We start from the raw sequence: 54407 nt of genomic DNA, 5'->3' as shown, positions 1-54407 counted from the left end.
CGCCGAAGGCTCCGAGGCGGACCAGAGGGCCGCACCGGCCCCCGTACTCGCCCCGAAATAGCCGATGGCACTGTCCGCGGTGTCCGGCCGGCTGCCCAGCCAGTCGGTGGCCGAGGACAGCCGCCGGGCCAGGAGTTCGATGTCAAAGACGTTCGCGCGGTTGCGTTCCTCCCCTGGCGTCAGGAGGTCCAGCAACAGCGTTCCCAGCCCCGCGCGCTGGAGAACGCCGGCCACGAAGCGGTTCCGCGGGCTGTGCCGGCTGCTGCCGCTGCCGTGGGCGAAAAGCACCACACCGCGCGCCGGGACGGGCAGGTGCAGGTGGCCCTGCAACCGGACGCCGCGGGAAGGGATCTCCACTTCCTCGTCGAACTCAGCCGCGTCCTCGTCGGCCAGCGGGGCCGTGCCCGCCGCGGGCGGTGAATCCTTCCGCCGCCGGTCGGCGGCGTCGAGCAGCTGGATCACTTCATCGTCTTCGGTCGGCGAGAAGTCGCGGTAATGGTAGCCGACGGCCGCGAAGTGCCGCGGCGTGGCCAGGCATACCACCTCATCGGGTTCGGTGAGGGCGGCGAGGGTGTCGGCCGGCGCCACCGGAACGGCCAGGATGACGCGCGCCGCGCCCAGCTTCCTGGCGATCCGGCAGGCGACCCGCGCCGTCGAGCCGGTGGCGATGCCGTCGTCGACAATCACGGCGACCCGTCCGGTCAGATCTTGGCGGGGCCGGCCCTTACGGAATTTCGCCACCCGGTTCTCCAGCACTGCCCGCTCGCGGTCCTCGACCGCCTGCAGCTCGTGATCGCCCACCCGGGCCTGGGCCAGCACATGCTCCTCCAGGACCCTCGCCCCGCCTTCGCCGATCGCCCCCATGGCCAGCTCGGGCTGGTACGGGAGCCCGAGCTTGCGCACCACAATCACGTCCAGCGGCGCGTCCAGGGCCGCGGCGACCTCGAATGCCACCGGCACGCCGCCGCGGGGCAACCCGAGCACCACGATGTCCTGCCCCCGCAGGTCCGCCAGCCGCCGCCCCAGTTGCCGCCCGGCATCGACCCTGTCTTCAAAAATGCTCATTGTCTTGGCTTTCCAATCGGGCGCCGACCGTTGGGGCTCCTCCAGCGCTGCGCGCCACAGGCCGGGCATCGGACCAGCTTGGCCGGTTCCTCCCACTATCTGTCAGGAGTTTCGGGGGCGTGAGGGCCCTTGGACCCGGTTTCGGCGGCTCCGGGACTGCCTTCCCCGGCGGGGCGCCAGCGGTCCGCGCCGGCCGTGCCGGGCCGCCGCATCCGGGGTGCTGAACCGCGCGGCACGGCGGGCGACGCGGTGGTCTTTGCTCCTGCGCCGGACCCGCCGCAGCGCCGGAACGGCGGGCTGCTGCGCCACCCGGGAGAAGAACCACCGCTTGGCCAGTTCCACCAGCACCAGGTAGACAACGGTCATGCCCAGCAGGGCCAGGAAGAACGGAACCGGCAGCGGGTCAAAGCCGAGCACCCCGGCCAGCGGCGACAGCGGCAGGAACACGCCGGCCGCCACCACGCCGAGCGAGGCGCAGAGCAGCCCCGCCGAGGGCCGGCTCCGCAGGAACGGGACGCGGCGGGTCCGGATGGCGAAGATGATCAGGGTCTGGGTGGCGATCGATTCGATGAACCAGCCGGCCCGGAACTCCCCCGGCGCGGCGTTGAAGGCCAGCAGCATGAGCGCGAAGGTCGCGAAGTCGAAGAGCGAACTGATCGGCCCGAAGAGGAACATGAAGCGCCGGATGAATCCGATATTCCAGTGCGCGGGCGCGAGCAGCTGCTCCTTGTCCACCCGGTCGCCGGGGATCGCCAGCTGCCCGGTGTCGTACAGCAGGTTGTTGAGCAGGATCTGGCCAGGCAGCATCGGCAGGAAGCTCAGCACCACCGAGGCGGTGGCCGCGCTGAACATGTTGCCGAAATTGCTCGAGGTGCCCATTAGGACGTACTTAATGGTGTTCGCGAAGATCCGCCGGCCTTCCATGACACCGTCGGCCAGCACGCCCAGGTCCTTGTCCAGCAGCACGACGTCGGCCGCGTCCTTGGCGACGTCCGTGGCGCTGTCCACGGAGATGCCGATGTCCGCGTGGTGCAGCGCCAGCGCGTCGTTAACGCCGTCGCCCATGAAGCCCACCGCCCCGCCGCTCTGGCGCAGCAGCCGGATGATCCGCGCCTTCTGCTCCGGCGAGACCCGGGCGAAGATGCTGGCTTCGCGGGCCGCGGCGCCCAGCTCCGGGTCGGACAGCGCGTCCACTTCGGCGCCGGTGAGTGTCCCGCCGGAGAGCACGCCGAGTTCGTCGCAGACCCGCTCCGCCACCTTGGCGTTGTCCCCGGTGGCGATTTTGACCGTGATGCCCAGTGCCTCCAGCCGGTCCAGGGACTCGCGCGCGTTGGCCTTGGGCCGGTCGAGGAACACCAGGAAGCCGGCGAGGACCAGGTCCCTTTCATCGGCCGGGGCCATGTCGGTCATGCCGGCGGCGTCGCGGGTGGCCACGGCCACCACGCGGGATCCGGCGTCGAATTGCTCGTCCAGCAGCGCCCGCACCGCGGCGGTCACCGGGGCGCAGAGCGTGAGGACGTCCTCCGGCGAGCCCTTGGTGATGATCCGGGCGGGGCCGCCGCCGTCGCGCACCAGCACGGACGTCCGCCGCCGCTGGTGGTCGAAATCGATGACGTCGAGCCGTTCGTAGCGGCGCGGATCGAATCCGGCGGCGCCCGGCGACGCCCAGAGGGCCGCGTCCAGCGGATTCTGGCCGACCACGGAGCGCCGGGCCTCGGCGTAGTCTGCCTCGGTGGCGAGCAGCCCCAGCCGGAACACGTCCTCCGCGGCGGCCCCGTCGCCCGCCGGCAGGGCCGCCGTGAAACTGATCCGGCCCTCGGTCAGGGTGCCGGTCTTGTCCGTGACCAGGATGTCGAGGTCGCCCAGGTCCTCGATGCACACCAGCCGCTTGACCAGCACCCTGCGCCTGGCCAGCTGCCGGGTGCCGGTGGCCAGGCTCGTGCTGACGACGGCGGGCAGCAGCTGCGGCGTGATCCCGACGGCGATCGCCAGCGAGAACAGCAGGGATTCGAGCACGGGACGCTGCAGGAGCAGGTTCGCCACGAAGATCAGCGACGTCAGGCCGATCGCCACCTGCAGGAGCAGGAAGGAGAACCGCTTGAGGCCGAGCTGGAATTCGGTCTGGGGCTGCCGTTCGCCCAGGCCGAGCGCGATCCGGCCGAACTCCGCCCGGCCGCCGGTGGCCACCACCACGCCCGTGCAGCTGCCGGACTGGATGACGGTGCCCATGAACAGGCACGAGGTCAGGTCGCCCAGGGCTGCGCCGCCGGGCACCGGCGCCGGGTCCTTGGGCGCCGGCAGGGACTCGCCGGTGAGGATGCTTTCGTCGCAGAGCAGGTCCTTGGCCGTGAGCAAACGCAGGTCCGCGGGAATGACCGCCCCCAGCCCAAGCTGGACGACGTCGCCGGGGACCAGGGCGGTGACGTCCAGCTCACGTGCCGTTCCCCCGCGGAGGACGACGGCGCGGTGGGTGACGCGCGAGTGCAGCGCCTCGGCGGCGCGCTCGGCACGGAACTCGTTGCCGAAGCCCAGCCCCACGCTCACGAACAGGATCACGCCGATCACGACCGCGTTGGTGGTGTCGCCCAGGAAGAGCGACAGCCCGGCGGTCAGGAGCAGGAGAACCAGGATGGGGCTGCGGAACTGCCGCCCCAGCACGGACCAGCCGCCGGCCTGATGGGACCGGACCGCGTTCGGCCCCACCTCCGCCAGCCGCCGCGCGGCCTCCGCGTCCGGGAGTCCGCCCGGCGACGAGCCCAGGGCGGCCAGCACCGCCGCCGCCGGGATGCCCGCGGCGTCGGCAAGGGCCAGCGGCGGGGTACCCCGCGTCCCGGGAGCTGGCCGGGGTGGCGGCTGTGGTGGTGCGGGCTGTGGCATGCGACGTCCGTCCGGCGACCTTGAGGTACCGCTAAGGGTACGTCTGACCGGCTCCGGCGTCATGGGGTCCACAGCACCAAGGGGTGCCGCAGGGCCGCGCGGCGAAAACGGCCAACCGGCCCGGGGATCCCGGCGCCGGTGCTGACAAAAACCGCGGACAAGTCCTGTATATAATTTGTCCCGGTACGGTTTAGCAGAAGGCCGTTGGAAAGTTTCTTCGATCCGGCTTTGCTTCCGCCACCGCTGCCTGCTGTGGTGCGCTGCGCCGCCGGTCGATTCGACCTGAGCGAAACGGCAAAAGGAACAGTGGTCAGCGACTCAACAGCAACTTCGATTAATGAGCACCTGCACCAGATGGTGCTGAGCAGCGCCGATGTAGAGGAATTCCTCGGCGAACTGGCAAAGGTGTCCGCCCGCAGCCTCTCCGAACCCGGCGACGAAATCCTCTGCGGCATTACGCTGCTTCGGCAGCGCAAGGCCGCCACCGTCGCCAGCAGCAGTGCAGCGGCGCAGGCTATGGACGAAATCCAGTACAGCCTGGGTGACGGCCCCTGCGTGACGGCTTCCCGGGAGCAGGTGGTGGTGCACCTGGCCGACCTGGACGAGGATGAGCGCTGGCCCGAGTGCACCCGCCGGGTCCGCGAGCACGGTATGCGCTCCATCCTGGCAGTGCCGTTCCAGTTGGACGGCGGGACCCGGGCCGCACTCAACCTTTACTCCCACCGGCCGCACCGCTTCGATGAGCGGGCACGGGAATTGGCGACCATCTTCGTCAGCCAGACTTCGATGGCGCTGCGGCTCGCGGTGCGCTTCGCGCAGACCTCCGAGACTGCGGATAACCTCAAGGCGACGCTGGAAACCCGCACCGGGATCGACGTCGCGGTCGGGATCATCATGGCGCAGAACCGCTGCAGCCAGGCGGAAGCCTTCGAGCTGCTCAAGGCGGCGTCCAGCACCCGCAACGTCAAGCTGCACACGGTCGCCTCCGCGATCGTGGACGGCCTGGGCCACGGTCCCGCCCGGACCCACTTCGAGTTTTAGCCGGACCGGGCCTCGCCCTCGGCGTGGGCCGTCCCCTGCCCGTGCGGCGCCTGGGCGGGCGCGCCGGCCCCGGCCAGGACCGCGCGGACGGTGTCCGGGTGGGCCAGGATCCTGAAGTGGCCGCCGGTCTGCAGCTGGATGTTGTGGGCCCCAGGCAGCACGCTGCCTTCCGGGATGTGCGGGTCGAAGAGCCCGAAAACGGACGTGATGCGTTCGTTGACGCTCAGTTCGCGTCCGAGCTGGAGCGTCACGGGGTTCCGCGGAGACAGGGCCCGCAGGCTCGGCAACAGCATGAAGCCGGCATACCGGGACCCGGAAAACGGCGAGCACACGGCCACCATCCGGCTGATCCGTTGCTCGGGGTCAAGCAGTGTCATGGCGTACTTGCCAATCAGGCCGCCCTTGCTGTGGGCGACGATGACAGCGTCGGTCAGGCCCCGCTCGCCGAGGTAGTGCGCCAGGAGGGCGGCGGCCCTGGGAACCGCGATCCGGTTCCGCTGCAGCATGGTCACCACGTGCACCGGGTGCCCGGCCGCGTGCAGCTCCTCGATCAGCGGCAGCAGAAACCGCCAGTCCTCGTAGATGCCGGGAATGACGACGACGGGCCGGCCGTCGCCGCTGAGGAATTCGTCCGGGCTGACCCGTGAGACGGCGCTGCGCAGCTGCCGCCCGACGGCGTAGGCGTAGTCCCGGGCCCACCAGCCGGCGATCTGCAGGGCGGTGCTCATGCCGCGGAGTCCTGGGGCTCGGTGCCGGCGGCGGCGATGCCGGCGAAGGCAAGGATGGCTTCGCATACCTGCGCGGCGCGGTTGTGCTGGACCACGTGGCCGGTTCCCTCGATCTCGACCACCTCCGCTGCGGCTGCCCGGGCGGCCAGCCGCCGGCACCAGTCAAGCGGTGCGACGGGGTCGTTGCCGCCCCGGATCACGAGCACCGGCGCCGCCACGGCCCCGATCCGCTCCTCGATGCGGTAGTCCATCATGACCCTCAGGTTCTTCAGGTACCAGAGCGGACCGCAGCGGAAGTAGTCCGTGACCACCAGGGCGTTGGAGGACGGGCTTTCGTAGAACAGGCAGTCGCGGCCCAGATCCAGGGCCTGCTGTGCGACGGAGCTGCGCCGGTCATTGACCACCGGGCCCATCAGGACGACGTGCGGGACCCGGGACGGCTGCTGCAGCGCAGTCTCCACGGCGAACTGGGCGCCCATCGAGTGGCCGACGACCACGAACTCCGGCACGCCGAGCTCTTCCATGGCGCCCAGGACGTACCGGGCCTGTTCGGCCGCGGTGAGCGTGTGCGCCGGAGTGGGTGTGCCGCCGAAACCCGGCAGGTCAATGGAGTAGGTGTCGGCGGACTGGGCGAGGAACCGGTGGAGCCGGCGCAGGTAGCGGTGCGAGACACCGATCCCGTGGATCAGCACGACGGCGGGCGCTGCCGGACCGTCGTCGCTGGGACGTCGGGAGGCGAAGACGTGGCCGAGTTGGCCGGCTGCCTCAACCTCGATGCGCACGGGCCTGGTCATGGTGGGCGTCTCGTTTCTTGTCGGCGTCGTGTAAACATACACGACGCCGGCGTGCCCGCGTGGCTCCGGCATCGCTCGGGCAAACAGCGGAAGCGGAACCGGGCGCCCCGGCTGCGGTGCAGGGCTAGCCGGTCGACGGGCCCAGCGGCTCCGGGCCGTCCACCGGCCGCTTGGCCGGCTCCTTCAGTTCGACGAAGATGGTGTGCGTCTCGGTGTCCCCGGTGTTTTCGCCGGAGTGGGACTGCGCCGGCAGCCAGCGCGCCAGGCCGGCGGGGAGTTCGACGTCGACCTCCCGCCCGTCGGCGGAGAGCCTGCGGCGGAAGCTGCTCAAAGTCACCATCACGCTGTCCGGGTGCGAATGCGGCACCGTCTTTTCTCCGGGGCGGTCCGTGTAGTCGAGCACGCGCACCCGTTCGTTTTCGAAGACCACCCGGTACAGCTCGGGGTTGGTCACCACGGGATCCTGGTCCATGGCGTGACTCTAGACCCGGCTGATGCGGGGCGCCAGAGCCCGCGGCCATGGCCTGTACTCGGGCGCGGGGCCCGCTGTAGCTTGGAGGGGACAGCAGGGTGGAAACCCGCAGGCCAACGTCGGAGGAACGCATGAGCAGCAAGCCGATCGAACCGGAAGACATCGTCAACGACGGGGTCGACGAGGACGCAAAGCCCGTCCCGCGCGAAGAAAGCGGTCCCGCCGAGGCGTCGACGCCGTCGCCCGCCGGGCAGGAAGGCCATGCCCCCGGCGAGGGCGACTCCCACAAGGTGCCGGGCCCGGCCGAGGAGGACGACGAAAAATCCGCCGATGACCGCGGCCTCACCACCGATACCAGCCCGGACTGACTGATCCTCCCTGGCTGATCAGCCCAGGGCTGTGCAGTCCAGCGCTGTGCGTCCAGCGCTGTGCAATCAGGGCCCGAGCGCGCCGTTGACCGCGGCCGGTCGCCCCGTCAGGGGTGGCCGGCCGCCATTGTGCCTACTGTGTTTTGGCGGGGGCGATGTTGACCAGCCAGTCGACACCGAACCGGTCCTTGCACATGCCGAAGGTGTCTCCCCACGGGGCTTTTTCCAGGGGCATGGTCACGGTGCCGCCGGCGGAGAGCTTGTCCCAGTAGCCCCGGAGTTCGGTCTCCTCGGTGCCGCTGAGGGATACGGAGAAATTGTTGCCCGGCGTGTAGTCCATGCTGTTGGGGGTGTCTGCACCCATCAGCACCATCCCCTTTTCGCCGGTCAGCATGGCATGCATGATCTTGTCCTTCTCGGCAGGATCGTCGCTGGCCTGGAATTCGGCGAAGGTGCTCATGTTCAGTTCTCCGCCGAAGACGGACTGGTAGAAGGTCATGGCCTCCCGGGCGTTGTCGCGGAAGCCAAGGTAGGGGTTGAGCGTGGTCATGTCCGGGACTCCTTGGTGGCTGTGGTGGCTGGCGCGGAACGGGCCAACGGGCGCCCGGCGCTGCTTACAGGCATATCCTGCCCGAAACCATGTCTGCTTCATAGGGCTTAAGCGGCAGGGGCGCCGCCGCGTGCGCGGTCGGCGCCCCTGAACCGGCGGCTGCCCCGAAGGGGCGGGCGTCGGCTAAGCCGTCTGTCCGGCGTGCTCGCCTTCGGCAATCTCCTCCAGGAGCTTGTTGTTGAAGGCAGGCAGGTCGTCCGGGTTACGGCTGGTGACCAGGCCCTGGTCCACCACCACTTCCTCATCCGACCAGTCGGCGCCGGCGTTCTTCAGGTCCGTCTGGAGCGTGTGGTACGAGGTGAGGCTGCGGCCGTTGACCACGCCGGCGTCGATCAGCAGCCACGGTCCGTGGCAGATCGAGGCCACCGGCTTGTGCTGCTCGAAGAAGGCCCGGGTAAAGGCCTGGGCGTCCTTGTCCACCCGGAGGTGGTCCGCGTTCACCACGCCGCCGGGGATCACGAGCGCGTGGAAGTCGGCGGCGTTGGCCTCACCCACGGTCAGGTCGACGTCGAACGTCTCGCCCTTCTCCGTCCCGTCGTAGCCCTGCAGCTTGCCGCTCTTGGGGGCCACGAGGGTGGGTTCCCCGCCGGCTTCCTTCACGGCGTTCCACGGGCTGGTCAGCTCGACCTGCTCGACGCCGTCCGTCAGCAGGAATGCGACCTTCTTGCCTGCAATGGTGTGTTCCGACATGTGTCCTCCTCCAGCCAGCGCGCGGGTCCGGCGGCCTTCGGGCCGTCGAAATCCCACGCGGGGAAATTGGTGCCTTACGCATTCAACTCTAGGAACTCGGAAAATAATAAGCAAGCTGACTATCGGTCTCGGCTGTACGTCCTGGTCCGCAGGCGTCCCTCTGGCCACGGGCGGGGCGGATGACTACGCTGGCGGAAGCCGCAGCATCGCAGAACAGGAGTGGACATCATGGACGAACGGGACATCCTCCAGCGCATTACCTCCCTCGTGGACGAGGAGCGGGAGCTCCGGGAGCAGGCCGAGTCCGCGAGCGCCGACCACGACCACGTCCCCGACCGGTTGCGCCTGCGCCAACTGGAAGAGGACCTGGACCAGTGCTGGGACCTGCTGCGTCAGCGGCGGGCCAAGCGGCAGTACGGCGAGAACCCGGACGACGCCGAAGCCCGGCCCGCCACCCAGGTCGAGGGCTACAGCGGCTGAGCCGGCCCGGCGGGACGTACCGCCGTCGTCCTTCCCGTTTGCCGTCGTCCGGCGCATGCTGGTGCCATGCAGATCGCGTTCGTCGGCGATGTCATGCTCGGGCGGCTGGTTAACGACCGGCTGCGGACCGCCGATCCGGCGTATTCCTGGGGCGACACGCTGCCGATCCTGCGGCGGGCCGACCTCAGGATCGCCAACCTTGAGTGTGTGCTGGCCGACGGCGGAGCGCCCGAGCCCGGCAAGGTCTTCACGTTCCGCAGCGACCTGAAGAACGTGCACGCCCTGGCCACGGCGGGAATCGACGCGGTGTCCCTGGCGAACAACCACGTCCTGGACTATGGCGCGAACGCGTTCCGGGAGATGATGCCGGCGCTGGACGCGGCGGGCATCCTGCACGCCGGGGCGGGCGAGGACCTTGCCGCGGCGCAGCGTCCGGCCGTCCTGCGGGCGGGCGGCACCGCCGTCGGCTTCGTGGCGTTCACGGACAACGAGCCGGACTGGGACGCCGCGGCCCGCTCCCCCGGCGTCCACTACGTACCCGTGGCCGGGCCCGGGGACCGGGCGGAGCGGCTGCTGGAGCTGGTGCGGGAGACCAGCTCCGGCGTGCAGCTGCTCATCGTGTCGGCGCACTGGGGCGGGAACTGGGGGTCGGAGCCCCTGCCGGAGCACCGGGCGCTGGCGCGCCGCCTGGTCGACGCGGGTGCCGACGTTGTTTTCGGGCACTCCCCGCACATCGTCCGCGGCGTCGAGTTCTACCGGGACCGGCCCGTCATCTACGGGGCCGGCGACTTCATCGATGACTACGCGGTGGACCCGGTCGAGCGCAACGACCGGTCCTTCATCTTCCTGCTGGAGGCCGACGACGGCGTACCGCAGCTACTGCGGCTCTTCCCCACCGTGATCGCCGGATGCCAGGCCCGGATGGCGCGCGGCGACGCCCGCGGCAGCACCGCCCGGATGGCCCGGTTGTGCGCGGCGCTGGGCACCGCCGGCAGCTGGAACGCCCGCGACGGCTGCCTTGAACTGCGTCCGCGGTAGCCTCCGCAGCGTTCTGCCGCCCGCCCGGAACTGCCTTTGCCCCCTGATATTTCCGCGCCCCAGGTCCTACGATATGGACGGGGGGCACTCTAAAAGCACCATGCTTACTGGGAGGCCACGATGTTCCACGCTGTTCGCACTCTGTTTCCGCATTTGCAGAAGACATCCGTGGCGGCGGGCCACCCCCCGGCCGGACCAGGGGTACGGCGCTTTACCGGGGGCAGCAGCTTCGTCGGCGCCCTGGCCGCCGTCGCCCTCGCCGCCGGCGGCGGAATCCTTGCCGCGGCGCCGTCGGCCGCCGCCGCCGAACCGGTGCAGAACTACATCGTGGTGCTCAAGGACGGGGCCGGGGACGCCGGCGCCCTGGCCGCGGCCCAGCAGGGCAAGTTCGGTTTCCGCGCCACCACCGTCTACCGCAGCGCTGTCCTTGGCTATTCGGGGTCGATGACTGCGTCCCAGGCCCGCCGGCTCGCTACCGATCCCAGCGTCGATTTCGTCACCGCCGGCAGGCACTTCGAGGAACCCGAGGAGCCGGCCGCCCCCTACACGCAGGTGGCCCCGCTGTGGTGGCAGCGGATCGGCGGCGACCCTGAAGAGGCCAAGGACGCCGTCCGCGCCGGCACCACCGACGACGGCCCCGCGGTCAACGTCGCGGTGATAGACAGCGGCATTGACGGCAAACATCCGGATCTCAACGTCCAGGGCGGCATCGACTGCTCCTCAGGCCAGCCCGTGGAGGTCGCTCCGGTGGACGTCCTGGGGCACGGGACAGCCGTGGCGGGCGTCATCGGCGCCCGCAACAACGGTTCCGGCATCATCGGCGCGGCGCCCGGGACGCCGCTGTGGTCCGTACGGGTGGTCTCGACCACCGGGGTGATCACGGAGGAGAGCCTGATCTGCGCGATTGACTGGGTCACCTCCACCCACAAGGACGACGACGAGGACAATGACATCGCGGTCGCGAACATCAGCATCGGCGGCCCCGGCAGCAATACGCCGAATTGCGGCAAGGGCACCGACCCGATGCACTACGCCATCTGCCGCTCGGTCCGTGCCGGCGTCACCTACGCCGTGGCCGCCGGCAACGAGGCCGCGGACCTGGCCCGCACGGTGCCGGCGGCCTACCACGAGGTGCTGACCGCCACCGCGATGGCGGACTTCGACGGCAAACCGGACGGGCTGGCGGCCAGCAAGTGCGGCAAGGACGACTGGCTGCGCCTTGGCCAGCGCGACGACCGGCCGGCGTTCTTCTCCAATTTCGCGGTCAACGCCGCCGACACCCGGCACACGGTCGCCGCCCCGGGCGTCTGCGTCCTCTCCACGGTGCCCGGCGGCTACGGGGTGAACCACGGCACCAGCTTCGCCAGCCCCGCCGTGGCCGGCGCCGTGGCCCTCTGCATCGACCGGGGCTCCTGCGAAGGCTCCGGGGCCGAGGTCCGGGACCAGTTCCTGGACATCGCAGCCTCCTACAACCACCGGCACCCGGGCTTCGGGTTCGTCGGCGACCCGCTCCGCCCGGCCGGGGCGAAGTACTACGGCTACCTGACCCAGATCCTGCGGCTCTAGGGCAGCCCCGCTGGCAGGCCCGCTTTCCGCCGCCGGGCCTGCCGGAGGGCCGCCGTTTACCTGGCTGAAACACGCCCGACACCGCGGCGTCACGACCCCGCGGTTTCTGTAACTTCCCTGCAACGTACCTCCCGATCGCCTGAAACACGCGCCCGCGAGGATTGAAGCCGGTTGGGGACCGGCGGCGAGGTGTCCCGGTGAGCGAATTGTGGAGAAGGGGCACGCCGGTGGAACTCACCGCGGGAAATATCTGGATCATGGTGTCGGCGGCGTTGGTGCTGCTGATGACACCTGCCCTGGGGCTCTTTTATGGCGGCATGACCCGGGCCAAGGCTGCGCTGAACATGATCATGATGAGCTTCGCCGCGGCAGGGATCGTGGGTGTCGTCTGGGTCCTGTGGGGCTATTCGATGACCACCGGCCAGGGCTTCCTGGGGATCTTCGGCAACCCCTTCGCCGCCTTCGGCCTCGCCAAGCTGACGGGCTCCTCCGAACTCCTCAAGGCCGGATTCAGCGCCACGTTCGCCATCATCACCGTCGCCCTGATCAGCGGCGCGATCGCCGACCGCGCGAAGTTCACCGCCTGGGCACTCTTCGTGCCGGTCTGGGTGACCGTGGTCTACTGCCCGCTGGCGTTCATGGTGTGGGGCGGCGGCCTGATGAGCGCAGGCGGGGCCGTCAGTGCGGTCTTTGGCCAGGTGATCGACTTCGCCGGCGGCACCGTGGTGGAGATCAGCTCCGGCACCGCCGCCCTGGTGCTGGTGCTGATCCTGGGCAACCGCCACGGCTTCGGCAAGGACCCGTCCCACCGGCCGCACAACATCCCGTTCGTCATGCTCGGCGCCGGCTTCCTCTGGTTCGGCTGGTTCGGCTTCAACGCGGGCGCTGCCACGACCGCGGAACAGGCAGGCCTGATCTGGGTCAACACCCTCGCCGCCCCGGCCGCGGCCATGCTGGGCTGGCTCGTCGTTGAGAAGGTCCGCCACGGCCACCCCACCTCGCTCGGCGCCGCGTCCGGCGTCGTCGCGGGGCTGGTCGCGATTACGCCGTCCTGCGCCAACATCAGCCCGCTCGCCGCCGTCGGACTGGGCCTGGCGGCCGGTGCCGCCTGCTGCGTGTTCGTGGACCTGAAGTACACGTTTGGCCTGGATGATTCCCTGGATGTCGTGGGCGTCCACCTGGGCGGCGGCCTGATCGGGACGCTGGCGCTGGGCCTCATCGCACTGCCGGGCGCCGGCCAGGCGGGCGGACTGTTCTACGGCGGAGGCCTGCACCAGCTGATCGCGCAGACGGTCGCGGTACTGATCACCGTCACGCTCTCGGGCCTGGCGACGGCGGCAATCGGGCTGGCGATCCACAGGACGGTCGGTTTCCGGGTCAGCCACGAGGCCGAACTGGCCGGCGTCGACCGTTCCGAGCACGCCGAGACCGCCTACGAATTCGACGGTCTGGCCCACAGCCGCTTCAACCCGTTCGGCCATCACGTCCAGGCCCATCACGGCCAGTCCGCCGCCGCGCGGCCGGCTGCGCCCTCGGAAGGTCTGGCGCAGCACAGCCGGCCGGAGCGGGCGATGGAGGACAGCCTCGCCTAGAGCGGGCCGGCCGGGCTAGCTCCCGGTCCCGTCCCGGCCCTGCCCGGTGGCCTCCTTCGCCCGGGATCCCCGCCGCCACAGCGGTTCCAGCCCGGCAATCTCCTCCGCCGTGGCGGTCCCGAACGGCGGGTTCGCCGGCGCCGGCGGGGCCTTGCGCCCCTGGCCGCGGGTGGCCCAGAGGCTCATCCCGATGGAGGCGCCCAGGATGAGCGCAATGACGGCCAGCGAAAGCGGCGTCGGGATGTAGTAGAGGTCGACCTTCAGGAGCATCTTGATCCCCACCCAGATCAGGACCAGCGCCAGCCCGACCTTGAGGTAGACGAAACGGTGAATCAGATCCGCCAGCAGGAAGTACATGGCGCGCAGCCCCAGGATCGCGAAGGCGTTCGCCGTGAAGACCAGGAACACCTCGTCGGTGACGGCGAAAATAGCGGGGATGGAGTCGACGGCGAAGATGATGTCGGTGAACTCGATCAGGGCCAGCACCGCCAGCAGCGGCGTCGCCAGCAGGACGCCCTGCTTACGGACCAGGAACCGCTGGCCGTGGAAGTCGTTCGTCATGGGCACCCGGCGCCGGAACAGCCGCAGCAGCCTGGATTCCTCGGGGTCCAGCTGCTCGTTGCGGTGCCGGATCATCCGGTAGCCGGTGAGCAGCAGGAACGTGGCAAACAGGTACAGCACCCAGCCGGCGCTGGCGATGATCGCGGAGCCGGCGGCGATGAAGATGCCGCGGAACACCAGGGCGCCGAGCACCCCGAAGAACAACACCCGGTGCTGGTATTCACGGGGTACAGCGAAATAGGTGAAGATGATCGCCCAGATAAAGACGTTGTCGACGGCCAGGGACTTCTCGATCAGGTAGCCGGCGAAGTATTGCTGGCCCAGTTCGGCGCCGTAGAGCAGCCAGACGAGGGCACCGAAACCCACGCCCAGCGCGACCCAGAGGGCGGACCACAGCGCGGCTTCACGGACACCGATCACGTGGGCCTTGCGGTGCGCGAACAGGTCCACGGCCAGCATCAGCACAATCACGGCCAGGACGGCCAACCAGGCCCAGAGGGGAACATTCATCAGGGGACACCCGCTTCCAGTCAGTAGCTACCAACTGGAGGTCTTTCCCGGCCGCTGCGGGCCTGCACCGCCGGGCCGCTCAGGGGCGGCCGTACTGACGACGGGACATTCGGGGGATACTCCCCTCCACGGGTTTAAGTGAAACATGGCTTCCTGCGGTCCGGCAATGCCCGCCCGCCGGGCTGAGAGAATGGCCCCATGGAAGTCGCCCTCGGACTGCTCGTGCTCGTCGCCGTCGTCTGTGCCGGCAGCGCACTGGGCCGAAAGCTCAACGTGTCCGTTCCGCTGCTGCTGGTGCTCGCCGGCGTCGCGGGGTCCTTCCTGCCCTTCGTCCCGACCATTGACCTGAACCCGGAACTCGTTCTCGTCGGCTTGCTGCCGCCGCTGCTCTACGCCGCGGCGCTGCGGACCTCGCTGTTCGACTTCGGTTCCAACCGCCGCGCCATCGGGCTGCTCTCGGTGGGCTACGTCATCTTCGGCACGCTCGCGGTCGGCGCCGTCGTGTGGTGGCTGTTCCCGGAGATCCCGCTGGCCGCGGCGATCGCACTGGGTGCCGTCGTCGCCCCGCCCGATGCCGTCGCCGCGACAGCGATCGCCCGCAAGGTGGGCATGCCGCGCCGGATCGTCACCATCTTGGAGGGCGAGTCGCTGGTCAACGACGCCACCGCCCTGGTCTGCCTGCGCGCCTCCATCGCCGCGATCGCCGGCTCCGTGTCCGCGCTGGACATCGCCGGCGGGTTCGTGCTCGCCGCGGGCGGCGGCCTGGTTGTCGGGCTGGCCGCGGCCTACGTGCTGACCGAACTCCGGAAGCGGATCCGGAACGTGGCAATCAACACCTCGACGTCGTTGATGGCGCCGTTCGTCGCGTACCTCCCGGCGGAGGCCATCCACGCCTCCGGTGTCCTCGCCGTCGTCGTCACCGGGCTGGTGATGGGCATGAAGGCGCCGTCCATGCCGAACGGCGCGGCCCGGCTGAGCCAGCGCAGCAACTGGGACACGGTGCAGTTCCTGCTCGAAAATTCGGTCTTCCTGCTGATCGGGCTGCAGGTCAGCACCATCATCGCGGGCGTCCAGGACGACTCGCTGGGGGCTGGCCGGATCTGGGCCGGCTGCGGGGTGATCCTGCTGGCGGTGCTGCTGCTGAGGCCGGTCTGGGTGTTCCCGGCGACGTACCTGCCGCGGCTGATCCCGGCGGTCCGGCGCGCCGATCCGGCCCCGCCGTGGCAGTTCGCCGCGATCGTGTCGTGGGCCGGCATGCGCGGGGTGGTGACCCTGGCGGCCGTCCTGGTGCTGCCCGCGGACCTGGAGCACCGCCAAGTGCTGGTCCTGGCCGCGCTGGTGGTGGTCGGCGGGACGCTGGCGCTGCAGGGCCTGACGCTGCCGGGGCTGGTCCGGTTGCTCCGGGTCCAGGGCCCGGACCAGCGCGAGGACGCCCTGAACCAGGCGTCCCTGATGCAGCTGGCCACCGCGGCCGGCGTGGCCAAACTGCAGGAACTGCGCACTGACGAGGACCCGCCCGAGGTCGTCGCGATGCTGAAGCGGCGCACCCAGGAACGCGGCCTGGCGGCCTGGGAGCGCCTGGGCCGGCCGACGTCGGAAGCAGCGACCCCCAGCCAGCGCTACGCGCAGCTGCGGCTGGCCATGCTCGACGCCGAACGCGCCAAGGTGCTGGAACTGCGCCGCGGCGGCGAATACGCGCATGAGGTCCTCAGCGGGGTGCTGGAACGGCTGGACGTCGAGGAATCGATGCTGGACGCCTCGCTGGATGAGCTGGACACCGACGGCGGGGGCGGCGGCGAGGGTATCGCCCGTCCCGGCGGGATCTGCGGGCATTTGGAATCCGCGCCGGACCCGGAGGTTCCGGCCGACCCGTTCTGCGCGGACTGCCGAAGGGACGGCACGACGCCGGTCCACCTGCGGATGTGCCTGGCGTGCGGACAGGTGGGCTGCTGCGACTCCTCCCCCGGAACGCACGCGGCCAGGCACTTCCAGGCGACCGGCCACCCGGTCATGCGCAGCGTCGAACCGGGCGAGGACTGGCGCTGGTGCTACGAGGACGAACTGCTGGGGTGACCCCCGGGCCGGGCGCGCGTACCCTCGGGATGTGGACATCGTCGAGTTTTTGTCCGAGCGGATTTCCGAGGATGAAGCGGCGGCCCGGACCCTGCTCAGCGACCGGACCGTCTCCAAGTCCGGGGAATGGTACGAACAGCGACTGCTGCTCGAGTGCGAGGCCAAGCGCAGGCTGATCGGCGTCGTCGAGGCGGCCCGGCAGGCCGCGCTGGCCGCGATGGTCAGCGACGCTCTCCAGGAAACCCACTGGGCACCCCGGTCCCTGGACTGGATGGAGCGGTCGCTGCAGGCCCTGGCGCTGCCCTACTTCGACCACCCGGACTTCCGCCAGGACTGGCTGCACCCCTGAAATATCCGCGGCCGCGGCGTGGTTAGCCCGGGTATGACTACTATCGGAATCATCGGTGCAGGACACATCGGCGGCCAGCTCGCCCGCAAGGCAGTGGAGCTGGGCTACGACGTCGTCATCAGCAACTCCCGCGGCCCGGCAACCCTGGCCGGCCTGGTGTCGGAACTGGGTCCCCGCGCCCGCGCGGCCACGGCCGCCGAGGCCGCAGCGGCGGGCGACTTCGCCGTCGTCACCGTCCCGCTCAAGAGCATCAAGGACATCCCGGCCGAGCCGCTGGCGGGCAAGATCGTCATCGACACCAACAACTACTACTGGGAGCGCGACGGGCGCATCCCGGCGCTGGACAGCGGTGAGGCCACAACCTCGGGGCTGCTGCAGGAACACCTGCCCGGCTCCAAGGTCGCCAAGGGCTTCAACCACATCATGTACACCGACATCACCACCGACGGAATGCCGGCCGGCACCGAAAACCGCCGGGCCCTGGCCACCGCCAGCGACTACCCGGAGGCGGCCGAGCTGGTGACCCGGCTCTACGACGAGTTCGGCTTCGACACCGTCAACATCGGCCCGCTCTCGGAGAGCTGGCGGGTGGAGCGGGACCGCCCGGCCTACGTCGCCCGGCAGAACGCGGCCGAACTGCGGGAGAACCTGGCCAAGGCGCCGCGCACCATCTGAGCCCAGCCGGTCAGCGCCGAGGTCATACGCGCGCCGAAATGTCAGATCACGGCAGTGTTCACGCCGGACACTGCCGTGACCTGCCATCTCGCGGACCCGGGCCGGGATTCCTAGGTGCGCCGCCGCAGCCGGCGCCACCAGCGCCGTTCAGGTTCCGGCGCGGGCAGGACGACGGCGGCGGCTGACCGGCGCTCGCGCCACCGCACGACCTCGGCGTCGACGTCGCGGGTTTTGGTGATCACCGGCGGGCCGCCCTGGAGCTGCCTCCGGGCGTCGATGACCCGGGCGTTGAAGTCCGCCACGATGTCCCGGACCTGGTGCTCCGTCGGCTGGGCATCCAGCCGTTCGTCGAGTCCGGCGTCCTCGGTGCGCAGCAGGATCGCGGCCGGCCCCAGCCCGGTGACGTTTTCGCGCTGGAGCAGGCCCTTCACCCACCAGTCCGGGTCGTACACCTCGCCGAGGCCCGGAATCGGTTTGCCCGCGTACTTGAGGTTGTCGAACTTCCCCTGCGCCATGGCATCACGGACCAGGTACTCGGCCTTCGCCGCGTCGTCCACCCGTGCGCGTTTTTGCCGGAGCTCCTCTTCCGCGGCGCTGAGCTCGTCGTTTTCCCGGACGCTGCTGCCGCTGGCCCGGATGGAGCGCAGCTCGGCCGCACGTTCCACCCGGCGCCGGTACGCCGACCGTCCCGCGTCGCTCATGGGCCACTCTCCTTCCCGGCCGCCGAGATCTGACTTCCAGTATGTGCAGGAACCCTGCCCTCGCAAAAGACGCCCCGGGCACTTGGGACGCGCTCTTGGCGTACGGCAGAGCATCCCCGCCGAAGTATTGCGCAAGGATTCGGTCAGGGCGCGCGGGCGGGCGCCCCGCCGCGGCTAAAGTCGGTCCAAGCAAACCGATCTAGCTGAGGAGACCAGGTGCCCCGTGAGGCCCTGCGGGCGCGCGACGACGTCGCGCCGCCAACTGCGACACACCCCATCCCATCCCGGCCGCCGGGACCTGCCGCGCTCGACGCGGCGGCGCTGACCCGGGCCGGCATCGCCGGCTGGGCCGCCCGGCTGGGGCCTCCCGGGCCGGAGGCTCCCCGGTCGCGGCGGCTGGCCCACGTGGGCGGCGTCGCTGCCATCGCCGCCCTGGTCCTGTACCTGACATGGCGTGTCCTGTTCACGCTGCCGTCGGGCCAGTGGAACCTGACGGTCGCCTGGATCCTGCTGACGTTCGAGGCGCTGCCGCTGGCCGGCCTGGTCCTGAAGGCGTGGTCGGTGTGGAACATCGACAGCCATCCGCCGGCGCCGGTCACCGAGGCGCCGAACGGGATGCGGGTGGCGGTGCTGATACCGACCTACAACGAGCCCCTCGAAGTGCTGACGCCCACCGTGGCGGCGGCCTGCCAGCTGGAACCGGCGCATGAGACGTGGGTCCTCGACGACGGCGACCGTCCCTGGGTCGAGGAAATGTGCGCCGCCTACGGCGCCCGGTACGTCCGCCGTGAGGTGCACGACCACGCCAAGGCAGGGAACATGAACCACGCCCTCGGCCTGATGGCGGCGGAGAAGACCGCCGGCGCCCCGGGCATCGACATCATCGCCGTGCTGGACTGCGACCATGTCCCCCTTCCCGGGTTCCTGACCGCGACGCTGGGCTGGTTCGCTGACCCCAAGGTCGCCCTGATCCAGGGACCGCAGTCCTTCTACAATGGCGGCGCGTTCGACGACGACGGCATCACCGGCGAGCAGGGGACCTTCTTCAACGTCCTGATGCCGTCGCGCAACGTACCCGGCGCCGGGCCGTTCTGGTGCGGGTCGACGTCGTTGCTGCGGCTGAGCGCCCTGGAAGAGGTGGGCGGGGTCGCCACCGAGACCATCACCGAGGACATGCACACCACGCTCAAGCTCATCCGGCGCGGCTGGCAGACCGTGTACCACCACCAGACCCTCGCGGTGGGGCTCGCTCCGGCGACCCCGGACCAGTACCTGCTGCAGCGGCGGCGCTGGGGCATGGGGGCGATGCAGATCCTGGTGCACGAGAAGCTGTGGGCGGCGAAGGGCTGGATGTCGTGGCGGAATTACCACGAGTACCTCAACGGCACGCTCTGGTGGCTGGAAGGGATCGCGACCCTGGTGGCTTTCCTGATCCCTGTGCTGATCATGCTGTCGGGGGCCCAGACCTCCACGGCCGGCCCGCTGGTCTTCCTCGGCGTGTTCGTGGCCATGTTCACGGTGCGGCTGTGGGGCTCCAAGCAGCTGATGCGCAACGAAATCCACTGGCCCACCGCCTTTGCCCTGCGGATCTTCCGCGTACCCGTGGGCCTGGCGTGCCTCTGGTGGCTGCTGTCCCGCAACGTGCTGGAGTTCCAGGTCACGCCCAAGGGGGCTGCCGACGCCCGTCTCCGCGGCCGCACGCCGCGCATCCTGATCGTGATGGTGGTGCTGATCTGCGGGGTGCTGCTTTATGCGGCGGCCGGGCTGGCCGGGCTGGTTCCGTGGCGCACGTCGGCGGGCTCCACGGTGGCTTCCGGCGCCTGGCTGGTGCTCGCCGGTGCCGTGCTCGTGCTGGGGACGCGCCGGATCCGCGCCGTCGAGTTCGCCACCTCCCGCCGCAACGCCTACCGGGTGGAGGTGACGGCGCCGGTGGAGACCGATGGTGTCCGCGGTGAGCTGCTGGACATCTCGGTCGGCGGCGCGGCGGTCAGGTTCCCGCAGGCAACCCTGCCGGGGTCCGGGACGATCCTGCTGCGGCTGCCGGAGTCGGACCCGGTCCCCCTCCGGGTGGTCCGCAGCACGGAACAGCCGGACGGATCGCAGATCGCGTCACTGCGGGCGGCCGACGGCGATTGGGCCGCCTACCGGACGCTGTCGCTCTGGATCTTCCATACCCCGTCGGGTGCGTTGCCCGAATTCCCGCCCGGCGTCCCGGCGGCCGCCTCCCTGCGGGGACGCTGAGCCGGCCCGGCTCAGCCGGCGTCGAGGCTAAGCACAAAGCGGTCGAACGCGTGCCGGCCCGGGCGTCCGTCCACGACGTCGATGGCCCGGCGGAGCTCCGCGAGGTGCTCCGGCGCGAGCTGCAAGGGCGGCTCGTCCGGCTGGTACGTGGTGTAGATCGGATAGTCGACGCCGGGCGCCCGCGTCATCTCGATGTGGCAGCCGAGGATGTGCCGCACCGGATGCCGCGCGCAGAACCCGATCAGCCGGTCGATGGTCCGGACAAACGCAGGCCAGTCGTTGATGTAGAGGCGGCCTGGATAGACCGTGTCGCCGGTGAACAGCAGGCCGGTGTAAGGGTCGTAGAACGTGACCGCTTCATCGTGGTGGCCCGGGCTGGGCCAGCACTGCAGCACCCTGCCGCCCAGGTCCACGCGCGCCTGGCGGGCGTCGCCGTCGTCGTCCCCGAACGAGTCGTCACCGTCGTCGGCAAATCCGAAGAACTCCCACGCGCTGCCGCGCCCGGCGTCCACCACCACGGTGTCCGGCCGGTCCGCGAACTGGGCATCGCCGGCGACATGGTCCCCATGCGGGTGCGTGTGCAACACCATCAGCCCGTAGTCCTTCCGCGGATGGGCGGCCAGCCAGGCCTCGACCAGCCCGTCGACAACGCTGCGCAGCGGGAAGAACGACGCCGAGAAGGTGGCGCCGGTGTCGATCAGCACGGCCCGGCTGTTGCCGAACAGCAGGAACATGAACGGCGCCTCGTAGTTGACCGCCATGTTCTGCCGCAGGATGACGGTGTGCTCGTCGTAGGCGTGGACCTGGATGTCCGGGTCCGTGTTGTGTTTGGCGGACTCCGAGCCGTGGATCCAGGCCACGTCAAGGTTCCCGGCGCGAGGAACGCCGGTGGTGAAGTCGAGCGCGGCGCCGTCCATCCCTAGAGCCCCGGGAGGACCTGGTCGCGGACCTGCTTGCGGAGGATCTTGCCGAGCATGGAGCGGGGAAGGTCGCCGGTTTCGACGATCCGTTTGGGTACCTTGTAGCCGGCCAGATGCTCCCGGCAGTGCGCGCGCAGGGCCTCTTCATCGAGGACCGTGCCGGGTTCCAGTTCGACGGCGGCCACCACCATTTCGCCGCCGCGTTCCAGCGGTTTGCCGACGACGGCGGCGTCGCGGACGTCCGGGTGCAGGCGCAGCACGGCCTCGACCTCGGTGGGCGAGACGTTGAAGCCGCCGGTGATGATCAGTTCCTTGGCCCGGTCCACCACGGTGGTGAAGCCGTCCTCGTCCACGGTCACGACGTCGCCGGTGTGCAGCCAGCCGTCCGGGGTGAGGGTCTTCGCGGTTTCCTCGGGGTTGTTCCAGTAGCCCTGGAAGACCTGCGGGCCCTTGATCAGGAGCTCCCCGGGCTGGCCCTGCGGGACCTCCACGGAGGGATCGTCGACGTCGACGACCTTCATCAGCGTGGAGGGGAACGGCACGCCGATGGTGCCGGTGCGGCGGGTGGGGTGGAACGGGTTGCCGAGCGCCACCGGGGAGGATTCAGTCATCCCGTAGCCCTCCACGAGCAGGCCGCCGGAGACCGATTCCCAGAGTTCCACCACGTGGCCGGGCAGGTTCATGGCGCCAGAGATGCAGTACTTGCAGGACCGCAGCGAGACGCCCTTCTCCTTCGCGGCCATGGCCGTGCGCTCGTAGATCGGCGGGACGGCGCAGTAGACGGTGGCGGGCGACTTCTTCATGGCGGCGAGCACCAGGTCCGGGTCGAACTTGGGGAAGAGGACCAGCAGGCCCTGCTTCCGGATGCCGTAGGTCAGGTAGAGCGTCATGCCGAAGGCGTGGAACATCGGCAGGATCGCGTAGAAGACCTCCTTGCGGTACTCCGCGCCGGCCATCCAGGCCTCGCCCTGGAGGGCGTTGGCGTAGAGGTTGAAGTGCGTGAGCATGGCGCCCTTGGGACGGCCGGTGGTGCCCGAGGTGTACTGGATCGCGGCCAGGTCCTCCACCGAGGGGCGGGGGTGGGCTGGGTCGATCCGGCCGTGGCCCAGCAGCTCCTTCCAGGGCATGGTTCCGGGGGCGGGCGCACTGAGGGAGGCCCGGGTGTCACGAAGTTTTTTGACCGGCAGCTTCAGGGCCAGCCGCTTGGCGGCCGGGAAGGCCTCGAGCAGGTTGACGGAGACCACGTGGTCGATTTCGACGTCGGCCGGGAACTCCCGCACGGCCGCGGCGGCCTTGTCCCAGGCGATCACGATCCTGGCCTGGTGGTCCTCGAACTGGTGGCGCAGTTCGCGGGAGGTGTACAGCGGGTTGTGTTCGACGACGACGGCGCCCAGGCGCAGCACGGCGTAGAACGCGACGACGTGCTGCGGGCAGTTCGGCAGGATCAGGGCCACCCGGTCGCCGGCCCGGACGCCGAGCCGTCGCAGGCCCTCGGCCGCCCGGTCCACCTGCTCGCCGAGTTCGGCGTAGCTGGTCCGCCGGCCGAAGAATTCCAGCGCCGGGGCGCTGCCGGCCTCGGCGACGGACCGCTCCAGCATGGCGACCAGCGACTCCGTAGGCAGCTCGATCTCGGCCGGGACCCCCGGCTGGTAGTTCTTTACCCAAGGCTGCTGGTCTGTGTGCTCCATGCCCACATCATTTCGCGAACTCCGGTGCGGCGGCGAATCCGGACGCTCCCTCACCTTTGGCGGCGATTCCCCCGACGCTCCCTCACCTCTGGCAGGAATCCCGGCAACGCTCCCTCAGCTGACCTGCGGGAGCGTCGCGCCAGAAATCCCCAAACCTGAGGGAGCGTCCGGGTGGGTGGGCTAGAGGGCGGACCAGCCGCCGTCGGAGGCGAGGATGGCGCCGTTGACGTTGGTGCCGTCGTCGCTGAGCAGGAACGTGATCGAGGCGGCCAGTTGCGCCGCGCTGGCAGGGGCCGGGATGTTGGCCCCCATCAGCGGGCCGAGGCGTTCGGCCGCCAGCTGCGAACCCCAGTCGGCCACGATGTTGGTGATCGTTGCTCCCGGCGCCACGGCGTTGAAGCGCAGCCCCTTCGGGCCGTACATCACCGTGGAGTTCTTGGTCAGGCCGACGACGGCGTGCTTGGACGCCGTGTACGCGGCGCCGGCGGCGGACCCTCGGATGCCGGCCTCGGACGTCACGTTGACCACCGACCCGGCGCCCGCCTCCAGCATCAGCGGGACTACGGCCCGGGTCAGCCGCATCAGCGCGGTGACGTTGATCCGGAACACCCGTTCCCAGATCGCATCATCGACCTCGTGGACCGGCGCGAAGTTGTCCATGATGCCGGCCACGTTCGCGAGCGCGTCCACCCGGCCGTCGGCGGCGGTAACGACGGCGGCGACGGTTTCCTCGGTGGAGATGTCCCCGGCCACCGGCACCAAGTCCAGGTCCGGGTGCGCGGCCACCAGGTCATCCAGCCGCTCCTTGCTGATGTCCGCCGCGACCACCCTGCCGCCTTCCTTCGCCACGCGCAGCGCGGTGGCCAGGCCGATGCCGGAGCCGGCGCCGGTGACGATGACGGTCCGGCCGGCGAAACGCCCCGGGGTGATGGTTTCCTGCCATGAAGCTTCGTTGCCCATGTTGTCCTTCCAGTGCTGGTTGGTCCTGACAGCGCCAGCCTAACCGGGGCAGGACCGCCCGGATAGGCCAGCGGCACCCGCATCCGGCGTCGCGGTTTGACGGGATGCCCGCGGGCTGTTCACAGTGGTTCAGTGCTCCTGAACATCGACCCCGCCGCCCCGGGCCCCCTGACTCCCGGCATCCGACCGCGACGGAGGCAGATCGGGGCCCTTTTCGGCTTTCTGGCCGCGTCCTGGTTGGTCTCCCTGCTCGGCTCGCTGCCCATCAGGATGAACAGCGCCTGGTACGCGGCCGCGGTCACGGCACCATGGACTCCCCCGGGGTGGATGTTCAGCGCGGCGTGGATGGTGCTGTACGCCTCCATGGCGGTGGCGGCCTGGCTGGTGTGGCGCCAGCAACTCTTCCCGCGGCGCGATGCGCTGAAGGTTTACGCCAGCCTGCTGGTGCTCAATCTGGCGTGGCCGATTATGTTCTTTGGCCTGTATCCGGTGATGGGGTCGGCCGCCCTCTGGCTCGCGCTCGCAGTGATCGCGGCGCACGCGGTCCTCGCCGTCTTTGCCGTGCTGAACTTTGGGCCGATCAGCACCGCCGCCGGCGTCCTGATGCTTCCCTATGTGTCATGGCTGCTGTTTTCGGCCAGCCTGAACCTGTATGCGGCGCTGAACAACTAGGTCCTAATGGCCGGCTAACGGGGATGACGACGGCGGGGTCCCCGCCGTCGTCATCCCTTGGACCGCTGCTTGCCGTCCGCCGCAAACGTTCAGGCTGTGGCGTGCTCGGCGAGGATCGCGTCGACCTGACCCAGCGCCCCCTTCATGCCTTCCTCCATGCCCATGGCCACGACCTTCTCCATCTGCTCCTCGGATTCGAAGGTGGAGAGCACCGTCATCCGGGTCCCGCCGTCGGCCGGTTCCAGTGTCACAACGCCGTGGATGGTGCCCATGTCTGCCACCGGCTCTCCGTTCTCATCCGCGAACCCGTCGTCAAACTCCAGGCGGCGCGGGGAATCGATGGCGACGAACCGCCACCAGCCGCGGGCCTTCTCCCCGTCCGGGCCGGTCATGAAGTAGCTGGCTGCACCGCCCGGGACGAAGTCGTGCTTTTCGAAGGTGGCCGGCCAGGTGGGCGGGCCCCACCAGCGCTCGAGCTGGCGCGGGTCCTCCCAGATCTGCCAGACGCGCTCGACGCCGGCGTCGAACTCGGTGACGATGCTGAGGCTGAGTGCCTCGAGATTCTTGACCGAACTGATGACTGTCATGACGAACCCTTTCCATCTTCTGCCTTGCTGGTTTCTGTTTTGCCCGAGTCCGGTTCGGCCAGTAGGTCCGCGATCCGCCCGGCCCGCTCCCGCCAGATGGCCTCGTACTCGTCGAGCAGCCTGCGGGCCCGGCGCAATCCGTCGTGGTTGGCCCGCACGATCTGCTCCCTTCCGCGCTTGTCCTTGGTCACCAGGGAGGCGCGTTCCAGGACCGCCACATGCTTCTGGACGGCCGCGAAACTCATGGCGTAGAGGGCGGCAAGGCCGGACACGGAGGACTCCCCTGCGGTCACCCGCCGCATGATGTCCCGGCGGGTGCTGTCGGCGAGCGCCTGGAACAGGCGGTCAGTCGCTTCCTCACTCAACTGATATACAACCATTTGGTTGTATATTATGCCGCCGACACTTGGCTGTCAATGGTTGGCGGGTCATCCCAAAAAGGTCCGGTGGATGTCGCTGCCGTAGCGGCGGATGATGTCCCGTTTGGCGTTCCGGAAGGCCTCGAGGTCACCGGAGCGGCCGCGCTGGGCGGTACGGCGGCGGGCGAGCTCGTCCGCGATCACGTCCAGGAAGAGTTCCGCGAGCAGCAGCCGGGCGGAATCCCGGAACCGCCCCCGCCCGTCAACGTACAGCTGGACCGTGGGGGCGGCCGTGTTGATGATGACCTTCCGCTCCGCGGGGTCGTAGACGGCGCGGTCGGCGCTCTCGTGCAGGCTGCGGAAGTCGTAGCCGGTGAAGAGGTCGACGCCGTGGTCCCGGCTGGGCCGGGGCGCCCCCTTGGGCCTGTTCCGCCCGCCGGAGCCAGGCGCGGAGCCCGCAGCCGAGCCCGTCGGTCCCGTCGCGACCGCAGCCGGGCCCGTCGGTCCCGTCGCGACCGCAGCCGGGCCCGTCGGCTCTGCCGGGCGCACTTCCGGGCCGACCCCGCCGTCGGCCGCGGGGTGGGGCGGCTGGTCCGCGGCGTGCTGCGAGGCGTGCTCGGCGATGACGAGCTCGCAGAGCGCCCAGTAGTCGCCGACGCGGACGGTGAGCTCGCCGCGGTCACCGGCCCGCTCCCCCGTCGCGGTCCATTCCAGCCGCCGTGTCCCGGCGAGCGCGGCGACGGGAACCGGAGCAGGCGCCGGGTTGATCGCCAGCGAACCGGGCAGGTCCGCCTCAAAGGTAAGCGTTCCGCCGTCGGGCAGCCGGGCAGGGTCCAGCAGCAGCGACACCTGGAACGGGCGGCCCGGGGGACGGTAGTAGAACGGGGTGGTGAAGCGCAGCGCCGCCGGTTCCCCGCCCGGGGCGCCGGGGTCCGGCGCGGTCTCAAGCCCCAGGTCGACGACGGCCGCCTCGTTCATGCGCTGCAGCAGCCGCTCGATCATCTCCGCCGTGCGCCCGGAAGTGGTGGCCCGCTCCAGGTGCGTGAGCTTTTCCTTCTCAGCCTGCACGGCCGCGGCGATCGTCCCGCTGACGGCCCTGGAGAACGCGGCCACGAAGGGGTCGCGCGGATTCAGCCCCTCGCGTTCATCGCTGATGACCGCGCGGCCGCTGCCCAGCATTTCGGTCAGCGCATCGCACGTCACGGTGCCGAAGAGGTATTCGGTGCCGACCTGGTTCTCGAATTCGAACAGCTGGCAGTCCAGGGCGGCCTTCCCGGAGAGGACCACCAGGCCGTTGGTGCGTTCGTCGCCGCGGAGCGTCAGCTCTGCGGCCGTGGCCCGCTTCAGCGTGAGGGTGAATGGATACGTCCCGCCCTCGAAGCTGACGCTGCCGGGCTGGTCCGGGCCGAGCAGCACGTCCGCCGCGGGCTCGCGGAACCGGACCGGGCCACCGCCGGTTCCCTGCTGCCCGTGCTCCAGTTCCACCCGCCGCCGCCCCAGCACGGCGCGCAGGTAGAAATTGTCCGACAGCGACTGCAGCAAGGTGCCGTACTGGGTGATCCGGACGCGGGGGTTGTCGACGACGACGGTCACCGAAGTGCCGGCGGCCCCGGGCGCCTCCTCGATCCCGAGCCGGGCGTAGTCGGCGGGGAAAGCGCGGCGGTCCTCCCCGCCGTCGTCGTAGAGATAGCCGCCGTTGGCGCTGCGGAAGACGTCGATCCGGGTGAAGCGGCCGTCCTGGATGGTTTCGATCCAGCCATGGCCCAGCCCGAAGATGGCCTGCTTGAGCCCGCGGCCGAAGTAGCCGCGGCCGTCCCCCACGCCGCGCGCCAGCGGGCTGTGGGCCCCGCCGTAGCTGAGGATCCGGCCGGCTTGTTCGAAGGACATGCCCTCGGCCTGGTCGCTGACGCTCAGCACTGCTCCGGCATGGTGGCGCTCGTAGCGGACCCGGATCCGCCCGGAGACGGGGACGCCGGCGGCTTCCAGCCGGGCGTAGCTGTCGTCGCTGTTGGTGATCAGTTCCACCAGGGCCTTTTCCACCGAAGCGAAGCGCCGCGAGTCGATCCCGATCACGCGCTGGTCCACCCGGATTTCAGCAACTGTCATGCTGCTTCCCCCGCTGCTCCTGGCACGCACCCGCGGCGCGCGCCCCGTCTACCGGGACAGTAGCAGTCCGGAGGGCGGCCGCCTAGGGAGTGCGGGCCGCCGGCTCCTGGTCAGCCATCCCCGGGATTTCGGGGGCGTCAATGAGGCCCTTGAGCCATTCGACGGCATCCGTCCGGGAGGTGAAGAATTCGTGCGGGTACTGGGTGTCCCGGCTGGTGGCAGCGGCCACCACGCGGTCCACCGCGCTGGATCCGAGCACGGCAATGGCGCTGACGTCGGAGGACTTGGCGAATTCGTAGCGGGCCGCTGCGCTGATCTCGACGTCGGCCATTACCGAGAGCATCGGCATCCGCTGGCCCTGGCAGATCCGTTCTGTCGCTTTCATGGCGTCGCGGGCGTCGTCGACGTCGACGAAGGATCCGGGCGTCCACACCGATTCAATGATGCCGCCGCTGACTCGCAGGATGTTTTTCCCGCCGGCCGCGTAAATGGTTTCTGGCATCATCTGGCCAATTCTAGGCATTGCATGCCCTGGAGCGGGGACAACACGGCCGGGCCCGGAAACTTCAGCACCCGCTTGACTCCGCCCTCCTCCCTGTCTCTTTCGTGGCCCGGGACCGGGGCGTACCCTGAAAGAGAGTCAGGCAGCCGGCTCTCTCCACTGAGGAATCACGTGCGCGCCGGGACACCCTTCGTCCCCGGACTATCGACGCCGGCGCCGTCGCCTGCCAGTCCCCTAAGCGTCAACACGCCGGGGTAGGCGCGCCCCCACGACGGCCGACCGAATCCCCGCCACCACGCCCGACGATTCCGTGTTTCCCAGCCGGGATGTGGCCCATCAGGACATTGGGGGTGGGCCACATCCACGGCTACCAGGGACCGTCGCGACAGGGTCATTCGCCGGATTTGACTCGCAAAAAGGCCAAGAATATGCTAAGTGCACGCCCCGAGGCCAACCCCCAATGGCCTCGGGGCGCTTCAGCGTCCAAAACCCTCTTCGCGCAACTGGGCATCGATGATCCGGTGGTACGTGGCGAAGTGGCCGCCGCGGACGAAGAGCTCGCAATTGATGCCCTTGATCCGGGCAAAGTCCTCGGGGCGCGTCGGTGAGTCCTGCGGCGGACCGGGGCCGGCGCCGGCTGCCGCGCCTTCAGGTGTCAGATCCAAGCAGACCGGCGGGTTCTGCCGGTCCGCGACCCCGGCGGGGGTACCTTTGAGACGGTGCTGAAAGGTTCGGCGGCCCTCAGGAGGAAAACGTGGTCGTTCCACCGCAGACTGTCGACGGCGGAAAAGCAACCGTCCACTTGCGTGAAGACGGCCTGCTGCATTTGCAGTGGCTGCCCGGCAGCAGCATTGAGGTCCAGGACGCCCGCGCCGCGATGGCCACCGTCAACGACGTGTGCCAGGGCTCCCAGCGTCCGATGCTGGTGGATATGGCGGCGGTCGCCTCCGTCAGCCGGGAAGCCAGGAGCATCTGGTCGATTCCGTGCAGCGCCTCCCGTATCGCCCTCCTCGGGCGCTCTCCGGTGGACCGGGTCCTGGCAAACTTTTTCCTGGGCGTGCACATTCCCCCGTGCCCGACCCGGTTCTTCACGTCCCGCAGCGAGGCAATGGACTGGCTCAATGCCGGCCAGTAGAGGTAGGCGCCGGTCTTCCGGCACCCGTCCCGCCCCGGCCCCCTCCTTCGCCGCGCCTCCGGCACTCCCGGTTCCATGACCTCGGACCACGGGACCGACGACGCCCGTCTGCAGCAACTCGTCGACGGCATTGTCCGGCTGGCCGCCGGAGAGCTGAGCGCGCGGATTGAACCCTCGGCGCAGAGAGACGCGATCGATGCCGTCATCACCGGCGTCAATCTCCTCGCCGAGGAGCTCGGGCATATCTATGCGGATCTGGAGGAACGCGTCGCCGCCCGGACGGCCATGCTGAAGCGGACGCAGGTCGAGCTTGAGAAATTGGTCAAAACTGATGCGTTGACCGGGCTGGCGAACAGGACCCTGCTGAGCGAGCGGATCCACGAGGCCACCGACGCCGGTGCTCCCGGCGGACATGTTCCGGCAGTGCTGATTCTTGACCTGGATTCATTCAAAGCCATTAATGACACCCTCGGCCACAGCGCCGGCGACGCGGTGCTGGTCGAGGTCGCCCGCCGACTCTGCACGATTGTACGGGCAACGGACACCGTGGCCCGCCTCGGCGGGGACGAATTCGCGGTGCTTGTGACCGGCGCCAGCGTGGAGGAAGTGCTGCTCATTGCCCACCGCGCCTGGGAGTGCCTGCAGGAGAGTATGGATATCGGCACGGAGACGGTCTGGACGACCGCCAGCATCGGAATTTGCCTGCGGAACGGCAGCAGCACCGCAGAAGAACTGGTGCGCGACGCGGACATTGCGATGTACCAGGCAAAGGCCCAGGGCCGAAACAAGGTGCAGCTGTTCCATCCGGACATGCTCGACGCCGTCCAGGAACGCTCGCGCGTCACCGCCGAGCTGCGTTCGGCAGCGGCCGACGGGCAGCTCACCCTGCTCTACCAGCCGGTGGTCGCCCTGGCGTCGGGGAGGGTGACCGGCGTCGAGGCTCTGGTCCGCTGGCACCACCCCGTGCATGGCACGATCATGCCGGACAACTTCATCGGCATTGCGGAAGAAACCGGCCTCATCCTTGAGCTTGGCCGCTGGGTCCTGCACGAGGGCGTCGCCCAGCTTCAGCGCTGGAAGGAAACCGCGCCGGATCTCACGGACTTCCGCCTGCACCTGAACCTTTCGGCCGCGGAGCTCCTGCGCAGCGATCTGGTCGACGACGTCAGGGAGACACTGGCCGAGAATGGCGCGGAAGCGGGCCGGCTGGTCCTCGAGATCACCGAGAGCGTCCTCATGTCCCGCGAAACGGGCGAGGAGCAGGTACTCGAAAAGCTCCGGGCAATGGGAATCGGGCTCCAAATCGACGACTTCGGTACTGGATACTCGTCCATCAGCTATCTCCGCTCCCTTCCAGCCGACACCGTCAAGGTCGACCACACCCTGATCGACAACCTCGAGACCGACCCCCAGCAGCGGAAATTCGTCTCTGCCATCCTGCAACTGATCTCTGCAGCGGAGCTTGAGGCGATCGTGGAGGGTATCGAAACGGCCGGGCAGGCCGCGCAACTGCTGGAGATGGGATGCCTCTACGGCCAGGGCTATTTCTTCGGCCGTCCCGTCCCGGCCGAAGAAATTCTCGACCTCGTCCGCCGCCAGGATCAGCCTAGGTAGAGTGTGGCTATGGCGAAGCTTTGGGACCGGATGCAGCTTCTTCCGACGGTCGCACGTCTGGCCTCCCGGGCACCGCGTGATCCCCACCAGGCCTGGGAACGCTACTGGCGGGGCATCCGGACCACGGGCACTACGGGCGATGTGCTCTGGGATGCCGATTCCCCGGCCGAGCGCCGGCAGTATGCGGACCTACTCCTCGGACACTTCGACCCGGCGCTTCCGGTGGTTGACGTCGGGTGCGGCAATGGGACCTACACCCGATGGCTGGCCACGGACTTCCCCCGGGTCCTCGGCGTCGACGTCTCCGCCGGCGCGATCGACCGGGCCCGAAGCGAGACCGCGGACACCCCCAATGCCGAGTTCGCCGTCGTGGACGTCACCGCGCCCGGCGCCGGAGAGCTCCTGGTAAGCCGGCTGGGACCGGCCAACGTCTTCGTCCGCGGCGTGTTCCATGTCCTGAAGGCTGACAAGCAGGCCGCCCTGGCAGGAAACCTGCGAACACTGGTGGAAAGCCGCGGACGGGTCTTTGTCGCGGAAACGAACTTTCCGGGGAACAGCCTCGACTATCTGGCCGAGCTCGGCGCGACGGGCCGCGACGTGCCGCCGCAACTGCGGCGCGCCCTGGAGAACCTGCCCCGCCCCGGGCGCTTCGGCACCCCGGAGCGGCGCAGCGTCTTCCCGGACACCGACTGGCAGCTCATCGCCGAGGGCCCGGTCGGCATCGAGGTCGTGCCGATGAACGATGCCCGGCTCCCGCAACGGGTGCCCGGGTACTTTGCGCTCTTGGCCGGCGCCTAGCGGTCCAGCCCCAGTTCCTCCACGACGGCGGCCACGCGCGCCCGCTGCTGCGCGTCCAGACCCCGGATCGGCAGCGGCAGGCTGGACTGCCGAACCAGCCCCAGCTGCTCGGCCACGGCGGCGACCACCCGCAGGCTGCCGCCGAACTCGGTAAACAGCCGCCAGAGCGGCGCCAGCTGCTCCGACTCCGCCAGCGCATCGCCCGTCCGGCCGTCCCGGACCGCCGCCACGATCCGCAGCGCCGCCTCGGGCAGGGTGCCGCCGATGACCGAGTACCAGGCATCGCAGCCGGCGGCCAGCCCGGCGGCGGCCATGGCGTCCCCGGAGACGCCAATGGTCACGTGCGCGGGAATGGACGCCCGGATCGCGCTCACGCGGGCCCGGGCCTGGTCGGGGTCGGCCGGGACGCCCGGGATCTTGATGGAGGCGACGCCGGGCAGGGCGGCGATGCGGCCGTACAGCTCCGGCGTGAACGTGAACCGCGTCGTGCCCGGGTTGTCGTAGACGATGACCGGCAGCGAGGAGGAGGCTGCGACGGTGCGGAACAGCTCGAACACGTCGTCGTCGGTGAGCGGTTGGTACGTCATGGGCGCCAGCAGGAGACCGGACGCGCCGGCCTCCTCCGCCTGTTCGGCGTTCGCCAGCACGTGGGAGGTCCGCAGCGCCCCGATGCCGATGAAGACCGGCGTCCCGGCGGCGTGTTCGACGGCGAGGCGGGCGACGCGGCCGCGCTCCGCGGTACTGAGGTAGGCGTAGGACCCGGTGGATCCGAGCGCGGTGATGGAATCCACCCCGGCGGCGGCCAGCCGGTGGATCAGGCCCGCGAAGGCGGCCTCGTCCAGGGCATCGTCGGTGAGCGGGGTGAGCGGGAATGCGCTCAGGCCGGTGAACATTGTTCGAGCTCCTCATGGGGTCGGGGGCGGCGGCCGCCACGCTGGGCGGCTGCACCGGCAAGGATAACCATCAGGATGCCGGCAACCTGGATCGCGGAGGGCTGCTGGCGGAGTACCAGCAGGCCAAGCAGGACGCCGAAGCCGGGTTCAAGGGCCATCAGGGTGCCGAACGCCGTCGGCGTCATCCGGCGCAGCGCCAGCATCTCCAGGGCAAACGGCAGCACGGGCAGCAGCACCGCGAGGCCGGCCGCTGCCGCAAGGATTCCGGGCGAGAGATGCCCCGCAGCCTGGGGTACGCCGACGACCGCGGCCGTCACCGCCGCCACCGGGACGGTGAGGGAGAGGGTACCGATGCCGGTGAAACGGTCCCCGATCCGCTGGGTGAGCACAATATAGGTTCCCCAGGCGACGGCGGCGAGCACGGCGAAGCCCGTCCCGACCGGGTCGAACCCGCTGCTCCAGGGCTGAGTCAGCAGGACGACCCCGGCGAAGGCCACGGCCGGCCAGATGAGCGCCCGCCGGTTGTGGCTGCGGACGCCGGCGACCGTCAGGGGGCCCAGGAACTCGATGGCGACGGCGGTCCCCAGCGGAATGTGTTCGATCGCGGCCAGGAACGCGATCGACATGAGCCCGGTCGCGACGCCGAGCGCCAGCAGCGTCGGCACGTCCCGCCGGCGGACCGAACGCAGCGGCGGCCGGACCATCGCCAGCAGGATCAGGGCGCCCAGGCTGAGCCGCAGCCATGCGGTCCCGGCGGGCCCGACGGCGGCTATCAGGTCCAGCGACAGGGCGGATCCCAGCTGGACCGAGAGCATCGCCGCGACAGCCAGCCCCCAGGGCGGGACCGGGACGGCCGCCTTGCCCGGACTACGCATCCGCCGCCTCCGCCGCCCGGGGGCCCGAGCCCACGCCCGGTTCGAACACCGCCAGGGAGAACCTGGCCGGGTCGCTGCCGCGGTTGGCGTAGGAGTGGGCAGAATCGCCCGCGAAGGCGACGGCGTCGCCGGATCGCAGCAGCACAGTCTGGTTCGCGGCCACGACCGTGACCTCGCCGGCCTGGACCTGCAGGAGTTCCTTGGTACCCGGCGCGTGGGACTCGCTGCTGTGCTGCTCCCCCGGCTGCAGGGTCCAGTCCCAGAGCTCCACCACGTCCGGCGGCTCGGTGCCGGCCACCAGCAGCCCGCGGCCACCGGACCCGCCGGTCCACAGGGCTGCCCCTTCGCTGGCCCGGGTCACCTTCAGCGGCCTGGGCTGGGGCGATTCGACCAGGGCCGGCAGCCCTACGCCCAGGGCATCGCTGATCCGGAGCAGGGTCCCGACACTGGGATTGGTGGTGCCCTGCTCTACGTTGACCACCATCCGGCGGCTGACGGCGGCAGCACTGGCGAGCTGGTCGAGGGTCCAGCCCCGCGCCAACCGCTCCTGCTTCACCCTCAAGCCGATCGCCACCGCCAGGATCGCTGCGTTATCATCCATAAGTGCATCATAATGCACTTCCAGTGCACTGGGACATGAGGCACCCGCTGTGATGAGTCTCACCTGCAATATTCGCCGTCTGGCTTGAGGCGCCGTGCGGCCGGTGTGCATCATGAAAGGTAGGTCCGGGACAGCCTCCCGGCCCGCGAAGCCCTAAAGCAGAGGCCGGCGCATCCAGCCGGAACTCCGTGGCGGGGCACCATCCTGGTGGACGCAATGAGGCCAAACCGGTGAGCTCGCAGAGCTACCCTTGGCCGCAGGCGTTCCTAGTTTGGCCACGGCGGCTCCGCATCGGTGCGGCAGCCGGACATCCGGATTCAGAAATGGAAGCACTAAACAATGACGTTTGAAACTGCCAGCCACACTGTCACCCACAAGCTCGTGGACCGCGCCACGATGCACCACGAACTGGACGCCCTGGTCCACGACCTCTCGGTCCGGCACAACACCGCAAAGTCCAACATCGCGGTCCACGCCAGCGGCCCGAACACCTTCACCCTTAGCCTGAACGGCGCGGCCAACCTGGATGCGGCGTCCGCCTAGAATTTTCAGGCACGGCAGCACCACCACGACGACGGCGGGAGACTCCCGCCGTCGTCGTGGCTTCCGGCCCCTCACCGGGAACTGCCGAGCTCCCGGGTTACGGCAGGCATGACTAACTGCGCCGCGATGGACGAAAAAATTCCGGTCCGATTCGGGCCAGCGCCCCGCCCAAGCTGGCACACTGGCCGGGTGGGCGTAGTAGACCGGACCCGCCGCTGCGCGTCAGGCCTGGTCCCACGCCCTCAGCACATCCTGCATCCGCGCCCGAATTGGGGAGGCATCTGTGAAACTCTTGCTCACGTCCGGCGGCGTGACGAACCCAAGCATCCACGCGGCGCTCGAGCAGCTGCTCGGAAAACCGGTCGGCCAGTGCCACGCCCTGATCATTCCGACCGCGCAGTGGGGCCACCCGATGTGCGGGCCGGCGTCGGTGCGGCGGCTCATGGCCGCCGGTTCCGGATCCCGCCACCTGTCCGGCCTGGGCTGGGCGTCCCTCGGTGTCCTTGAACTCACCGCGCTGCCGAGCATCGGCACGGAGCGGTGGGTCCCCTGGCTTCGGGAGGCCGACGTGCTCCTGGTCGACGGCGGCGACGCGACGTACCTATCCCACTGGATGCGGGAATCCGGGCTGGCCGAGCTGCTTCCGGCGCTGACCAACACGGTGTGGGTGGGCGTGAGTGCCGGGAGCATGGTGATGACGCCCCGGATCGGGAAATCCTTCGTTGAGTGGTCCTCCGCCCCGGACGACCGCGCCCTCGGAGTGGTGGACTTTTCGATCTTCCCGCACCTGGACGCGTTTCCGACCAACACCCCGGAGCACGCAGCGCGCTGGGCCGCCGACCTCGGCGGCCCGGCCTACGCCATCGACGAACAGACAGCCATCAAAGTTGTCGACGGCTCCGTCGAGGTGGTCTCTGAGGGACAGTGGACGAAGTTCGGGTGACGGCCGCCGGGTATTCCTGACGCCCTCCCCCTACGGCGCCCCTGCGGGCCGCGCTTGGGACAGGCGGCGTCCAAGTGCCAGCACGCGCGAGGCGATACTGTCGGCCACCGCGGCCGCGGGCCCGACCGCAGCGGCCAGCGGCTCGCCCGCGCGGCCGCTGAGCACCGCGGTCCACAGCGCCTCGACGGTCGAGACCGCCTCGATGGCCCCCGTCGGCCTGGACACCAGCCACCCTCCCCCGGTCGCTGCCACCTTCGGGGCACCGGGCCAGGACCGGCAGAGGTCATTGACCGTCTGGGCGACGATCAGGTGTTGGCGCATCGTCCGCACCGGTCCCAGCACGGGATCGGCCACGACGGTCTGCCCGCAGGCTCCGCACATACGTTCGTCCTCCCCTACGGCATGACGTCGCCGGAGTTGGGCCCCAGCGTCTGGCCCACGTACAGGTTGCCGCCCGGGTCGCTGGCCAGCAGCAGCGCGGTGGGGGCCACCTCGGCGGGGAGGCCAAAACGGCCCAGCGGCAGCTCGGCACGTTTGGCCGCCTTCCAGTCCTCCGAGATGCCCTCCACGAGCGGCGTCTCGATCGGCCCGGGCGCGATGCTGTTGACCAGCACATTGTCGCCGGAGACTTCCAGGGCCAGGGCCTTTGTCAGCCCCACCACCCCGGCCTTGGCGGCACTGTAGTGGGCGAGCCCGGTCCCGCCCTTGAGGGCCAGCTGGGAGGCGATATTGATGATGCGGCCCCACTTCCGTTCCCGCATCTCGCCCACCACCTCGCGGCAACACAGGAAGACACCGGTGAGGTCGACGGAGACGGTTTCGTTCCACATGGCCAGGGTCATGTTTTCCAGCGGCGACTCGGTCAGCAGTCCCGCGCTGTTCACGAGGATGTCGATCCTGCCCAGCTGCGCGCGGGCGGCGGCGAACGCGGCCTTCACGCTCGCCTCGTCCGAGACGTCGACGGCGATCCTCCCGGATCCGCCGTCCCGGTCCAGGACGGCAACTGTGTCGCCGTTCGCCGCGAAAGCCTCGGCGATGGCCTTCCCGATGCCGCTGGCACCGCCGGTGACGACGACGGCCCGGCCCGTCGAGTGCGGGGAAGTGTCAGTGTTCTGCATAGTGTCCTTTCGGGAGGTTCAGGCTCGCATCTTGATGGTGAGTCCGCCGTCGACGATCAGGGATTGACCGGTGACGTAGGCGGCGGCGTCGGAGGTCAGGAAGCCGATGACGCTGGCGACTTCCTCCGGACGGCCGACCCTGCCCCACGGGATGTCCCGCCCGGCCCGCTGCAGGCCCTCGGGACCGAGGGAGTTCACCGGGTCCAGGGACTGCGGTGTCTCGATGAGCCCGGGGATGACCGCGTTGGCACGGATGCCGCGCGGTCCCAGCTCGGCGGCCACGCTGCGGACGAGTCCGAGCACCCCGGCCTTGGCGGCCGCGTAGTGCGCGTGTTCCTCCCAGCCGTAGACCCCGCCGGCGATGGATGACACCGCGACCATCGCTCCGCCGTCGGCCATCCTGGTGGACCCGGCCCGGAGGGTGCGGAGGACGCCGGTGAGGTCGACGTCGAGCATGTCCTCCCAGCGGTCATCGGTCATCTCCCCCAGGGGCGAGTTGCGCAGGATGCCGGCGTTCGCCACCGCGTAGTCGAGCCTGCCGTACTCGTCGACGGCGCGCTGGGCGAACGCGTCGACGGACGGCGTGCTGCGGACATCCACTTCCTGGATCACCGCCTGGCCGCCGGCATCCTTGACCTGGCGCAGGGTTTCCTCCGGGTCGTGGGGATCGCCGGGGAAGGTGCCGATCACCGAATGGACGCCGCGGCCGGCGTAATGGACCGCGAGCGCGCGGCCGATGCCGCTGGCCGCACCGGTGATAACCGCCACCTGCGCCGCATCCGGGCTCATGCCTGGACCTCGTGCGGGTGGTCCTCCAGGAGGGCTTCGGCCGGCGGCTTGGCCGCGATCATCAGGAGGCCGGAGACCAGGGTGCCCACGGCACCGACCCAGACGGCCGCGGTCCCGGTTCCGCTGCTGGCGGCGATCGCGGTGAAGATGGCGCCGCCGATGATGGTGCCCGGCTGGCTCATCGCCCCGATGAACGCGGTTCCGGTGGCACGGCAGCTGACCGGGTAGCACTCCGCCATGAAGTACTGGATGGCGGCGTAGGGGCCGACCAGGAAGAACAGGCCGGCGCCGTAGGAGGCAATGATCGTGAAGGCGTTGGTGGCGAGCGGGCTGAGCATGATGGTAAAGGAGATGCCGGACAGGATCCAGCCACCGATGATGGTCTGCTTGCGGCCGATCTTGTCGCCGAGCCAGCCGTGGAAGACGTAGCCGAAGTAGGCGAGCAGGTTGATCACAATCAGCATCCAGAAGGCGTCGGAGAGTTCCACGCCCTTGGCGTTCTTCAGCACCGAGCTGCCCAGGACACTGAAGATGGTGATGCCGAAGAAGTTCACGATCCATGCCAGGGAGAACACGATGGTGTTCCGCCGCAGGTGCGGTTCCCAGATCCGCTTGAGCGGAGCAGCGGAGGAGTGTTCGACGCCGTAGGCGCGGGCCAGGGCGTGGGCCTCATCCGACTGCCCGCCCTTCTCCAGTTCCGTCAGCTTGTGGTGCAGCTCGAACTGCGGGGTTTCCTTCAGTTTCTTGGCGATCACCCACACAATGACGATGGCCGGGACGGTGGCCATCAGGTACAGGGCCCGCCAGCCGAGGGACGGCAGGAAGGCGAGCGCGAGGGCACTGGCCAGCAGGAAGCCCAGCGGCCATCCGCCCTGGATGAACGAGTAGTGGAAGCCGGGGCGCTTGCGCTTATCCGCGACCTCGGTCACCTGGTAGACCTCGTTCATGTAGGTCGCGTTGACCGCCTGTTCCGAGAAGCCCAGGCCGCCGAAGGACCGGATCAGGACCAGGAGACCGTTGCTGAGGAAGGGGATGCCGGTCGGGATCAGAGCGGTCAGACCGGAAACCACCGCGGTGCCGCCAATGGTTGTCATCATGCCCTTGCGGCGGCCCAGGCGGTCGATCACGGGGCCGATCCCGAAGCAGACAATGGCGGTGCCCACGGCGATCCAGGTGTTGATGGCGTAGGCCTCGGGCGCGGTCCAGCCAAACTCCTCCTGCATGGCCGGCAACAGCGTCCCGAACAGGCCGTAGTCGAAGACGGCAATGGTCCAGGCGAGCAAGGCCAGGACAGTAGCCGCGCTGGTGTTCTTCTTGGAGAAGACCGGGAAGCGGCGCTTCTCGTCCGGCCGCGGCCGGGTCAGGTCGACGGCGGGTTCCTGAATGCTCATGACTGGTTTTCCTTTCGGGGGCTGCGGGCGAGGAACGAGTCCGCGATCTGGTCGAAGGTCATCCAGTTGACGCCCTCGTGGGAGTTGATGTGCTCGACCAGGCGTTCGAGCATGAGCAGTACCTGGGGGCGGCCCGAGACGTCGGGGTGGATGGTCATCGTGAAGACGGCCTGGTCCATTTCCCGGTAGACCCAGTCGAACTGGTCGCGCCACATCTGTTCGATATCGCGGGGGCTGACGAAGCCGTGCGAGTTCGGGGAGGCCTTGATGAACATCATGGGAGGCAGGTCATCGAGGTACCAGTTGGCCGGGATCTCGACCAGGTCCGTTTCCTTTCCGCGGACCAGCGGTTCCATCCAGCTCTGGGCGTCCTTGGTGTAGTCGATCTTCTTCCAGCTGTCGCCGACCCGGACGTAGTAGGGCTCGAAGTCGCGGTGCATCAGGGAGTGGTCGTACTTGATCCCGCGTTCGAGCAGGATTTCGTTCGTGACCGGTGAGAACTCCCACCAGGGTGCGACGTAGCCGGTGGGACGGCGGCCGGAGACCTTCTCGATGAGTTCGATCGAGCGGTCGAGGATTGCGGTTTCCTGCTCCCGGGTCATGGCGATGGGGTTTTCGTGCGAGTAGCCGTGCACGCCGATCTCGTGACCGGCGTCGACGATCATCCGGGTCAGGTCCGGGAAGGTCTCGATGGAATGGCCCGGCACGAACCAGGTGGCGGGAAGACCGTACTTTTCGAAGAGCCGGATGAGGCGCGGGCCGCCGACTTCGCCGCTGAACAGGCCGCGGGAGATGTCGCACGGGGAGTCTTCGCCGCCGTAGGAGCCGAGCATGCCGGCTACGGCGTCCACGTCGACGCCGAATGCCACTTGGATGTCCTTTGTCATGGGTTCAACCTTTCACTGCGCTTGTTGTTGGCTTTTGTTGTTCTGGGGTGCCGGCCGCGGGTCTCTCCGGATCCGGGGCCTTGCCGCGGAGCGCGAAAGCTTCGGCGATGCGGTCCGGCGCTTCGCCCAGCCTGAGCAGCACGCTCAGCAGGATCAGGGACTGGGACGGCCTGAGCCATCCGGACGGTATGGCGCCGGCCTCGTGCAGGTCTTCGCCGCCGCCGTCGCCGTAGACGGGAACGACGGCGCCGGCCTCCACGCGGGTGCTGGTCACCACTACGACACCTGCCGCCGCCGCTTCGGCTACGGCCTGGCAGATCGGGTGGTTGGCGTTGCCGGTCCCTGTTCCCTGCAGCACGATTCCGGCCGCGCCCGCCTGTACCGAACTCCGGAACTGGATGGCATCGGCGCCGGGGTAGACAGCGACGAGGTCCACCCGCGGCCCGGCCCCGGCACGGGGCAGCGGCAGTGCGGCGTGCTGCCGGGGAGTTGCTTTGAAGCTGACCTCCCCGGACTCGGCGACGGAGCCGATCGTTCCAAAATCAGGGTTGGCGAAGGCCTCGGGCTTGGTGGTGTGGCATTTCCGCACGCCGGTCGCGGGAAAAATGGCGCCGGCGAAGGCCAGCAGCACGCCCTTCCCGCGGGCCTCCGGTGAGCCGGCGACAGCGATCGCCCGGGCGAGGTTTCCCGGCCCGTCGGGGCTTGGGGAATCGGCCGCCTGCTGCGCCCCGGTAAAAACCACCGGGCGGGGATCATCATGGGTCAGCGCCGCCAGGTAGGCGGTTTCCTCCATGGTGTCCGTGCCGTGGGTGACCACGACGCCGAGGACCTCCGGGGCCGAGAGGGCCTCTCGGATCCGGGCGCAGATGGCGATCATGTCATCCACGGTCAGCAGGTACGACCCTTTCCGGAAGACGTCGACCACGCGGACCGGGTGGGCGGGCGGTTCGCCGATGCTGGCGAACACCTGCTCCCCGGTATCGGACGCAACCGCGCCCCCACCTGCCTCGGAACCGCGGGAGGAGATGGTCCCTCCCGTGGCGAGCAGCACCACATAGGCGCCGCTCGAATCTGTGACAGTCATATGTACTCCGTTGCTCCTGCATCCGTTGCCGGACACTCACCCAATCGATTGGGTATGTGGGTAGAAAGTATCTTCGGGATGTTTCGTGCAACTGCCGTCCGGCGTTTCGTCGGCGTAAACACTTCTGGTGTCGGCGCCGCCCGCCGGGCTACCCAAACGATTGGGTTGGGGGTAAAAATGACTATAGGATGTGACCTGTGACACGTCAAGGGCCCTATGGCGGGAGATGCCCGGCCGTATCCGGCAGTCTTGGTTTGACGCTTTCTCGAGCTGCGGCAGGGGACAAATGAAGGAAAATACGGCCGACGGCCGCACCGTGACACTCAAGGATCTCGCCAGCGAGCTGGGCATCCACCCGTCGACCGTGTCCAGGATCCTGCACTCGGGCTCCGAGGTGGCCCGCGGTGCCGCCTCCGTAGCCACCGCCGAACGGGTCCGCGAACTGGCGCGGAAGCGCGGCTATTCACCCAACCCGCAGGCGGCCGGGCTGCGGACGCGGCGGACCCGCCTCATGGGCGTCATCGTCCCGCGGCTCTCCGACCTCGTCCTGGCCATCATGTACGAGGGCATTGAGGAAGCCGCGGCCGAGCTCGGCTACTCCACCTTCGTGATGAACTCCCGGGACGATCCGGAGGAACAACGCAGGAAAGCGGAGACCATGCTGGCGCGCCGGGTGGATGGCTTGATCATCGGCGATGCCCACCTGGACGGCAGCCATTTGCGCGAGCTCAGCGCCCGCAACGTTCCCTTCGTGCTGATGAACCGCCGCGTGCCCGGCTACCCGTCGGCCACCTGCGACGACGTCCTCGGCGGCCGGCTCGTGGCCGACCACCTGTGGGGCAGCGGCCACCGGGACGTCGCCGTCATTGCCGGCGAGCCCTACGCCAGCACGGCCGTGGACCGGACCGGGGGCTTCGTGGACCGGTGGAAAGCCCTGGGCGGCACGATCTCGCCCAAGGCCGTGGTGTGGTCCAGATTCGACACCGTCGGCGGCCACGAGGCCACCGAAACCATCCTGGCCAGCGGGCTCCCCCGCCCCACCGCGATCTTCGCGGTCAACGACTTCGCCGCGATCGGCGCCATGGGCACGCTGCGCTCCCACGGGCTCACCGTCGGCCGCGACGTCGCGGTGGTGGGCTTCAACGACACCTCCGTCGCGGCCGAGCTCCCGATCCCGTTGTCATCGGTCCGCTCCCCCATGCTGGACATTGGCCGGACGGCAATGCGGCTGCTCAAGCGTGTGCTTGACGGTGAAACAGTCGAGCCCGTCCTCCTCGAACCGACCCTCTGCATCCGGGAAAGCAGCGCGCAGAGCATCCCCGGCTGACCCCGCAGCGCGGTCAGCCGGCCGCGCCGGTCAGGTTGGCTGCCCCGACAATGCCAAGGGCCAGCGTGCACGTTGCGCGGACTTCCCCGTCGGCGAGGTCCAGCTGCAGCAGCTCCTCGATCTTGCGCATGCGGTAGCTGAGCGTGTTCCGGTGAATGAAAAGTTCGGCGCAGATTTTGGGGGCGCTCCCGCTGTGCCGCAGGTACGCCTCAAGAGTTTCCAGCAGGGCGCCCGCCCCGTCTGCGGTCAGCGGGGCCAGGAGCCGCCGGCACATGGCCACGAGTCCCTGACTGGGAAGACCCTGCACGATGCCGGCGAGGTCGGCGGGCGGCGCCTGGTGCACACCGGGCGTTCCCACCTGGCGGCGGGCGAGCTGGAGCGTCAGCGGCAGTTCCCCCAGGCTGCCGGACTCCGCCACGACGACGGAAATTTCCGGGGCATCGCGGAAGAACTCCCGGACCGTCGCCAGCAGGCCGGCCGGCCCCTCGCGCCGCTGGAGCAGCAGCGAGGTCAGGCCTGCCTCCTCCATGAACCGCACGGTGCCATAGACACCCTGCAGGCCAACCCGCGCCCGCCAGGCGACGGCCCTTAGCCGCGCCGGGGCGACATCCGCGGTGCCGCCGATGAGTACCGCGCTCCACTCCGCGCCGGGATCGAAACCTGACTCGAGGGCGAAGCGGCGCAACGGAACGTCCGGATCGCCGCGGTCCACATAAAGCGCTTCCATGAAGCGTGCAGCTTCCCGCGAATGCAGGGGCGAACGCGAGCCCAGCGTGTAGCTCAGCTGCATGCCGATCACAGCGGCAACGGGACCCAGGATGGGCTGGAGGACCAGGTCCGCGCCGATCCCTTCGATGGAGAGCCGGAACTGGTCCGCGGCACCGCTGGGCAGCCGCAGGGTGGTCCGGGCGGTCCCGCCGTGCGCCGAGCCGGCGGCCACCAGCTCGAAGCCGTCCTGGTCGATCACGGCCACCCTGGCGTTCACGGCGTCCGCGACCCGCCCCAGCACCTCGGCGAGCGACCGGCCGTCCGCCGCCAGCCTGGTGCAGTCGTCTGCCAGTTCCCAGCCCTGCCGCAGCTCTTCGAACCGCTCGGCGGCGATCACCTGCTCCACGTGTTGCATGACCAGCACGAACGGCACTTCGGGCGGAAGCTCGAGCAACGGCAGGCCATGTGCCTCGCAGGCCTGCAGCAAACCGGCCGGCAACTCCCGGTGTGCCGCCCCCAGCCCAAAGGCCAGTGCGGAGACGGGGACGTCCATCAGCCGTTCAACGTAGGCATCCCAGATCCGGAAGTCCCGCACGTTCAAGCCCATGCCGTTGGTCAGCACCAGGGCATTGACACTGAGGAACGGCCGCGGGTCCATGTGTTCCGTGGGAGCGCACCAGGCAATGGGCCGGTTCAGCCTGCCCTCGCCGCCGGCAACGCGCAACCGGACGTCCAGTCCGATGTCGGCTACAAGGTCTGAGATTCTCATGGCACCTCCCAGCGGAGCGAAAGTCCTACATGTAGTGCTCTGAGCATATCCAACCGTTTCCAATTCAGCAGTTTGCACAATATCCCTCCTGCTCGATGCTGAGTAGCGTGGCATTCATGCAGAAAAATGTGACCGCCGGCACGTCCGGCCGCGTGCTTTTGAATTCGGACATGGGCGAGGGCCTTGGCCTTCACGAGTTCGGCAACGACGAGGAGCTGATGCGCATCATCGACGTCGCCAATGTGGCCTGCGGCTACCACGCAGGCGACCCCGACGTCATGAACCGGACGGTGGAGCTCGCCGCCGAGCACGGCGTGGCCGTCGGCTCCCACCCCGGGCTGCCGGACGTGGTGGGTTTCGGCCGCCGCCGGATGGTGCTCACCCCCGCAGAAGTCGAATCGATCATCCTGTACCAGACGGGTGCCCTGACGGCGTTCCTCGGCAAGCACGGCCTTGCCCTGAACCACATCAAGCCCCACGGAGCCCTCTACGGCATGCTCGCCGGCGACGAGGAGCTTATGCAGGCAGCCGCAGGGGTGGCGCTGCAGTTCGGGGTCCCGTTTTACGGCCTCGGCGGGACCGCCCACGAGGACGTGTGCCGTGCCATGGGCGTGGAATTCGTGCCCGAACTGTACGTCGACCTCAACTACGGGTCCAAGGGGGAGTTGCTGATCCAGCGCCGCCCGGTTCCGACGGACCCCGACGCCGCCGCGGAGCGCGTCAGCCGCGCCCTGGCCGGCCAGCCCGTGCTCGCCGTCGACGGCACGGAACTTCAGATCCCCTTCCGGAGCGTCTGTGTGCACTCCGACGCGCCCAACTCGGTCGCAGTGGCCACCGCCGTGCGCACGGTCCTGGGCTGAAACCCCCATCCATCCAACCAGCTGAAAGCGAGCACCCCATGGCAAACATCGTCTCCCCGCTTCCCGGGATCTTCTACCGCAAACCGGGCCCCGGCAAGCCCCCGTTCGCCAACGAGGGCGACACCATCGAAGTCGGACAAACCGTAGGCATCGTCGAAATCATGAAGCAGTTCACCGAGATCCAGTCGGATGTGGCCGGAGTCCTCGAATCGTTTGCAGTGAACGAGGGCGACATGGTCAATCCCGGCGACACGATCATCGTCGTCCGAGAAGGGTAATGATGAAGCGTCTACTCATCGCCAACCGGGGCGAAATCGCCGTGCGCATCGCCCGCACGGCCCGCGAGATGGGCATCGAGACGCTGGTGGTAGCCAGCGAGCCCGACGCCGATTCGCTGGCCGCGCGCTCGGCGGACCACGTCGTCGTCGTGGGGCCGGCTCCGGCCCCTGCCAGCTACCTGAACCAGGACGCGATCATCGCCGCAGCGCTGGACAACGGCTGCGACGCAGTGCATCCGGGCTACGGATTCCTCTCCGAGAACGCGGAATTCGCCCGGAAGGTAGTGGAGGCAGGGCTGACCTGGGTGGGTCCCGACGCCGGCGCCATCGAAATGATGGGCAACAAGTCCATGGCCAGGGATTCCGCGCGGAAGGCGGGGGTCCCCGTGCTCCGCGGGTCCGACGGGCCGCTGGATCCCGAGGCCGATGCCTTGGCGCTGGCGCGTGACATCGGCTACCCGCTGGTGGTCAAGGCGTCCGCCGGCGGCGGCGGCCGGGGCATCCGCTTCGTTCATGACGAAGGAGAGTTGCTCGCCACCATCGAGATGGCCCGCGGCGAGGCCGCGTCCGTCTTCGGAGACCCGACCGTCTACCTCGAACGTTTCGTCAAGCATGCCCGGCACGTCGAGGTCCAGGTGCTTGGTGACGGAAAGAACTTCATCCATCTCGGGGACCGCGACTGCTCCATGCAGCGGCGTTCCCAGAAGGTGATCGAGGAAGCGCCCGCCCCGGACCTCCCCGACGCCGTCCGCCAGACCATCCGCGAATCCTCCGTGGAACTGGCCCGGGAGTGCGGTTACAGCGGGGCGGGAACGGTCGAGTTCCTCTACGATCCGGCCAACCATGAGGCAGCCTTCATCGAGATGAACACCCGGATCCAGGTCGAGCACCCCGTCACCGAGGTGGTCACCGGCGTCGACCTGGTCCGCGAGCAGCTGCTCATCGCGTCCACCGGGTCCATGTCGGTCCGGCAGGAGGACATTGAGTTCAACGGCCACGCCATTGAATGCCGAATCAATGCCGAGGATCCGCACAACAACTTCTTCCCGAGCCCGGGCGTGATCAGCGTCCTGGAATGGTTCGAGGGCGACGGCGTCCGGATCGACGCCGGCGTGGAGGCCGGGTCCACCGTGAGCCCGTATTACGACTCCATGCTTGCCAAGCTCATCGTCCACAAGGACACCCGGGAAGCCGCCATCGAGGGGGCGCTGGAAGCCCTCTACGGGACCCGGATCGAAGGAGTCAAGACCACGATTCCGGTGTTGAAGAAGCTGCTGGACCGGCTGGAATTCAGCGCCGTGAAACACCACTCGAAGTTCATCGAAACCGTCGACAACCTGATGGAGCCCAAATGAGCAGTCCGGAAACCGCCTCCATGGAGGCCCGCTACACCTGGGGCGGCGACGAGTTCCTCTTCGTGGAAGTCTCCGAGGCCATGAGCCTGGCCGCCAATTTCAAGGTGATGTCCATCGCTGAGAAGCTTGCCGCCGCCGAGCTGCAGGGCATCGTGGACATCTGCCCGGCCAACGCCTCCCTGCTGGTGAGGTTCGATCCCGACGTCCTGCCGCCCGCAACCCTTGAAGAGTCGGTCCGGGCGATCGAATCCGACCTGGCGCACCACCAGCTGCAGCCGCTGGAGACGCGGATCGTCGAGGTGCCGGTCTGGTACGACGATCCGTTTACCGCGGAGGTCGCCGAGCGGTTCCGGGAGGGGTTCCATCAGGAGCCCGGCGGCAGCGACATCGACTACGCCGCCAAGGTCAACAACCTCAAGGATGCCGCGGAGTTCATCCAGCGGCACCACGAGCAGCCGTGGCTGGTCTCCATGGTCGGCTTCGTCGCGGGCCTGCCCTTCCTGTTCCAGCTGGTTGGCCGCGAGAAGCAGCTGGAGGTGCCCAAGTACCTGAGTCCGCGCACCGACACCCCCAAGCTGACGGTGGGCCACGGCGGCTGCTTCGGCTGCATCTATTCGGTGCGCGGCGCCGGCGGATACCAGATGTTCGGGGTCGCCGCCGCACCGATCTTCGACCCGGCCCAATCGCTGGCTGATTTCAAGGACTTCATGGTGTTCTTCCGCCCGGGCGACATCGTGAAATTCAAGCCGGTGACCGAGGCCGAATACAACAGCATCCAGGACGAGATCAGCGCCGGGACCTTCCGCTACCGCCAGGCGCCCGTGACATTCGACCTGTCCAAGGCGCTTGCGGATCCCGAAGGTTACAACCAGGAACTCATGGAGGCCCTCAATGGCATTTGATATCAAGAGCCCAGGCCTGGCCACCACCGTCCAGGACCAGGGCCGCACCGGCCATTACAACGTGGGCATTCCGCAGAGCGGTTCCATGGACCAGTATTCGGCTGAGCTGGGCAATGCCCTGGTGGGTAACACCGCCAGGGAGGCCGTCCTCGAGTGCACGTATCTGGGGCCGACGCTGACCACGGACCAGGACGCCGTCGTCGCGGTCACCGGCGCCCCGGTGGAGGTAAAGGTCAACGGCCAGCCACGGCCGCAATGGACGCGGCTGCAGCTCGCAGCCGGGGACGAAGTCAGCTTCGGGGTCATCCAGGGCGGAACGCGGTACTACATCGCGGTGCAGGGCGGGATCGATGTTCCCGAGGTGCTGGGCAGCCGGTCCACGTACAGCCTGGGGGCCATCGGCGGTTTCCAGGGCCGGAAGCTGGAGGCGGGTGACCACGTCCCCGTGGGCACCCCGCTCGACGGCGGCGCGTTGCCGGCTGCCGAGGCGGTTCCGGAGGAATTCCGCCCGGTCTTTTCCAAGGAGCAGGAAGTCCGGATCGTCCTGGGCCTCTACGACCACCGGCTCACCGACGAGGGGCTCGAGAACCTGCTGAACGGCGAGTGGAAGGTGACGCCGGTTGCTGACCGCATGGGCCTGCGCTACTCAGGCCCGGGCGTGAAATGGAAGGAGCGGGAGCAGCCCTTCGGGGCAGGATCCGACCCGTCCAACATTGTGGACGCCGGCTACGCCGTCGGGTCCATCCAGATCCCCGGCGGAACCCAGCCGATCGTCCTGCACCGCGACGCGGTCTCGGGCGGCGGCTACGCCATGGTGGGAACAGTGATCAGCGCGGACATGGACCTCGTGGCCCGGGCGGCTCCCGGGACCTCGACCAGGTTCGTCGCCGTCAGCCTGGAGGAGGCTCTCGCCGCGCGCAAGGAATTGAGCGAGCGCAAGAAGAAAGCGAAGGCCGCTCTCGGCGCTTCGTGATGGCCGCCGGATGAAGGTACACACGGCAGGAATCCGGGTAACCCCGGGTTCCCGCCGCGTGCGGGCTTTGCCGGCCAACCCGGCATTGCGAGCCAGCCCCGGGAGTTCACCGGACCTCCACAAGCGGTTCATTACCGCGCAGTAGCTTGGCGGGGTCCTGTTGACCTCCACCCTCTGAGAGGCTCCCCATGAGCGCTACTCGCACCCGCGGCATCTTCGCCGCCGCCATCATCCTGGCCGTGACCGCTGCCGGCGGCACGGCCGCCGCCCAGGCCGCCATTGCCGGCGCTGCACGCGGCGGGAACGACGCCGGCCCTGGCGCACACCACGCGACGGACACCTCGCTGGCCAACGCGTTCGACGCCGTCGACCGCAACACCAAGTGGCAACTGACCGGCAAACTGAAGCTGGAGTTCCCGACGTATCACACCGAAGGGATCGCCTTCAGCCAGGACCGCATCTTCCTTTCGGCGGTCGAGATCACGGAGCCGACCAAGAAGTTCGCGTCCCCGCAGGACGGCTTCGACCGCACGCCCGGCAAGGGCGTCGGCCATCTGTTCGTCATGGACAAGGCCGGGAAGCTGCAAAAAGACATCATCCTGGGCGAGGGCGACATGTACCACCCCGGCGGTATCGACTTCGACGGCACCAACGTCTGGGTGCCGGTGGCCCAGTACCGGCCCGACAGCAGCGCCATCATCTACCGGGTGGACGCCAAATCGCTCGACGTGCATAAGCAGTTCGAGGTGAAGGACCACTTCGGCGGCATCGTGATGGACAAGCAGACCGGCCATCTCGTCGGCAACACCTGGGGATCGCGGCGCTTTGCCGAGTGGGACCTGCGCGGCAAAGAGCTGTCCGGCTGGCAGAACCCGAACCACTTTGTTGACTATCAGGACTGCCAGTACGTGCCTAACTCCAAGATGCTTTGCGGCGGCGTCACCAACCTCCCGCAGACCCCGGCGGCGGGCGGAACCGGAGCAACGTACGAACTCGGCGGCATGGCCATGATTGACCTCAAATCCCGCGGCGTTACCCGCGATGTCCCCTTCCAGCAGTGGTCTACGGCGGGACACGTCGCCACCCGCAACCCCTTCAAGATGACCGCCGACGGCGACCGCCTCACCCTGAAGGTGGCCCCTGACAACGGCGACGAGGGCAACGGCACCGAAATCCTCACCTACGCTGCCACCGTGCAGCGCGCCGGATAACCCGGCACGGCCGCCCGCGGTAACGGCGATCTTGTCGGCCGCGCCGCACGGGAGTACACCTGCAGCTGGGGCCGCAAAATCTGCGGCGGCCCCGGTTGCAGGCGTAGGAGGATGCTCGATGAACACCGACGAGGAAGTACCGGAAAGCGCCGGCGTCACAACCCGGTTGCTGTCCGCCGTGGACTTGGGCCCCGAAATCGAGGGAATGGCCGGGCGCCAACTGCGGATGCGGCTGATCACCATCGAACCCGGCGGCGTCTTCGGCCCTGTCCACGACCACAAGGGCCGCCCGGGATTGGTCTACATCCTGCAGGGCACCATCACGGACCACCGGAACGGCATCGAAACCGACTACGGTCCTGGCGCGGGCTGGCCCGAGGACAAGGACACCGTTCACTGGCTCGAAAACAAGGGGACCGTCCCGGCCGTGGAGGTCTCGGTCGATATCGTCCGGCAGGACTAGCCCGGCCCGGCGGCCCTATAGGGTGGCAGCTTCCTCCTGCGCCAGGCGGATCAGGCGCAGTTCGTCCTCCACCGCCCGGGCGGGCCAGTAATCCTTGGCCAGCTCGTCCGCACGGACACGGTCAGCAGCCGGGAAGAGCTTGCCCAGCCGGCCGGCCGCGTGCAGCAGGGCGATGAGCGCTGTGGTACGGGCATCGGACCCGGCCGCAGCCCCGGCAGTGGCTGCACCGGGAGTTTCGGCAGGGACACCGGCGCCGCCGGCTGCGGCCGCGCCGGTGTCGGGCACCGCTGCGCCCGCGGTGCCGCTCGCCGCCCCGCTGGGGAGCACGACGCGCAGCGCAGCCTCAAGCTGCTGCAGGAGCGCCGCCTCCGGGCCGTGGTCTTTCTCCGGGTACCGCGTGGACCGGAACAGGCCCAGGTGCCGCTCGCCCACCTGCTCCACAATCCCCCGCGACGCCATCGTCTCGTAGATGCGCTGCACCAAGGCGCGGCCTTCCAGCATGGCGACCCAGCGTTTGGGCGTGTGCGGCCGGGACTTGCCTCGAATGAGCTCCAGCTCATGCTGGAAGTCCGGCGGCGGGACGGAGCCGGTGGCCCGGATGCGCTTGCCCTGCAGCGTGAGGGCGCCGGCAAGCTCCAGCTCGGCCAGCACCGCCCCCGCCACCGTGGTCCTGAGCACGAACACCGGCACTTCCGGTTTGCCGTCCTTGTCATTAGTTGCGAGGAGGAGGAAGGCCTGGGGCAGGCTCAGTTCCGGGGTTTGGGGAGTTTCAGCGTCCATGCCTCACATGGTGAACCGGTTCGCCCACCGCCACATGGGGATTTCGTCCCGCATCCGGCGCGCCAAAGGCCTCTCGACGCCGGCTGCGCGGCTCGGTAGAGTTCCCGCATCTGTTCCAAAGAAGCCCTGGGGGCCACGATGCCAGGAAATTTCAGCAGGATGACTGCGGTCGCGGCTGGGTTGCTGCTCTCGCTAGGTCTGGTAGCCCCCGCGGTGCCGGCAGCGGCCGCGGACAGTTACGACATCGACTCCGCCTCGAGCCTGCAGGTGGTGGTCAATAAGCACCGGCCGCTGGATCCGGCCACCTATGTGCCGGCGCGGCTGGTCAGGATCCAGAGCGAACGGCTGCGGAGCGAAGCCGCCGACGCGTACAAGCAGTTGGCTAAAGCCGCCAAAGCCGCCGGGGTGAACATCGTTCCGGTCAGCGGGTACCGCTCCTACAGCCAGCAGGCCAGCCTCTACGACAGCTATGTGCGCCAGTACGGCCAGGCGACGGCGGATACCCTCGCCGCCCGGCCAGGCTTCAGCGAGCACCAGACCGGCCTGACCATGGACATCGGCAATGCCAGCGGCGTCTGCGCGCTGGAGGCCTGCTTCGCCAACACTCCGGCAGGCAAGTGGGCGGCGCAGAACGGCGCCAATTACGGCTTCATCATCCGCTATCCGGCGGGCGCCGAGGCCGTCACCGGTTACACCTACGAACCATGGCACCTGCGGTTCGTCGGCCGGGACATCGCGCTGGAGATGAAGACCACCGGCACGGCCACCCTGGAGGACTACTTCGAGCTGGAAGCGGCCCCGGACTACTTCTAGTGCAGCTGCCCGGAGCAGCGTTTCTCCGGTCAGCGATTCTGGGCCTCGGTGCCGCATCCCTGCTATATTCTGGTGCTTTCAGGCCCGGGCAAGGGGTTATGCCGGGGCGCGTCAGCACGTCGAACGGCCCCTTAGGTGACATCCAACAGCACGGCTCCCGGATCCGCGGCGGGAAGAGTTCCCCAGGACGAATTCCTCGACTGCCCCACCGGGCTGGTCGAGTACTACTTCGCCGAAGGCGAGTTCCGCTGGTCGGACGGACTGTACGCCATCTACGGGTACGAACGCGGCGAAATCGTCCCGTCCTTGGATATGGTGCTGCCCCATATCGAGCCCGAGGACCGGGCCGTGGTCCTGGCCTACTGGGAGCGGGTGGCCGCCGTCGGCGGCCCGTCGTCCATCTACGTGTCCATCCGCGACCGCAAGGACCACCAGCACAAGCTGCTGTTCTCGGCGGACTACATCCTCGACGGGACCACGCCCGTCGGCGTCTGGGGCGTGGTCGTGGACCTCACCCAGTCCATCCACGCGGACCGCCATCAGCTCGCCACCGAGGCGGTCGCCGCCTCGGCGATCCACCGGGCCGCGATCGAGCAGGCCAAGGGCATCCTGATGGGACGGGCCGGGATCGACGCCGACCGGGCCTACGAACTCATGAGCAAGATGAGCCAGGACACCAACCGCAAGGTCCACGCCATTGCCCACGAGATCATTGAGCGCACCACCGCCCCGGCCAAAGAGGCGAAGGCCGAACGCCACCCGCTGCTGTAGCGTCCGTGGCGCACGGCGGCCGGGAGGGCCGGTCGACGGCGGCCTGCTGGACTTCACCAGGGACCCGCCCCGGAAACCGGCGCGGTAGTTTGGTGGCATGACCGCCAGCTACCGGTACGACGTCGAGATCCTGCACCTGCTCGTCTCACCCGCGCACGCCTACTTCGGCCGCGCCCGCGAAGGCGCCGCGGACGTTCCCAGCACCGACGCCGAGGAAGCGACACTCGTTGCCGGCAAGGGAATCGTCGGCGACCGGTTCTTCGGCAAGGCCGCGCACATGGACGCCGCCGTCACGGTCTTCGCCGTCGAGGCCCTAGAAGCGATTGCCGCCGAGCTGGGAACGGCGGCGTTCGACCCGCTGCTGACCCGCCGCAACGTGGTGCTGCGCGGGGCGCAGCTGGCGCCGCTGCTGGGCCATGACTTCGCGCTGGAGTCGGCCGGGGCCACGGTGCGGTTCAAGGCCGGCCGCCCCGCCCACCCGTGCGCGTGGATAGATGCGATGCTCGCCCCCGGCGCGCACAAGGCGATGCGGGGGCGCGGCGGCGTGCGCTGCCAGGTGCTCTCGGACGGCATCCTGCACCGCGGCCCGGCCGTGCTGGTCAGCCCCATGCCGCTGGACCCGGGCCGCGCGGGCGAGGCGAACGTGCTTCGCCCCTCGCGGCTCCCCTAAAACAGGCCTAGGGCAGAACCGCTTCCTCGTCGGACAGCAGATGGTCCTCGGTCCGTGCGTACCGGAAGTCCGAGAAGAGAAGCAGGAGCGAGGCCAGCAGCAGGAACGCGGCAGAAGTCCACAATGCGACGGCGGTGCCTGCAGCTGCTGCGATGACGCCTCCCAGCGGCGCCCCGACGACGATCATTCCCCGGTTGACGGAGCGCATCGTCGCGCTCATCCGGGCCAGGAGTCGGTCAGGGGTGACAGCCTGGCAGTAGCCCATTTCCAGGGGCCCCTCCACGCCCATCAACAAGCCGAAAAGCAGCTGCCCGGCGCCGGCCAGGATGAACGCCGCCCACAGCCCGCCGGGCCAGTCCGCGGGGGACCCGTACGACTCCCCCGCGAGGGGCGTGCCGGCGGCGGCCGGGGCCAGCGCCACGAGCGCGATCGCCAGCGGCTGGGCCAGGCGTGAAGCGACCATCGCGGCTCCGGTGCCCCAGCGCCGCCCCACCCGGATGGACAATGTTGTGCCGATGACGGCCCCGACCCCGGCACAGCCCATCACCAGGCCCAGACCCAGGGCACCCAGGCCGAGGTCCTTCAGGATCAGAATGGGCATTGCGGTGCCCAGGATTGCGGAACCGATGAACCACGTGTGGGTGCTCCAGGCCAGCGGGGGCAGCCGGGAGCGGCCGTAGACCCACTGCAAACCCTCTGCGACCTTGTGGCGGAGCCGTTGTTTGCGTTGTCCCTGCCGCTGAACGGCCGGCCGGTCCAGCGTGAGGAGGACGGCCGCCGAGAGAAAGTAGGAGGCTGCATCGAAAAGGAGGGCGAAGGGCGCGCCCACCAGGGCCACCAGGCCGCCCGCCGCTGCACCGCCGGCGGTCTGTGCCACGGTGTCGCCTTGCTGCAGGCGGGCGTTTGCCCTGGTCAGCAAAGAGCGGGGTACGAGCTGGGGGAGGAAGCTCTGATGGGCGGCGTCGCTGGTCAGCGCGAGCGTTCCGAACACGAACATCAGGACGACGACGGCGGGAACCGAGATCACCCCCGTCACCGCCATGGCGCAGAGGCCGGCCAGGATCACGCCGCGGCCGAAGTCTCCGCCCACCAGGACCGTCCCGCGCGGGAACCGGTCGATCCACACACCCGCGACCAGGCCGAAGAGCAGGTATGGCGCCCATCTGGCGGCGTTGACGAGGCCCTGGTCCACCGGGGTGCCGTCCATGGTGACCAGTATCAGCACCGACAAGGCCACGGACGTGATGTAGGTACCGAAATCGGAGACGGTCGATGCCAGCCAGAACCTCATGAACGGCGGAAAGCGGCGCAGCTTCAGCTGAGTTTCCCCGGATTCGCCTGCAGATGGTTCCACGTCGCCCCAATCGTCCCTTGTCCGCCGAGCTTAGCGTCCCGGGAATGCTGGCCGGACCATCCGGTCGCCGCCATGGCTGGCCGGAGCCTGGGCCGGCCGGTCGGCGGGTTGTTGGTTTTTTCTCCATCGATACGGCAGGGTTCAGCTATGCATAGTCAGGCCGCGCAGGCGGAGCCACGGACCCAGGCGCCGCTGGGGGCGTCCTATTGGAAGCTGTGGTCCGCGTCGGGACTGTCCAACCTCGCGGACGGCGTCTTCAAGATCGCGCTGCCGCTGC

57 protein-coding genes (2 of these 57 running past the window's edge) are annotated in these 54407 nt (G+C 69.1%); 28 read left to right on the top strand and 29 right to left on the bottom strand.

The window, feature by feature from the left end:
• Together ASG71_RS04600 and mgtA are read right to left on the bottom strand one after the other, a co-directional pair.
• Positions 1–1065, bottom strand: the 5' portion of a protein-coding gene (locus ASG71_RS04600) for a phosphoribosyltransferase family protein (protein ID WP_056737538.1). The gene continues 288 nt to the left of window position 1, outside the view; only the first 1065 of its 1353 coding nucleotides appear in the window; it begins with the start codon at positions 1063–1065; its stop codon lies off the left edge, out of view.
• Between the two features lie 102 nt (positions 1066–1167).
• The gene (gene mgtA / locus ASG71_RS04595; RefSeq protein WP_056737537.1) at positions 1168–3942 is read right to left on the bottom strand and encodes a magnesium-translocating P-type ATPase; all 2775 of its coding nucleotides are present in this window, start codon (positions 3940–3942) and stop codon (positions 1168–1170) included.
• Between the two features lie 306 nt (positions 3943–4248).
• Here mgtA and ASG71_RS04590 point away from each other — a divergent pair, with 306 nt between their 5' ends.
• Positions 4249–4983: a GAF and ANTAR domain-containing protein gene (locus tag ASG71_RS04590; RefSeq protein WP_056737536.1), complete on the top strand. Its 735-nt coding sequence runs from the start codon at positions 4249–4251 to the stop codon at positions 4981–4983.
• Here the strand turns inward: ASG71_RS04590 and ASG71_RS04585 are convergent.
• The 3 genes from ASG71_RS04585 to ASG71_RS04575 form a co-directional block, all read right to left on the bottom strand.
• On the bottom strand, positions 4980–5711 hold the full coding sequence (locus ASG71_RS04585; protein WP_056737535.1) for an esterase/lipase family protein: 732 nt from the start codon (positions 5709–5711) through the stop codon (positions 4980–4982). The genes ASG71_RS04590 and ASG71_RS04585 overlap by 4 nt on opposite strands.
• The gene (locus tag ASG71_RS04580; RefSeq protein ID WP_056737534.1) at positions 5708–6505 is read right to left on the bottom strand and encodes an alpha/beta fold hydrolase; all 798 of its coding nucleotides are present in this window, start codon (positions 6503–6505) and stop codon (positions 5708–5710) included. Before ASG71_RS04580 ends, ASG71_RS04585 begins: the two co-directional genes overlap by 4 nt.
• Before the next feature lie 124 nt (positions 6506–6629).
• On the bottom strand, positions 6630–6977 hold the full coding sequence (locus ASG71_RS04575; protein ID WP_056737533.1) for a cupin domain-containing protein: 348 nt from the start codon (positions 6975–6977) through the stop codon (positions 6630–6632).
• A 131-nt stretch (positions 6978–7108) separates the two neighbouring features.
• On the opposite strand from ASG71_RS04575, the gene ASG71_RS04570 reads away from it, so the two are divergent.
• Entirely contained in the window at positions 7109–7345 is a 237-nt protein-coding gene (locus ASG71_RS04570) for a hypothetical protein (RefSeq protein ID WP_056737532.1), read from the top strand.
• A 133-nt stretch (positions 7346–7478) separates the two neighbouring features.
• On the opposite strand, the gene ASG71_RS04565 is transcribed toward ASG71_RS04570, so the two are convergent.
• Together ASG71_RS04565 and ASG71_RS04560 are read right to left on the bottom strand one after the other, a co-directional pair.
• Entirely contained in the window at positions 7479–7895 is a 417-nt protein-coding gene (locus tag ASG71_RS04565; RefSeq protein ID WP_056737531.1) for a VOC family protein, read from the bottom strand.
• 183 nt (positions 7896–8078) lie between these two features.
• A complete protein-coding gene (locus tag ASG71_RS04560) occupies positions 8079–8645 on the bottom strand; it encodes a type 1 glutamine amidotransferase domain-containing protein (protein WP_056737530.1) in 567 nt (188 codons plus the stop codon).
• A 228-nt stretch (positions 8646–8873) separates the two neighbouring features.
• On the opposite strand from ASG71_RS04560, the gene ASG71_RS04555 reads away from it, so the two are divergent.
• The 4 genes from ASG71_RS04555 (at position 8874) to ASG71_RS04540 (ending at position 13321) form a co-directional block, all read left to right on the top strand.
• The gene (locus ASG71_RS04555; protein WP_056737529.1) at positions 8874–9125 is read left to right on the top strand and encodes a DUF2630 family protein; all 252 of its coding nucleotides are present in this window, start codon (positions 8874–8876) and stop codon (positions 9123–9125) included.
• Positions 9126–9191: 66 nt separating this feature from the next.
• Complete coding sequence (locus ASG71_RS04550; RefSeq protein ID WP_056737528.1) at positions 9192–10163, top strand: CapA family protein; 972 nt, start codon at positions 9192–9194, stop codon at positions 10161–10163.
• Between the two features lie 153 nt (positions 10164–10316).
• A complete protein-coding gene (locus ASG71_RS04545) occupies positions 10317–11729 on the top strand; it encodes a S8 family peptidase (RefSeq protein ID WP_235563927.1) in 1413 nt (470 codons plus the stop codon).
• A 227-nt stretch (positions 11730–11956) separates the two neighbouring features.
• A complete protein-coding gene (locus tag ASG71_RS04540; protein ID WP_056737527.1) occupies positions 11957–13321 on the top strand; it encodes an ammonium transporter in 1365 nt (454 codons plus the stop codon).
• Positions 13322–13336: 15 nt separating this feature from the next.
• Here ASG71_RS04540 and ASG71_RS04535 read toward each other — a convergent pair whose 3' ends face one another.
• Positions 13337–14392: a TerC family protein gene (locus tag ASG71_RS04535; protein WP_056737526.1), complete on the bottom strand. Its 1056-nt coding sequence runs from the start codon at positions 14390–14392 to the stop codon at positions 13337–13339.
• 198 nt (positions 14393–14590) lie between these two features.
• On the opposite strand from ASG71_RS04535, the gene ASG71_RS04530 reads away from it, so the two are divergent.
• From ASG71_RS04530 to ASG71_RS04520, 3 genes are read left to right on the top strand one after another with little or no spacing between them, the layout of a single operon-like run.
• Positions 14591–16465 carry a Na+/H+ antiporter gene (locus ASG71_RS04530; RefSeq protein WP_056737525.1) on the top strand — a complete coding sequence of 625 codons (1875 nt, stop codon included), beginning with the start codon at positions 14591–14593 and terminating at the stop codon, positions 16463–16465.
• Positions 16466–16496: 31 nt separating this feature from the next.
• Entirely contained in the window at positions 16497–16814 is a 318-nt protein-coding gene (locus tag ASG71_RS04525; RefSeq protein WP_056737524.1) for a DUF6221 family protein, read from the top strand.
• Positions 16815–16847: 33 nt separating this feature from the next.
• Complete coding sequence (locus ASG71_RS04520) at positions 16848–17489, top strand: NADPH-dependent F420 reductase (protein ID WP_056737523.1); 642 nt, start codon at positions 16848–16850, stop codon at positions 17487–17489.
• Between the two features lie 110 nt (positions 17490–17599).
• Here the strand turns inward: ASG71_RS04520 and ASG71_RS04515 are convergent, their stop codons facing one another.
• Positions 17600–18190, bottom strand: coding sequence for a DUF1992 domain-containing protein (locus tag ASG71_RS04515; RefSeq protein ID WP_056737522.1), 591 nt, complete (start codon positions 18188–18190; stop codon positions 17600–17602).
• A gap of 216 nt (positions 18191–18406) precedes the next feature.
• On the opposite strand from ASG71_RS04515, the gene ASG71_RS04510 reads away from it, so the two are divergent.
• Positions 18407–20431: a glycosyltransferase family 2 protein gene (locus tag ASG71_RS04510; RefSeq protein WP_157366221.1), complete on the top strand. Its 2025-nt coding sequence runs from the start codon at positions 18407–18409 to the stop codon at positions 20429–20431.
• An 11-nt stretch (positions 20432–20442) separates the two neighbouring features.
• Here ASG71_RS04510 and ASG71_RS04505 read toward each other — a convergent pair whose 3' ends face one another.
• The 3 genes from ASG71_RS04505 to ASG71_RS04495 form a co-directional block, all read right to left on the bottom strand.
• Complete coding sequence (locus ASG71_RS04505) at positions 20443–21348, bottom strand: MBL fold metallo-hydrolase (protein ID WP_056737520.1); 906 nt, start codon at positions 21346–21348, stop codon at positions 20443–20445.
• Between the two features lie 2 nt (positions 21349–21350).
• A complete protein-coding gene (locus ASG71_RS04500) occupies positions 21351–23039 on the bottom strand; it encodes a long-chain-fatty-acid--CoA ligase (protein WP_056737519.1) in 1689 nt (562 codons plus the stop codon).
• A gap of 180 nt (positions 23040–23219) precedes the next feature.
• Positions 23220–23999, bottom strand: coding sequence for an SDR family NAD(P)-dependent oxidoreductase (locus ASG71_RS04495; RefSeq protein ID WP_056737518.1), 780 nt, complete (start codon positions 23997–23999; stop codon positions 23220–23222).
• A gap of 132 nt (positions 24000–24131) precedes the next feature.
• Here ASG71_RS04495 and ASG71_RS04490 point away from each other — a divergent pair, with 132 nt between their 5' ends.
• Positions 24132–24671 (top strand): TspO/MBR family protein, encoded by a 540-nt coding sequence (locus ASG71_RS04490; RefSeq protein WP_056737517.1) that lies wholly within the window; start codon positions 24132–24134, stop codon positions 24669–24671.
• An 89-nt stretch (positions 24672–24760) separates the two neighbouring features.
• Here the strand turns inward: ASG71_RS04490 and ASG71_RS04485 are convergent, their stop codons facing one another.
• From ASG71_RS04485 to ASG71_RS04465, 5 genes are all read right to left on the bottom strand, one after another.
• Positions 24761–25258 carry an SRPBCC family protein gene (locus ASG71_RS04485; protein WP_056737516.1) on the bottom strand — a complete coding sequence of 166 codons (498 nt, stop codon included), beginning with the start codon at positions 25256–25258 and terminating at the stop codon, positions 24761–24763.
• Positions 25255–25638: an ArsR/SmtB family transcription factor gene (locus ASG71_RS04480; protein WP_056737515.1), complete on the bottom strand. Its 384-nt coding sequence runs from the start codon at positions 25636–25638 to the stop codon at positions 25255–25257. Before ASG71_RS04480 ends, ASG71_RS04485 begins: the two co-directional genes overlap by 4 nt.
• 48 nt (positions 25639–25686) lie before the next feature.
• Entirely contained in the window at positions 25687–27723 is a 2037-nt protein-coding gene (locus ASG71_RS04475; protein ID WP_056737514.1) for an ATP-binding protein, read from the bottom strand.
• A gap of 82 nt (positions 27724–27805) precedes the next feature.
• Positions 27806–28228 carry an STAS/SEC14 domain-containing protein gene (locus tag ASG71_RS04470; protein ID WP_056737513.1) on the bottom strand — a complete coding sequence of 141 codons (423 nt, stop codon included), beginning with the start codon at positions 28226–28228 and terminating at the stop codon, positions 27806–27808.
• Between the two features lie 473 nt (positions 28229–28701).
• Positions 28702–28890 carry a hypothetical protein gene (locus tag ASG71_RS04465; protein WP_056737512.1) on the bottom strand — a complete coding sequence of 63 codons (189 nt, stop codon included), beginning with the start codon at positions 28888–28890 and terminating at the stop codon, positions 28702–28704.
• Positions 28891–28979: 89 nt separating this feature from the next.
• Between ASG71_RS04465 and ASG71_RS04460 the strand changes: the two genes are divergently transcribed.
• The 3 genes from ASG71_RS04460 to ASG71_RS04450 all read left to right on the top strand — a co-directional run bounded on the left by ASG71_RS04460 (position 28980) and on the right by ASG71_RS04450 (position 31772).
• Positions 28980–29360 carry an STAS/SEC14 domain-containing protein gene (locus ASG71_RS04460; protein ID WP_056737511.1) on the top strand — a complete coding sequence of 127 codons (381 nt, stop codon included), beginning with the start codon at positions 28980–28982 and terminating at the stop codon, positions 29358–29360.
• A 75-nt stretch (positions 29361–29435) separates the two neighbouring features.
• Positions 29436–30974 (top strand): putative bifunctional diguanylate cyclase/phosphodiesterase, encoded by a 1539-nt coding sequence (locus ASG71_RS04455; protein ID WP_056737510.1) that lies wholly within the window; start codon positions 29436–29438, stop codon positions 30972–30974.
• A gap of 9 nt (positions 30975–30983) precedes the next feature.
• Positions 30984–31772, top strand: a complete 789-nt coding sequence (locus tag ASG71_RS04450) for a class I SAM-dependent methyltransferase (protein WP_056737509.1) — start codon at positions 30984–30986, stop codon at positions 31770–31772.
• On the opposite strand, the gene ASG71_RS04445 is transcribed toward ASG71_RS04450, so the two are convergent.
• From ASG71_RS04445 to ASG71_RS04435, 3 genes are read right to left on the bottom strand one after another with little or no spacing between them, the layout of a single operon-like run.
• Entirely contained in the window at positions 31769–32665 is an 897-nt protein-coding gene (locus tag ASG71_RS04445; protein WP_056737508.1) for a dihydrodipicolinate synthase family protein, read from the bottom strand. The two genes, ASG71_RS04450 and ASG71_RS04445, sit on opposite strands and share 4 nt — an antisense overlap.
• Positions 32650–33540: an EamA family transporter gene (locus ASG71_RS04440; RefSeq protein WP_056737507.1), complete on the bottom strand. Its 891-nt coding sequence runs from the start codon at positions 33538–33540 to the stop codon at positions 32650–32652. Before ASG71_RS04440 ends, ASG71_RS04445 begins: the two co-directional genes overlap by 16 nt.
• Positions 33533–34141, bottom strand: a complete 609-nt coding sequence (locus tag ASG71_RS04435) for a helix-turn-helix domain-containing protein (protein ID WP_056737506.1) — start codon at positions 34139–34141, stop codon at positions 33533–33535. Before ASG71_RS04435 ends, ASG71_RS04440 begins: the two co-directional genes overlap by 8 nt.
• 339 nt (positions 34142–34480) lie before the next feature.
• Here ASG71_RS04435 and ASG71_RS04430 point away from each other — a divergent pair, with 339 nt between their 5' ends.
• A complete protein-coding gene (locus ASG71_RS04430) occupies positions 34481–34684 on the top strand; it encodes a hypothetical protein (protein ID WP_056737505.1) in 204 nt (67 codons plus the stop codon).
• 283 nt (positions 34685–34967) lie between these two features.
• Entirely contained in the window at positions 34968–35627 is a 660-nt protein-coding gene (locus ASG71_RS04425) for a Type 1 glutamine amidotransferase-like domain-containing protein (protein WP_056737504.1), read from the top strand.
• A gap of 30 nt (positions 35628–35657) precedes the next feature.
• Here ASG71_RS04425 and ASG71_RS04420 read toward each other — a convergent pair whose 3' ends face one another.
• Genes ASG71_RS04420 through ASG71_RS04395 form a run of 6 tightly spaced genes read right to left on the bottom strand, consistent with a single transcriptional unit; the run spans position 35658 to position 40896 of the window.
• Positions 35658–36008: a hypothetical protein gene (locus ASG71_RS04420; RefSeq protein WP_056737503.1), complete on the bottom strand. Its 351-nt coding sequence runs from the start codon at positions 36006–36008 to the stop codon at positions 35658–35660.
• Positions 36009–36022: 14 nt separating this feature from the next.
• Entirely contained in the window at positions 36023–36745 is a 723-nt protein-coding gene (locus ASG71_RS04415) for an SDR family NAD(P)-dependent oxidoreductase (RefSeq protein WP_056737502.1), read from the bottom strand.
• Between the two features lie 18 nt (positions 36746–36763).
• On the bottom strand, positions 36764–37534 hold the full coding sequence (locus ASG71_RS04410) for an SDR family NAD(P)-dependent oxidoreductase (RefSeq protein WP_056737501.1): 771 nt from the start codon (positions 37532–37534) through the stop codon (positions 36764–36766).
• On the bottom strand, positions 37531–38925 hold the full coding sequence (locus ASG71_RS04405) for an MFS transporter (RefSeq protein ID WP_056737500.1): 1395 nt from the start codon (positions 38923–38925) through the stop codon (positions 37531–37533). The genes ASG71_RS04410 and ASG71_RS04405 overlap by 4 nt, the downstream gene beginning before the upstream one ends.
• Positions 38922–39812, bottom strand: a complete 891-nt coding sequence (locus ASG71_RS04400; protein WP_056737499.1) for a polysaccharide deacetylase family protein — start codon at positions 39810–39812, stop codon at positions 38922–38924. The genes ASG71_RS04405 and ASG71_RS04400 overlap by 4 nt, the downstream gene beginning before the upstream one ends.
• Before the next feature lie 4 nt (positions 39813–39816).
• Positions 39817–40896 carry an asparaginase gene (locus ASG71_RS04395; RefSeq protein WP_200947938.1) on the bottom strand — a complete coding sequence of 360 codons (1080 nt, stop codon included), beginning with the start codon at positions 40894–40896 and terminating at the stop codon, positions 39817–39819.
• A gap of 286 nt (positions 40897–41182) precedes the next feature.
• On the opposite strand from ASG71_RS04395, the gene ASG71_RS04390 reads away from it, so the two are divergent.
• Positions 41183–42223 carry a LacI family DNA-binding transcriptional regulator gene (locus ASG71_RS04390; protein WP_056737498.1) on the top strand — a complete coding sequence of 347 codons (1041 nt, stop codon included), beginning with the start codon at positions 41183–41185 and terminating at the stop codon, positions 42221–42223.
• 13 nt (positions 42224–42236) lie between these two features.
• On the opposite strand, the gene ASG71_RS04385 is transcribed toward ASG71_RS04390, so the two are convergent.
• Positions 42237–43700: a PucR family transcriptional regulator gene (locus tag ASG71_RS04385; RefSeq protein ID WP_056737497.1), complete on the bottom strand. Its 1464-nt coding sequence runs from the start codon at positions 43698–43700 to the stop codon at positions 42237–42239.
• Positions 43701–43816: 116 nt separating this feature from the next.
• Here ASG71_RS04385 and pxpA point away from each other — a divergent pair, with 116 nt between their 5' ends.
• The 7 genes from pxpA to ASG71_RS04350 all read left to right on the top strand — a co-directional run bounded on the left by pxpA (position 43817) and on the right by ASG71_RS04350 (position 49742).
• Positions 43817–44560, top strand: coding sequence for a 5-oxoprolinase subunit PxpA (gene pxpA, locus ASG71_RS04380; protein WP_056737496.1), 744 nt, complete (start codon positions 43817–43819; stop codon positions 44558–44560).
• A 38-nt stretch (positions 44561–44598) separates the two neighbouring features.
• The gene (locus ASG71_RS04375) at positions 44599–44838 is read left to right on the top strand and encodes an acetyl-CoA carboxylase (RefSeq protein ID WP_056737495.1); all 240 of its coding nucleotides are present in this window, start codon (positions 44599–44601) and stop codon (positions 44836–44838) included.
• Positions 44838–46193 (top strand): acetyl/propionyl/methylcrotonyl-CoA carboxylase subunit alpha, encoded by a 1356-nt coding sequence (locus ASG71_RS04370; RefSeq protein ID WP_235563926.1) that lies wholly within the window; start codon positions 44838–44840, stop codon positions 46191–46193. Before ASG71_RS04375 ends, ASG71_RS04370 begins: the two co-directional genes overlap by 1 nt.
• Positions 46190–47095, top strand: a complete 906-nt coding sequence (locus ASG71_RS04365) for a 5-oxoprolinase subunit B family protein (RefSeq protein ID WP_056737493.1) — start codon at positions 46190–46192, stop codon at positions 47093–47095. Before ASG71_RS04370 ends, ASG71_RS04365 begins: the two co-directional genes overlap by 4 nt.
• Positions 47085–48068 carry a biotin-dependent carboxyltransferase family protein gene (locus tag ASG71_RS04360; protein WP_056737492.1) on the top strand — a complete coding sequence of 328 codons (984 nt, stop codon included), beginning with the start codon at positions 47085–47087 and terminating at the stop codon, positions 48066–48068. Before ASG71_RS04365 ends, ASG71_RS04360 begins: the two co-directional genes overlap by 11 nt.
• 188 nt (positions 48069–48256) lie before the next feature.
• Positions 48257–49279 carry a DUF6454 family protein gene (locus ASG71_RS04355; RefSeq protein WP_056737491.1) on the top strand — a complete coding sequence of 341 codons (1023 nt, stop codon included), beginning with the start codon at positions 48257–48259 and terminating at the stop codon, positions 49277–49279.
• A gap of 118 nt (positions 49280–49397) precedes the next feature.
• Positions 49398–49742, top strand: a complete 345-nt coding sequence (locus ASG71_RS04350; protein WP_056737490.1) for a cupin domain-containing protein — start codon at positions 49398–49400, stop codon at positions 49740–49742.
• Between the two features lie 15 nt (positions 49743–49757).
• On the opposite strand, the gene ASG71_RS04345 is transcribed toward ASG71_RS04350, so the two are convergent.
• Positions 49758–50522, bottom strand: coding sequence for a GOLPH3/VPS74 family protein (locus ASG71_RS04345; protein ID WP_056737489.1), 765 nt, complete (start codon positions 50520–50522; stop codon positions 49758–49760).
• Between the two features lie 159 nt (positions 50523–50681).
• Between ASG71_RS04345 and ASG71_RS04340 the strand changes: the two genes are divergently transcribed.
• The 3 genes from ASG71_RS04340 (at position 50682) to ASG71_RS04330 (ending at position 52776) form a co-directional block, all read left to right on the top strand.
• Positions 50682–51335, top strand: coding sequence for a D-alanyl-D-alanine carboxypeptidase family protein (locus ASG71_RS04340; RefSeq protein WP_235563925.1), 654 nt, complete (start codon positions 50682–50684; stop codon positions 51333–51335).
• Between the two features lie 135 nt (positions 51336–51470).
• Positions 51471–52106, top strand: coding sequence for an ANTAR domain-containing protein (locus ASG71_RS04335; RefSeq protein WP_056737487.1), 636 nt, complete (start codon positions 51471–51473; stop codon positions 52104–52106).
• Between the two features lie 97 nt (positions 52107–52203).
• On the top strand, positions 52204–52776 hold the full coding sequence (locus tag ASG71_RS04330) for an MOSC domain-containing protein (RefSeq protein WP_056737486.1): 573 nt from the start codon (positions 52204–52206) through the stop codon (positions 52774–52776).
• Positions 52777–52783: 7 nt separating this feature from the next.
• On the opposite strand, the gene ASG71_RS04325 is transcribed toward ASG71_RS04330, so the two are convergent.
• Positions 52784–54130, bottom strand: a complete 1347-nt coding sequence (locus ASG71_RS04325) for an MFS transporter (protein WP_157366219.1) — start codon at positions 54128–54130, stop codon at positions 52784–52786.
• 147 nt (positions 54131–54277) lie between these two features.
• On the opposite strand from ASG71_RS04325, the gene ASG71_RS04320 reads away from it, so the two are divergent.
• Positions 54278–54407, top strand: partial view of an MFS transporter gene (locus ASG71_RS04320; RefSeq protein ID WP_056737484.1) — the 5' end (the start) only. Its footprint extends 1121 nt past the window's final position; 130 of the gene's 1251 nt are visible here — the first part of the coding sequence; it begins with the start codon at positions 54278–54280; its stop codon lies off the right edge, out of view.

Source organism: Arthrobacter sp. Soil763 (assembly GCF_001428365.1).
Taxonomy (GTDB): domain Bacteria; phylum Actinomycetota; class Actinomycetes; order Actinomycetales; family Micrococcaceae; genus Arthrobacter.
This window is presented reverse-complemented; position numbering and strand designations above follow the sequence as displayed.

Coding starts and splice junctions, on each gene's coding strand:
- ASG71_RS04505 (WP_056737520.1), bottom strand. CDS start 21,348: ATGGACGGCGCCGCGCTCGACTTCACCACCGGCGTTCCTCGCGCCGGG.
- ASG71_RS04485 (WP_056737516.1), bottom strand. CDS start 25,258: ATGACAGTCATCAGTTCGGTCAAGAATCTCGAGGCACTCAGCCTCAGC.
- ASG71_RS04340 (WP_235563925.1), top strand. CDS start 50,682: ATGACTGCGGTCGCGGCTGGGTTGCTGCTCTCGCTAGGTCTGGTAGCC.
- ASG71_RS04500 (WP_056737519.1), bottom strand. CDS start 23,039: ATGGAGCACACAGACCAGCAGCCTTGGGTAAAGAACTACCAGCCGGGG.
- ASG71_RS04430 (WP_056737505.1), top strand. CDS start 34,481: ATGACGTTTGAAACTGCCAGCCACACTGTCACCCACAAGCTCGTGGAC.
- ASG71_RS04360 (WP_056737492.1), top strand. CDS start 47,085: ATGGCATTTGATATCAAGAGCCCAGGCCTGGCCACCACCGTCCAGGAC.
- ASG71_RS04530 (WP_056737525.1), top strand. CDS start 14,591: ATGGAAGTCGCCCTCGGACTGCTCGTGCTCGTCGCCGTCGTCTGTGCC.
- ASG71_RS04455 (WP_056737510.1), top strand. CDS start 29,436: ATGACCTCGGACCACGGGACCGACGACGCCCGTCTGCAGCAACTCGTC.
- ASG71_RS04400 (WP_056737499.1), bottom strand. CDS start 39,812: ATGACAAAGGACATCCAAGTGGCATTCGGCGTCGACGTGGACGCCGTA.
- ASG71_RS04355 (WP_056737491.1), top strand. CDS start 48,257: ATGAGCGCTACTCGCACCCGCGGCATCTTCGCCGCCGCCATCATCCTG.
- ASG71_RS04350 (WP_056737490.1), top strand. CDS start 49,398: ATGAACACCGACGAGGAAGTACCGGAAAGCGCCGGCGTCACAACCCGG.
- ASG71_RS04580 (WP_056737534.1), bottom strand. CDS start 6,505: ATGACCAGGCCCGTGCGCATCGAGGTTGAGGCAGCCGGCCAACTCGGC.
- ASG71_RS04555 (WP_056737529.1), top strand. CDS start 8,874: ATGGACGAACGGGACATCCTCCAGCGCATTACCTCCCTCGTGGACGAG.
- ASG71_RS04470 (WP_056737513.1), bottom strand. CDS start 28,228: ATGATGCCAGAAACCATTTACGCGGCCGGCGGGAAAAACATCCTGCGA.
- ASG71_RS04495 (WP_056737518.1), bottom strand. CDS start 23,999: ATGGGCAACGAAGCTTCATGGCAGGAAACCATCACCCCGGGGCGTTTC.
- mgtA (WP_056737537.1), bottom strand. CDS start 3,942: ATGCCACAGCCCGCACCACCACAGCCGCCACCCCGGCCAGCTCCCGGG.
- ASG71_RS04345 (WP_056737489.1), bottom strand. CDS start 50,522: ATGGACGCTGAAACTCCCCAAACCCCGGAACTGAGCCTGCCCCAGGCC.
- ASG71_RS04475 (WP_056737514.1), bottom strand. CDS start 27,723: ATGACAGTTGCTGAAATCCGGGTGGACCAGCGCGTGATCGGGATCGAC.
- ASG71_RS04550 (WP_056737528.1), top strand. CDS start 9,192: ATGCAGATCGCGTTCGTCGGCGATGTCATGCTCGGGCGGCTGGTTAAC.
- ASG71_RS04405 (WP_056737500.1), bottom strand. CDS start 38,925: ATGAGCATTCAGGAACCCGCCGTCGACCTGACCCGGCCGCGGCCGGAC.
- ASG71_RS04520 (WP_056737523.1), top strand. CDS start 16,848: ATGACTACTATCGGAATCATCGGTGCAGGACACATCGGCGGCCAGCTC.
- ASG71_RS04535 (WP_056737526.1), bottom strand. CDS start 14,392: ATGAATGTTCCCCTCTGGGCCTGGTTGGCCGTCCTGGCCGTGATTGTG.
- pxpA (WP_056737496.1), top strand. CDS start 43,817: ATGCAGAAAAATGTGACCGCCGGCACGTCCGGCCGCGTGCTTTTGAAT.
- ASG71_RS04450 (WP_056737509.1), top strand. CDS start 30,984: ATGGCGAAGCTTTGGGACCGGATGCAGCTTCTTCCGACGGTCGCACGT.
- ASG71_RS04575 (WP_056737533.1), bottom strand. CDS start 6,977: ATGGACCAGGATCCCGTGGTGACCAACCCCGAGCTGTACCGGGTGGTC.
- ASG71_RS04585 (WP_056737535.1), bottom strand. CDS start 5,711: ATGAGCACCGCCCTGCAGATCGCCGGCTGGTGGGCCCGGGACTACGCC.
- ASG71_RS04420 (WP_056737503.1), bottom strand. CDS start 36,008: ATGTGCGGAGCCTGCGGGCAGACCGTCGTGGCCGATCCCGTGCTGGGA.
- ASG71_RS04415 (WP_056737502.1), bottom strand. CDS start 36,745: ATGCAGAACACTGACACTTCCCCGCACTCGACGGGCCGGGCCGTCGTC.
- ASG71_RS04330 (WP_056737486.1), top strand. CDS start 52,204: ATGACCGCCAGCTACCGGTACGACGTCGAGATCCTGCACCTGCTCGTC.
- ASG71_RS04515 (WP_056737522.1), bottom strand. CDS start 18,190: ATGAGCGACGCGGGACGGTCGGCGTACCGGCGCCGGGTGGAACGTGCG.
- ASG71_RS04560 (WP_056737530.1), bottom strand. CDS start 8,645: ATGTCGGAACACACCATTGCAGGCAAGAAGGTCGCATTCCTGCTGACG.
- ASG71_RS04565 (WP_056737531.1), bottom strand. CDS start 7,895: ATGACCACGCTCAACCCCTACCTTGGCTTCCGCGACAACGCCCGGGAG.
- ASG71_RS04385 (WP_056737497.1), bottom strand. CDS start 43,700: ATGAGAATCTCAGACCTTGTAGCCGACATCGGACTGGACGTCCGGTTG.
- ASG71_RS04375 (WP_056737495.1), top strand. CDS start 44,599: ATGGCAAACATCGTCTCCCCGCTTCCCGGGATCTTCTACCGCAAACCG.
- ASG71_RS04435 (WP_056737506.1), bottom strand. CDS start 34,141: ATGGATGATAACGCAGCGATCCTGGCGGTGGCGATCGGCTTGAGGGTG.
- ASG71_RS04570 (WP_056737532.1), top strand. CDS start 7,109: ATGAGCAGCAAGCCGATCGAACCGGAAGACATCGTCAACGACGGGGTC.
- ASG71_RS04395 (WP_200947938.1), bottom strand. CDS start 40,896: ATGACTGTCACAGATTCGAGCGGCGCCTATGTGGTGCTGCTCGCCACG.
- ASG71_RS04390 (WP_056737498.1), top strand. CDS start 41,183: ATGAAGGAAAATACGGCCGACGGCCGCACCGTGACACTCAAGGATCTC.
- ASG71_RS04365 (WP_056737493.1), top strand. CDS start 46,190: ATGAGCAGTCCGGAAACCGCCTCCATGGAGGCCCGCTACACCTGGGGC.
- ASG71_RS04480 (WP_056737515.1), bottom strand. CDS start 25,638: ATGGTTGTATATCAGTTGAGTGAGGAAGCGACTGACCGCCTGTTCCAG.
- ASG71_RS04410 (WP_056737501.1), bottom strand. CDS start 37,534: ATGAGCCCGGATGCGGCGCAGGTGGCGGTTATCACCGGTGCGGCCAGC.
- ASG71_RS04445 (WP_056737508.1), bottom strand. CDS start 32,665: ATGTTCACCGGCCTGAGCGCATTCCCGCTCACCCCGCTCACCGACGAT.
- ASG71_RS04370 (WP_235563926.1), top strand. CDS start 44,838: ATGATGAAGCGTCTACTCATCGCCAACCGGGGCGAAATCGCCGTGCGC.
- ASG71_RS04440 (WP_056737507.1), bottom strand. CDS start 33,540: ATGCGTAGTCCGGGCAAGGCGGCCGTCCCGGTCCCGCCCTGGGGGCTG.